Source organism: Cryobacterium shii (genome assembly GCF_004402595.1).
Taxonomy (GTDB): domain Bacteria; phylum Actinomycetota; class Actinomycetes; order Actinomycetales; family Microbacteriaceae; genus Cryobacterium; species Cryobacterium shii.
This window is the reverse complement of sequence record NZ_SOFY01000062.1, coordinates 1-53,493: the sequence shown is the minus strand read 5'-3', so window position 1 is coordinate 53,493 and position 53,493 is coordinate 1. Positions and strand designations below refer to the sequence as shown.

Below are 53,493 nucleotides of genomic sequence, written 5' to 3'. Positions count from 1 at the left end.
GAGTTGCGTGGCCATCCAACCCTTCGGACGTCCCATATTCCACCTCCATAATCGAGGTGTTGCGACGACCGGTTGAATCCGCCCTGGGTGCCACGGTCGGAGTGGAAAATGGCGCCGGCCGTGTCGAGGTGGCCGTGGTCGCGCGCCATTTCTAGGGCGCCGATGATCAGGCTGGTGCGCATGTGGCTGGCCATCGACCAGCCCACCACCATCCGGGTGCAGAGGTCGATCACGGTCGCCAGGTAGAGCCATCCGGAGCCAGTGCGCAGGTAGGTGATATCCCCGCAGAACCGGGTTCCCGGGACGGTCGACGTGAAGTCGCGCGTCCCCTCCTGATCGAGCATGTGGTTCTGGATGTGCTCGGTCCGAGCGTCCGGGGCGACAGTCGTGGTGTTCTTCCACGCCCGCATCCGGACGGCGCGGAGGCCGTGGTCGCCCAGGATGGACCCGACCGTGCCGCAGGCGATGTTGACGCCTTCCTGGCCCAGGATCGTGGTGATCTGGTCCCGGCCGGCCCTGCCCTTCTCCCGCGTGTAGACGCGCACGACGTGAGCGTCGAGCTCGTCGTGGCGGACCTGGGTCGGCGTCGGCACGTTCGGGCGCAACCAGCGGTAGAACGAGGCCCGGGAGACCTTCAGCTTCTGGCACATCCAGTCAATGGGAAAGGAGGCCTTCTCCGTCAAGATGAAGACGAAATAGTCGTTCATCGTTGCTTCGCGGCGAAGAAGGCGCTGACTTTTCGGCTCTCCTGATCCATCAAGGTGATCGGCGAATCCGAGCCTTACTCCGCATAGACGGTCGTCATCTCCGCTCTCGGCACGTCCAAGTTCAAGGCCCGGAACCCGACCAGTGCGTTGGCGATGCGGTCATCATGGAGCGCGCGAAACGCCAGGTCCGCGTCATCCATGGCTTTCCGCTGATCCTTCCCCAAGGAGAGGTCGATCGTTCGGTACCCCAGGGACATGTCGAGGCCACTGGACTTGGACTTGGCTAGATAGGCGGTGGCGTCCTTGATCAGATGGAAACGGCTGGCACCTATGAGGGCGGTGGCCTCGGCATCGATGAGTTCTTGGCAGAGAGTTTCCGTCGCGACGCGGATGCGATCGGGGACACGGGTGAGCTTGAGTTCCGCGAGGAGGTCAAGCTGGGCAGACTGGTCTAGAGCCATCGTGTGATGTGTCTTTCTGGGAGGAACTTTGAACGGTTCTCGCTGACCATCGCACGGTGATTTCCTACGTTGTTAATCCAACGATCGAAACCCGGGAACTACGCTACTCAGGGGGACGCAACCAAGCGGTCTGGCACCACGCCATCCTCGCCCTCGTCCGGCGTATGAAGCCGGCGCGACGACGGCGATCAAACCCTCGCGTCATCAAACGCAAGGTCTCGAAGTGGCCCGCCAAGCGCTTCCACCACACGCACTGGCCACAACCCCTCCACGAGCCAGAAATCACCACTCAAACTCTTAACTGAACGATATTGCGGCTTAGTCCTGCTACGCCGCATGGCTGGACACCAAGCTGGCATAGACGACAACGTTGTCTGGATACGTACGAGTGGTTTCGTTGAACTCTCCACCGCAGGTGATCAGTCGCAGTCCCGCATGGTCAGTGTTGCCGTAGACGGTGAACTGCGGAAACTCATCTTTCGAATATTCTTCCACTCCGTCGACCACGAACACGGCCACTGTCGCATCGGCTCGAGTAACCAAAATCTCATCGCCGGGACGCATATCGCCAAGTCGGTAAAACACCGCGCGCCCCTGCACTCTGGAGTCGACGTGACCCAAGATGACGGAGGGTCCGATCGCGCCAGGGGTGGGCGAGCCGGTGTACCAGCCGGCAGGAGAGGCTTCGTCCAACGACGGCGTCTGCACCGTGCCGTCAGGATTCAGTCCCAATTGCATCAGGACGGAGTCCACTTCAATCGCGGGGATGTTGATTTGGGTGGGCTCGGAGGCGGTCAAGGTCGGGCCAACAACCTGGTCAACCCGCGGAGTCGGCGGCGCGGAGAGGGGCTCCCGTGAGGGCGTATCGGAGACNCCTGGTCAACCCGCGGAGTCGGCGGCGCGGAGAGGGGCTCCCGTGAGGGCGTATCGGAGACGGGCTTCTGAGCGGGAGCCGCCACGGCGGCCGAGGCTGGTGGTCGTGGAGGAGGAGGGTTGCCCCACAGGGCGAAACCGGTCGCCGTACAGCCGACGGTGAAGAGCAGAACCGTCGCCGCGGTAGCCAGACGGCTACCGCGGCGACGGTTCCCAGCCGGGTTTATCACCGGCGATCAAACGATCTCAACCTCACGCGGCAAGGCGCCGACGAATCATCACCGCGCCACCTGCCGCGGTCAGGAACACGGCACCGAGGGCGAGAAGGCCAATGTCAGCACCGCTTGAGGTGCCGCCACCGCCGGTTTGCACGCCACCGTCAGGCATGTTCGCTTGCGACGCGCTCAGAGCGCCGCACAGAGCCGGCGACGTTGCTGCCAGGGGCAGACTCGGAACCAAGTCACTTTTTGCGTCCTGTGCCGCTTTCGTCAACGTGGCCGGGTCTAGACCGTGGACCACCACAACAGCCGTTCCTGCCTCTAGCGAGGCCGCGGTGGCGGCATCCAGAGTGAAGGTTCGGTTAAAGTCGTAGTTTGCACCCATCCCGGCAAGCGTTAGATCAGTTCCGGCCGCCGGACTCGTGTCGCCGCTGGTGGACAACGTTGTGCCAATCTCTCCGTAAGACGGCTGACCTTCGGTCGTGCTGATCACACCGTCTCCATTGGTGTCAGCTGCGGTGGTGGGACATTCCCCCTTCGCACCGATGTGGATGTGCTGTACGTGCGGGTACGGCTTACCGTCGAAGGTCTCGGCCAGACCTTTGACGGTCTGGGTGACTGTGGCCTGGTCGCCGGATACCTGGATGGAGAAGGTGCCGCTGCCGTTGCTGCCGTTGATCGAATCGAGCGTCCCCTGGTAGGACGCGTCACCAGTGGCTGCAAGGGCTGGGCCACCAGTCAAGACGGCCACGCCCAGAGCAAACGCGGGCACAAACAACACTGCTGTTTTCTTATTCATCAGAATCCTTCGCTAGGAGGTAGGTGCGAAAACAAACATGGAGAGAAAAACACGAGCATTATTCGGCCAATCCTTTGCGCAAACGACTTTTTTGTCAAGAGCTGCTGGGCGTTCGTGAGTCGACCCGCCTGTCTGCAAGCCCTGCGTGCACAGCAATCGGCGCGGCTTCCCAAAGCCATCAAGACGAAGAACACGACGACGACCATACTCAGCTACCTCACAAAGTCCGAGGTCGACGCGCTCTTGGCCGTGCCCGATCAGAACACGGTGACCGGGCGGCGAGATCACGTGATGATACTGGTCTTTTCGACCGGACTCCGCGTCAGAGAGCTGATCGGGTTGACCCAGCAAGATCTACAGCTCAGCACCCCTGTGCACCTGCTTTGTCACGGCAAAGGCCGCAAGGACCGCATCACGCCGCTCAACAAGGAGACCACGCGCGCCCTCCGAACGCTTCGCGCCGCGAGGCCCGACGCGCTTCCACGCGACCCCATATTCACAGCGCAAGGCAGCTTCAGAGCGCTCGGGCGCGATGCGATCGCGGCTCGACTTCGCCTCTACTGCGCCGCCGCAACCGCCACCAGCCCGAGCCTGAAGAACAAAACGATCACTCCACACACGCTGCGACACACGACAGCGATGAGGATGCTCGAAGCCGGCATCGACATCACCACAATCGCCCTTTGGCTTGGCCACGAATCCACTCAGGCCACCCAGGCCTACCTACACGCCGACCTCGGCATGAAAGAACGCGCCCTGGCATGAATCGCGCCCCTCGGAAGCACCAGCCACAGGTTCGTCCCCACCGGACCGCTGCTTGAATTCCTAGAAGCGCTCTAATCATGCCGACGTATGCGCCCCGGATATTCCTTTGATCAAGACTTTCCAGAAAACATCGGCATAACCCGAACGTCGAGATAATCGATGTAGTGCGTATCCGCTCAGCTCAGCCTCGCTTTGCTGCTGCCGGGCCTTCGGCCACGATCTCGGCCCTGGTGGACGGCGGATGGTGACTGCTGAGGCCGAGGAGGGTTTGAAACGCGGCCATCGGCGTGCGTCGTCGGTTGTATCGAAAGATGAACTCGTCCAGGTAGACCTGCAGATGCTCGGCGCTCACGCCGCGGTGCGTGCCGCGGAGCCAAGACTTGAAGTTCGAGATCGCCCGGTGCGCCCGCGGCAAGACCGGGTCGATATCGCCGTCACGCTTGGCTTTAGCCTGACTGCGCGGGCGGTGCACGTAGCCCTTGCTCGCCAGCTTCGCGTAGCCTTGCCAGCCGTCGGTATGTACGATCGCTCCGGCCGCCACGGTCCGTTCGATGAACCCAGACAACGTCGCCGCGGTCGCGTCGTCGATTAGCTCGATCCGTATGCGACCTGAACCGGTGCCTCTCACCTCTACCGCGATGATCCCGGTGGAGGCCTTCGCGATTGCGCTGCGCCCGCCGCTCCTGCCCTTCTCCACACCGCCGATCTCGAACTCATCAACCTCGACCTCACCGGAGAGCAAGCCCCGGTCAGGGGCGACCATTGCGCGGCGCAGCTTGTGCAGCATCGTCCACGCCGTGTCGTACCGACTCAACGCAAGTTGGCGTTGCAACTGTCTTGCCGACATCCCTGGAGTGCCGGTAGCCATCAAGTACGCCGCCCAGAACCACAACCGCAACGACAACCGGGTCTTGTGCATCACGGTCCCGGCCGTCACCGACACCTGATACCTGCACTCGACGCACTGCCACAGCCGTCGGGTGGCGATCGGATACGCGTCGCGGCCCCCGCAACGCGGGCACGTGAACCCCTCCGGCCATCGACTCTCAAAGAGATAGTCCAGGCACGCCTGCTCATCCACGAACCACTCCTGGAACGCCAGAATCGAACGCGGAAAATCAGGTTTGGGCACACCTCACTCTAGCTGAGCTAAGCGGATACGCACTATCGATGTTATGCAGACGTCTGCATAACATCTAGCTCATCAATTCCGACCTGAAAAGCAGCGCCCTGGCCCACCTGCCCTCGGGCGTGTTCGCGGCCAACGCGGCCTGGCTCGTCCTGGCCGTGATCGCCTTCAACCTCACCCGCGCCACCGCCACAACCGCCGGCACCGGCCTGGCCCGGGCAACGACCGCGACCATCCGCCGAAAACTCATCAACATCCCCCCGAGGATCGCCTCGTCAGCCCGGCGGATCACCCTGCACCTGCCCGAGAACTGGCCCTGGGAAACCGGTTGGACCCGCCTCTTCGACCACGCCTTCGCACCACCCAGCCCCGCGGCAGCTCAGTTCACGCCGACGCGATCATGGACCGCATCGTCCACAACACCATCTGGGTCGAGACCGGCGGCCACAACATGCGAGAGCACACCGCCGGCCAGGTCACGGCATAAAGCCTCGCGCGGTCGGGCGTCGCTGGCCCCCGACCGCGCGACAGCCTGGCACCACCAGGCAATACCCGCGACCCCCGAAGGCAATATTCAACGACCCCCGAACCCGCAAATACTCACGCGGCATCGTTCGGCCGAACTCGAGGCTGAATTGGTACACATGAGTGTCGGTCCAGCCGAAGACGACCTGGAGCACCTGATGCACCCGGTCGAGGGTCAGGTCCGACGGAAGGGTGAGGCGGCGCCAGAGCGGGGGTGTCGCGCCGACCAGATCGACCCGGATGCGAAACTGCGCCGGAGTCGCGGGTGATTCCAGCAACGGCAGCGGGCGCACGGTCTGCGCGCCGCTGCCAAACCCGCCGCCGAACGGGTTCGTCATGGCATCCATGACGAACGCCAGGATGGCGAACCGCTCGGCTCGGGTCTTGTTTCCTGTGCGGGAGCACGAATCAGGGCCAGGCTTCTTGCTCACAGCCTTCTTCTTCGTCATCTCACCGAGTCTAGAAGGCGAAGGGTTCGCGGCAGAGATAATTATCGCTCGGGCCTAATCGAGCTGTAGCGCCAGTCGGAGTGCCTCGTCGATCTCGTCCATCTCGGCCCGGCTGACGTGGCCCACGAGGTTGCCCAGGCGTTCCGGCGCGACCGCAGCGGTCTGTTCGACGAGCACCTGCGTGCGTTCGCTGCCGATCTTGATTGTCGGCCGAAAGCTCTGGGGCCGGGCCGAACGGGAGGTGGGCACAACCAGAACGGTAGAGAGGGAAAGGTCGTCCGATTGAACGATGATGGCGTAGCGGACACCGGCTAGTTCATGGCCAAGGACTCCTCGCGGCGCGGTCAAGCGGTGGATGTCACCACGCACGCAGGTCATCCATCTCTGCAAGGACGGCGCGACTCTCGGCACGGTCGGCGTCGTCCTCCAACAGAGCGGCCGACTCGTATCGCATCTTTTCGCGCCGACGCAGGCGAGCTGCATCGACCAGCGCCTGCCGGATGGCCGTCGACACAGTCGATCCGTCTGCCGTCAGCTCGTCCAAAGCCCGCTGCGCGCGTTCATCCGTTCGGAAATTGATCACCGCCATAACGACATCATAAGACAGTGTGTAAGACGAATCCACTACAAATAAAGACCCCTACCGCACCCGCCGCAACCGGATCGGACCCTTCGCCGTCGAGGGATCGACCACCGTCCCGCCCTGCGTGATCTGCAGTTCACCGCGGGCGACCAAGCGGCGTGCGGCTCGGCGGGCCGGCTCCATGAGGTCGCACCACCCCTCGCCGCCGACCACTTTCGCCGCCTCGGAGGGGCAGATCGTGGCATCCTGCGCCCGCGCACCGAGCAGGGTGGCGATGCTCTCTTCAAGCCGGAGGTCGGTCGCGCTCACTCCGCGCCCGCGGCACGCGGCCGAGCAGTACTTCACCGAATCCCAGTTGTCGGCCCACTTCGCGCGCCACTCGATGCGCCGCCCACAGGAGGCGCAGGTCTTGTCCGCCCGGCCACCGGCGGCGTCCGGGTCGGCGGGTTTGCGTTGACGGTGGGCCATGCCTTCTATCCTGCGGGATTGCGGGGTCGAGCGGGGTCGAGCGCGGTCCGGCGACCGCACGTGACGAATCCGGCGCGCATCCGTCATATTAATGACGGATGCCACAGCCCGCGACCGCCCGGACCGCCCCAACCCGCAGGGCGATAGGCTTCCCGCACATGAACCCGAAGGAAACCCCGTGACGAGCACCGACCCCGCGAGTGCCGAACGACGGCGCGCAGCTGCCGTAGCCAACCGTGGCCGCAACGTCGAGGTGGACGGGCAGCAGTTCACCGTGCACTCCATGGCGAGCGCGTCGCGTGCGCCGGAGTCGGAGCACGAGTCGGAGGCGGAGCCCGAGCCGCCGACCTACCTGCTGGTGCACGGCATTGGGGCGTCGCACCGCTACTACCGGCGGATCCAGCAGCGCCTGGCCCTCACCGGGCACACCCATTCGCTCGACCTTCCCGGATTCGGCGGCACCCGCAAGCCCGGACGACCGCTCGGGATCGAGGAATACGGCGCCCTGCTCGGCCGGCTGATGGATCAACTCGAGGTGCCGCGCGCGGTCGTGGTCGGCCATTCGATGGGCGCCCAATTCGCCACGGAGCTGGCCCGGCAACGCCCGGATGCCGTCCCCCGCCTGGTTCTGATCGGCGCCGTCACCGATCCCCGCCGGGCCACGGCCGTGCAACAGGCGATGGGCCTGACCCGCGATGTGGTCAAGGAGCCGCCGTCGGGCAACCTGATCGTCTTCCGCGATTACCTCGAGTGCGGCCCGCGTTGGTTCTCCACCGAGCTCGTCCCCATGCTCGACTACCGCACCGACCTGGCCCTCGGCGACGTGCGCTCCCCCACCCTCGTGATCCGGGGCGCCAACGATCCCGTCTCGGGCAGCGCCTGGTGTGCGGCGCTGGCCGCCGCCGCGCCGGACGGGCATTTCCGGGAAATCGCGGGCCACCGCCACCTGGTGCACCACAGCGCCGCCGCGCAGACCGCCGCCATCATCGTGGAACACGCCCAGCGGCATCCGTCGGTCACCGGGCCGGCCCCACACACCGCGCAATCCACACACACCCAGCAAGCCCCACGCACACAGCAATCCCCCGGCACCCGGCCCGCCCCATGATTCGCCGTCTGCTGATTCGCCCTCTGCGCGATGCCCGATGGTGGATGCTCGACTACGTCTACGCGGTGAAGAGGCAGACCCGCGCCGCCCTCTCCCGCGCCCAGCCGGCGGACTTCCGCTCCGGGGCCGGCGCGCCAATCGTGATCATCCCCGGGGTGTACGAATCCTGGGCATTCATGCGACCGCTGATCCGGATTCTGCACGACCACGGGTATCCGGTGCACGTGGTGGCGGCGCTGGGCCGCAACCGCCGTTCCCTGGCGGATGCCGCCGCGACCGTCGCCGCCTACCTCGAGCGGGAGAACCTGACCGGCGTCATCATCGTGGCGCACAGCAAGGGCGGCCTGATCGGCAAACAGCTGATGACGACCCACGACCCCGACGGCCGGGTGAGCGGCATGACCGCGATCAGTGTCCCCTTCGCCGGATCCCGCTATGCGCGCTACCTGGTCGTGCCGAGCATCCGTGCTTTCGCCCCCACCAACGCCGCCCTGCACGACCTCGGCCTGGACCACCGGGTCAACGACCGGATCGTGTCCATCTACGGAGAGTTCGACCCGCACATCCCCGAGGGCAGTGAACTCGTCGGTGCCCGCAACATCCGGCTGCGCGTCGGCGGGCACTTCCGCATCCTCGGCGACCCGAGGACCGTGCGGGCTGTGCTCGACGCGGTGACGGATGCCGCGAAGCCGGCGCTCTGACCCCGCGGGGTAGCTCGTCGGGCCGGCCTGGGCGCAACCGATCTCGCTCGGCGAACTCGGCCTAACTGAGGGAGAATGGAATCCTCATGAAGACTCTCCTCAATGTGATCTGGCTCGTGTTCTCGGGCTTCTGGCTGTTCCTCGGCTACATGCTGGCGGCCCTGATCATGTTCGTGCTCATCATCACCATCCCCTGGGGAATCGCGGCGGCGCGGATCGGTTTCTATGCGCTCTGGCCGTTCGGCAAGACCGTGGTCGACACACCGGGCGCGGGCGTCGGGTCGCTCCTCGGCAACGTCGTCTGGGTGGTGCTGGCCGGCTGGTGGATCGCCCTCGGGCACCTGATGTCGGGCATCGCGCTCTGCATCACGATCATCGGTATCCCGTTCGGGATCGCCAACTTCAAGCTGATCCCCGTGGCGCTGATGCCGCTCGGCAAGCAGATCGTCGACATTCCCTAAGCGGTCAATCGACGATCCGCTGGTCAGATGCTGACCGCGGGCTGAGGGGACCCGGCGCGCAGAATCGGCGCCGGAACCGAATTGTTGAGCGAATCCTGAACGATGGCGGCGCCGATCGGGCCGAGCAGCAGAAGCAGCCAGAACGCGCCGGCACGGCTGAATCCGGTGGTCTCCTGGACGCCCACGGCGAACTTCCACAGCCACCAGTAGCTAATGATGGGGAGAATGACCAGCCACGTCGTCGGGATCCTGCTGGGCGCGACGAGGTTGATCTCGTTCTTGGTCTTCGCGAACCAAACCAGTGCGTAGATGCCGAAGGTGACGAAGGGCAGGAGCAGCGGCGCTGCAGGACTACGACGTTTCATGTGATTCTGTTCCCCCTAAGATTGCACTGAGGTACCAGCGTGGCAGCCGTGCCCGCAGGCCCCCGGAAGTTCGCGCCCCCAGTTCGGGCCGGCCGCCGACAGTGACACTCAGCCCACGCGACGGGCTACTCGTACACGTCCCGGCGATGGCCGACGGTGACCACGACCACCACGAGGATGTCGTTGCGAATGGTGTAGATAATCCGATAGTTGCCCACCCGCACCCGATAGCCGTCCCGTCCCTGCAGCGCTCTAGCCCCGGGCGGGCGAGGGTATTCGCCCAGCAGGGCGATGGCGCCTTGTACCCGACCACGGTCCTGCGGATAAATGCGCCGCAAGGCTTTGACCGCTGCCGGGCGCAATTCGATCCGGTACTTGCTCACATCCAGCCGAGATCCGCTTTGACCTGCTCCCAGGGAATGTTGTCGCCCTCGTCGGCCATCGCCGCATCAAACGCCGCGACATCCTCAGCATCCTCAAGCGCTTCTAGCATTCGCGCGTACTGTTCGGGGCTCACGAGCACCGCAGCGACCTTTCCGCGACGCTCCAGGAAGACGGCCTCTGTGCTGGCCTGGGCGATCAACTCGGGTAGGCGCGCCCTGGCGTCGGTGACGCTCGACTTCGACATGCCCCAAATGTACATCAACGTGATCGCGATGTACATGTGCGCACCACTAGTTCGGGTTGTGCTGCCTGACCGACAGTGACCCGTGACCGGGCGCGACGACACATTTCGCGGCGTAGATCGGGACTCCGCCGTGCTCCGCTGTCTGGGTGAGGACGAGGACCGCCGCTGCCGGCTCGATGTTCAGCAGTTTCGCTCGCGTGGGGCCAGCGTCGGTCGCGACGATCTGGCACACGCCGTTCGTGAAGACGTGGCCGTTGGCCTGCATGGATGCAAGGAGCGTGCGTGGTTCGGCGGCGAGCTCCGAGAGTTCGGATGCGATTCGCTCGCTCACATCGGTGAGGTAGCGCCCCGCGGGGAGATGCTCTTGAACGGTGGCAACGGGAACGCCATCCTGCAGCAAGACGCTCTCGCGGATCCAGGCGTTGGCAGCCGGGTCGAGGGAGAGCCGGTGGGACACGAAGTCCGTCACCCCTTCCAATTCGAAGCGCACCGGCTGGACAGTCAACGTCATGTTCGGGTCGGCCAAGGCGATCTCAAATGGCCGCAGCTGCTCCAGGCCGCCGTGCGGGATGGAGTCCGTGACGAATCGCCCCACTCCGCGACGGGTGACCAGTAACCCGTCTTCTTCGAGGAGCATCAGCGCCTCGCGTACGGGTGTGCGGCTGACGCCGAGCATTGCCGAGAGCTCTGTCTCCCTCGGCAGCATTTCGCCCAGCCGGAACACGCCAGAGCGGATTCCATCCGCGAGCCGGGTGTAGACGGCGACTCGAATCGGCTGGCCGACGGTGAGGTGGAGCTGCTGGTGCAAGAACGGGTGCGGTTCCAAACGGGTCGTCACGAGACCTCCTTGTCAACGCCGAACGTACCACATTTGATATGTGACCTGAGAGGTATAACCTCATACTTGAGAGACGAAGGAGTCACCATGAGTTCAACCACAACGAGGGCCGGATCACCGTCAACGACGAAGGTTCTGTATCCCCCCACGCGCAGCACTCCGCACATCGATCCGAAGGGGGTGGACATCGCCGAGACGATCCTCCTTCCGGGGGACCCGCTGAGAGCGAAGTTCATCGCCGAGACATACTTCGACGACATCCGCTGCTTCAACGAGGTTCGCAACATGTTGGGTTTCACGGGCACTTACCGAGGGCGCCCCGTGTCCGTGATGGGCACGGGTATGGGCATCCCCTCCATCTCGCTCTACAGCTACGAGCTGATCCACTTCTTCGGGGTCAAGAACCTGATCCGGGTGGGCAGCTGCGGCGCCATGCAGGAGAACATGGAGCTCTACGACGTGGTTATCGCCCAGGGCGCGTCAACCGACTCCAACTACCTGAACCAGTTCAACCTGCCCGGTGCATGGGCGCCGCTGTCGTCGTACCGGCTTCTCGAGCACGCCAAACGGATCGCCGACGAGCGCGGTCAACGCACCCACGTGGGCAATGTGCTCTCGTCCGACCTGTTCTACGGCGCCGATCCCGACGCCATGGGGAAGTGGATGAAGATGGGCATCCTGGCCGCCGAGATGGAGTCGGCAGGGCTGTTCGCCAACGCCGCGGCCGCGGGCGTCGATGCGCTTGGCATCTTCACTGTCAGCGACCACCTCGTCACCAACGCCAGGACCACCCCCGAGGAACGGCAGACCGCCTTCACCGGAATGATCGAGATCGCGCTGGAACTGATCTGATGAGCACCGCGACTCACTCCCCGCGTCCGACCCAGGTCTTCACACCGACCCGGGCCGTCCCCATCCTGCTGTTCCTCTTCGTGTTTTCCCTGGTGCTGGACAATGGCTTCAAGTTCATGTCGCCGGCACTGGCACAGAGTCTCAACCTGCCCGTCAACACCGTCAGCCTGCAAGCCACTCTGACCGGCATCCTGATCGGTATCGGTGCCGTGGTCTACGCCGCGCTGGCCGACTCGATCAGCATCCGGAAACTCATCATTTTCGCGATCCTCGTGATGACGATCGGGTCGATCGTCGGCTTCGTCTTCCAGACCAACTTCTGGCTGATCCTGGTCGGCCGGCTGATCCAGACCGCCGGCCTGGCGGCCGCCGAGACGCTCTACGTGATCTACGTCACCAAGCATTTTAGGGGCGACGAGCAGAAGAAATACCTGGGCTTCAGCACCGCAGCCTTCCAGCTGTCGCTCCTGATCGGCACCGTCGGCAGCGGCTTCATCGCCACCTACATCGGCTGGGCGGCCTTCTTCCTGGTCACCTTGCTTTCCCTGCTGACCATCCCGGTCGTGCTCCGTACGGTTGCCGCTGAGGCAACGAATGAGGGCCACGTGGACGTGTTCGGGCTTTTCCTGATCGCGGTGTTCGCCACCGGCATCATCCTGTTCATGCAGAACTTCAACTTGTTGTACCTGATGCCAGTCGTCGCGGGGCTGATTTTATTCATCTGGCACATCCGAACCCACGACAACGCCGTGATCACCATCGCGTTCTTCGCCAACGCCCAATACTCGCTGATGATCATCGTGGTGTTCGTCATCTACTCGGTCCAGCTGGGCTACACCTTCCTCTTCCCGTTCCTGGTATCCGACATCTACGGCTACAACCTCGGAGAGGTCTCCCTGCTGCTGATCCCCGGCTATATCGCCGCCGTGATAGTCGGCTCGGCCACCGGCAAAATCGCCCGGGTCCTCACATCCAAGCAGGCCATCACCACGGCGTTGATCGTGATCATCGCCTCGATGCTGATCCCGGCTCTGGTGGTGGACAAGTGGATCGGGATCTTCGTGATCTCGATGATCTTGTTCGGGATGGGCTTCGCGTTGATGTACGGCCCCCTCGTGTCGACCGCCATTGGGCGGGTGCCGGTCGAGAACTCCGGTATCGCCATCGGCTTCTACAACCTCACCATCAACATTGCCGTGCCGATCGGCATCGCCTACACCGCGGCCCTGATGAACCTGAAGCCCAACCTGCTCGGGGGCATCGCCGGCACCGATCAGGCGTCTTCTTACGCAACGGTGTTGTTGATTCTCGCGGCGGTCGCCGCCCTCGGCCTGGTGCTCTACCGCGTCTTCGTCGTTGCCCTGGAACGCCAGGGCGAACCCGAAACCGCACCCGCACCCGCACCCGCACCCGTCACCAACTAAGGACACACCATGATTTCCGCCCCCACCATCCCCCTCAGCGCGGCCATCGTCGCCCAGCACATCGACCACACCCTCCTGAAGCCCGAGGCCACCGCAGCAGACGTGACCGCGCTCATCGCCGAGGCCGTCGAGCTCGGCACCTACTCGGTCTGTGTCTCCCCGTCGATGCTGCCGCTGCGCATCCCCGCCGGCGCGGACCTCAAGGTTGCGGTTGTCTGCGGGTTCCCCAGCGGCAAGCACCACAGCGCCATCAAGGCCGCCGAGGCCGCCCTTTCCATCGAGCAGGGCGCGGACGAGGTCGACATGGTCATCGACATCGGCGCCGTCAAGGCCGGCCGGTTCTCGGAGGTGCAGGCCGACATCGCGGCCGTGCGCGCGAGCGTTCCCGCACCGAAGGTGCTCAAGGTGATCATCGAATCCGCTGCGCTGACCGATGCCGAGATCGTCGGCGCGTGCCAGGCATCCGTCGCCGCGGGCGCCGACTTCGTGAAGACCTCCACCGGCTTCCACCCCGCCGGCGGCGCGACCGTGCACGCCGTTCGCCTGATGAAGCAGACTGTGGGCGACCGGGCCGAGGTGAAGGCGTCGGGCGGTGTGCACAGCTTCGAAGAGGCCGCGGCACTGATCGAGGCCGGCGCGACCCGTCTGGGTGTCTCCGGTAGCGCCGCGCTGCTCTCCGGCGCCACCCACGCCGAAAGCGCCGGGGGCTACTGACTGCCGGCCGGGCTCGCACCTTCCATCGTGTGCGAGCCTGGCCCGCGAGCTCCTACCGGCTGACCGAAACGTCGAGCAGCACCTTCCCGACCACTCCGCTCTCGACCAGCGCATGGGCATCCGCCGTGTGCGCGAGGTCGGTGCGGTGCAGGGGCAGCCCCGACTCCTCCCCCACAGCAAGTGCGCCGTCGACGAGGGCCGCGTTGATGTCCTCGGCCGCCGCCCGAATCACGTCGGCACCCACCGTGTAGAGCAGCACGAACTGATAGCGCACGTTAAGGCTGAAGTGCTGGCGCACGTCGAGCGTCACCTGGTCGCCGCCGTTGTTGGCGTAGACCGCGATCGAACCACGATTACGGATGACGGCCAGGTCCAGCCACGAATTCTGGGCTGGCGCGACCTCCACGATCAGGTCCACCCCCTCCGGTGCGATCGCCCGGATCTGTTCGACGACGTCCGGGTCGGTGTAGGTGAGCACGTGTTGTGCACCTGCCGCCGTGGCGAGCGCCGCTTTCGCCGGCCCGCTCACGGTCGTGACAACGGATGCCCCCGCCCACCGGGCCAGCTGGATCGCCGCGTGCCCGACCGCACCCGCTCCGCCGGCCACGAGCACCACCTTGCCGGCCAGTGCGCCCGGGTGCAGCCGCCGCGGTCCGTCTTCGGCCACCGTCAGCGCGCGGTACGCGGTGATGGCCGGAACGCCGAGGCTCGCGCCCTGGTCAAAGCTCGCATTCGCCGGCAGCACGAAGACGCGCTCCGCGGGAAGCACCGCGTGCTCCTGGGCCGAGCCGCTGTTCGCGCGCTGGTAGGCGGCGAGCGCCAGCCACACCCGGTCGCCCACCGAGACGTGCTGCACGCCGGAGCCGACCGCCTCCACGATGCCAGCGCCATCCTGGCCGGGCACGACGTCGTCAAACGCGAGCGCCTGGCCCGGTGCCGAGCCGCGGCGCGACTTCCAGTCGGTGGGGTTCACGCCGCTGACCACGGTCCGCACCCGCACCTCGTCAGCTCCGGGTTCGGTCACCGGCCGATCAACGAGCTGGAGCACGGACGGGTCACCGGTCTGGCTGTACACAATGGACTTCATGTCAGGGGTAACACGAACAGCACCGCGATGTTTCCCAATCGGACGACTTCGCCTGGGAAATGGGCACCTACGCCACTGGCGCCTTAGTCGCAAAGTACTCATAGAGGCTCGACTCGATTGGGCTCGCCAGGCCAAGCGTCATGGAGACCACATCGTCCCCACTCTCGCCGGACATTTTCGTCTGGCGAGCATCCTGAGATTTGGCTGTGCCGAGATAGAAGAAGTCAGTTCCCTCTGCATCGTCTTTCTTCGCGAATACGTGAAGCGGGAGGCGATTCTCCACAATCGCCTTCACCTCGCCACTCGCGAGTGTTCGCCTGCTCCGCGTGTACCAGGTCAGGGTTGACGGGTTGAGGAACTCATCTTCATACTTCGTGCTCTCAGACACGTCTGACCCCTTGTGATAGGTCACAAAAATCGGGCAACTGTTCGAGAAGTAGTCGACTTTGTATCCGTAGATGGTGCTTTGCTGATTCGACTGCCAATTGAGCAAACGGCAGACGTCTTTGCGAGAGTAGCGTTGACCGATTTCAAGCTGCCCGCTCCACCTGTATCGGTGGCGCGCAAGATACAGTCCCGCGTCTACGACATCGCGAACGTGTATCTGGAAGAGCGCCCCTGCACCCCATGCCTCCGCGAATTTCTCGCTGAGGTAGTAGGCCCCATCGTGAAGAGAGACGATCGGGACGGCACCGAACTTCGTGGCTTCTGCTTCGGTGAAGAAAGTCAGGCTCAGTACGGCCAAGACGGAATTGAGAGTCGCCTGGTCGCTGGCCAGCCCGTTCCCGCCAAGCGCAGTTTGAAAGTGCTCAACCGTCACTCCGCCAGGATGCGACAGCAGCTTTTCGAGAAGAAGCAGCTCATGGGGCCGCTTTCCGTTGAGTAGCTCTCCGGAGAGGAACGTCAGAACCGCATCTTCGAAGGCGCCGGCCGATACATCCGTCGCACCGACCTTATTCAGGAATCTCCAATAGTTCTTCTGCTTAGTTGCAATGACCATCGGGTCGACGGTGTCGAAGCGGGCGAAGTCCATGAGTAGCGGCGATCGACCGAGGCGGTTCTTGAGGTCGACGAATGATTTTTTGAGGTTTGACATGCTGTCAAGAGTTGTAGTCGCCAGGGAAGCAAAAATCTTCTCTCTCGAAATCGCGTCAAAGTTCACGCTTGAGAGTCCAGCTATCGCTCCAGCTTCTTGCGCATCGATGATCTTCTTACGAATCGAATCCTTGTTTAGGGTGCTGTCACCGAAGAGCGCGATAGGGATCAGGTAGTTGTTGTCGTAGTTGCCAATGAAGTCGATCACCACGAGGTGGTCTTTGCCGGCGGCCTTGCGCAGTCCTCGCCCCAGCTGCTGAGTGAAAACGATGCTCGATAGCGTCTGTCGGAGCATGACCACCTGGTTGACAGACGGGATGTCGATACCCTCGTTGAAAATATCGACAGTCACGATGTAGTCGAGTTCACCCCGCTCCAGCATCTGCACAGCCAGCTCGCGCTCCTCGACCGAGTGTTTCCCGCTCAAAGCGCGAGTTCTTAGTTGCCGTCCATGGACAGCCCGATTGTTAAGAATTCCCGAGAGCTCAGCCGCTTCGGCATTCTTGCTGCAGAAGATCAACCCTTTGACCGGAACACCGGCGTGGCCATATTTTTCGATGGTCGACACGAGATGATCCACGCGTTCAGAAGCGACCAACCGGCTGAGGTCCGAGACCTGATCGATGACTTCGCCGGTCGACTTAATGTAGTCCGTGACGCCGTAGTAGTGGAACGGCGCCAACATGTCGGCCTCGAGCGCCTTCTGCAAACGAATCTCGTAAGGCACGTTGAAGTCGAACAACTCAAAGACGTTGAACTCATCCGTGCGCTCCGGAGTTGCTGTCATCCCGAGAAGGAATGCCGGCTCAAGGTGATCGATGAGCGTGCGGTAGCTCGCGGCGCCAGCTCGGTGGACTTCGTCGATAAGAACGTAGTCAAAGGCGTCAGGCTCAATCGCTCGAAGATTCTCTGGCCGAGAAAGCGACTGAATCGATGCGAACACATAGCGACGATCGAGCTCCTTCTTCGAACCAACAAACTTGCCGAAGTCGCTGTCCGGGGCACTGAGAACGCGCTTGAACTCATCAATCGCCCGGTCGAGAATCTGCTCTCGATGCACGACGAACAACATTCGTTCGGGCGCGTATCCCCGCACGTCGAGCGCGGAGAGGATTGTCTTTCCTGTCCCTGTCGCCGAAATTACAACGGCACGGCTCTCCCCGGCATCCCGCAACGTCTGAATCTCGGCGAGTGCTTCTACTTGCATTGAGTTTGGGAAGATCCTTCCCATTGGCAGCTCATCGCCGGGCAACTCGACCGATGTAGATCCCTGAAAGGCCTGGGGCTGTGGAGCCCACGTCAGTGCATATTCGTCAATCCATTTCCGCGTCAAGTTGGTCGACGCATCCATGTGTGCCTGCACGGCGCGCTTCAACTGCTGCACAATATCCCCATCAGGCAGGGCCGAAAAGCGCAGATTCCATTCCTGGTTCCTCAGCATCGCCGAGGCGGTCAAATTGGAGCTGCCAACGATCGCTGTGGTACTCGACTCCTGCTCGAATATGTACCCTTTTGCGTGGAACCCAGCAGCGGAGTCTGGATACACGTAGACATCTACGCCATCGAGGTTGAGGAGCTCACGGAACGCGGCAGGCGAGTTGAATCCGAGATAGGTCGATGTGATGATCGTGCCCATTCCTCGGTAGTCAAGGAGTGCCTGTTTGAGCAGGGCAATCGCGCTTGGCGTGATGAATGCGACCGAGAATACGAAGTTGCGCGATCGCTTGAGCTCGTCGAGGATCGCTTTCAGCATCGTCTGGCCGTTGGAATTAGATACAAGAGTGGGGTGGAAGACCTGGTCAGCCTTGACGTGTGAATTTAGGAATCCAAAAACGTTGTCGAGCGTTAGTTGACTGCGAATTTCACTCAAGCCAAGAAGTCCTTCATCACGCGCGCGACTGCGGGGATGTCGGCGGGGGCCCAATCAAGCTGATCCAGCTCGGCAGCTTGCACCCAACGAATCTCCGAGTGCTCCGTCAGGCGAGGTTCCTTGCCGATCAGCGAGCAGTAGTAGGTGGTGAGGATGACGATGCCAAAGTCGTACTCGTGCTCGGTGGTTTCGATATGTTTGCCAATTTCGGCAGAGCAGAGCAACTCTTCTTCGAGTTCGCGGAGCAATGCTTGCTGCGGTGACTCGTTTGACTCAATCTTGCCCCCGGGGAATTCCCACATGCCGGGCAGCGACATTGTCGAGCTCCGCTGTGCCGCGAGGATTGTCTCCCCTCTGGTGAGGACCGCGCCGACGACTTCGATTCTTTTCTTCAAGTGCCTACTCCGTTACTTGGCCGTCGATCCGTGTGGCCAGCTTATCTAGCAGCGGTGAGCGGCTCACATCAGGTGTGGGCGAGGCCCGCCGCTCAGAGCAAGGTCAGTCCGCTGTTTCGCTTCCAACACGCGCCCCGCATATCAACTGCTGGCTCCTCAGCGGTCACGGCCTTTGCGGGTCGCGCTCGGTGGTCAGGAACGACCCAGCAGGGAGCTCAACCCGGCTTCGCTCACAACGGGAATGCCATAGTCGCGAGCTGTGCGCGCCTTGCCCGACAAGGAGTCGGGGTCGGCCGCGACGACCAGGCGGGACTTCTTCGTCACGCCGGCTCCGGGAACAAATCCGTGCTGCGTAAGTTCGGCGTGCCAATCGGCACGCAACCGCAACATCTCACCGGTGAGAACGACGATGTCGCCCACGGTCAGCGCGAAGCGCTCCGACGAGGCGGCAGCCACCTTCGATGTCCTGGCAACCGGCGGCGCCACCAGCGCATTCGCAACCGCCGCGGTCGGAAGCCCGAGCAGCTGCGCCACGGTGACGAGGTCGGCGATTTCGGCCTCGGTGAGAACCATGTCAACCCAGGCGATATGCACGAGGTCGTCGAAGTAACGTTCGTGCAGGGCCGCACAGGTGGCGCGGCCGATGCCGAGGTCTTCGGCGAGTTGCACGAGCGCCTGCGCCTCGTGGGTTGAGAGTTCGCGGTCGAGTAGGGCGAGGTCAAGGAGGGCCAGGTAATCCAACTGCTCAGCCGGGCCAGCGAACTCGGGGAGCTTCACCGTGATCCGGTCGAGCCATGATGCGGCCTTGACCGGTCCGGCGGGGGCAACATCGTCGCGGGAAACCCACTCTGACGCCTCTCCCAGAAAGGGTGGCCAAGGCACCGCGGCGGCGCCGGCCACGCTGCGAGCCCAGCCCGGGGCATCCGGGGCCTCGGCAATGTAGGCACCCAGCAGCCTTGCGGTCGCTACGGCATCGGCCAGGGCGCGATGCGCGTCCACGAGAGGGATGTCGTACGCGGCACAACAGTCGGAGAGCTTACGACCGGAGCCCGGGAGGAACTCGCGCGCCAGCTGCATGGTGCAGAGCGCCTCCAGCTTCAGCTCAGCTTCTTAGTCGAGCCGTTCCAGCTCCGCAAGCAGGAATCCAGTGTCAAACCGCGCATTGTGCGCTACCAGCACGCGCCCGGAGATGAGCTTGACGAGCTGGGGCGCGATCTGCTCGAAGGTCGGCGCCTGCATCACATCGGCCGCGCGAATGCGGTGGATGTCCTGCCTGCCAAGGTCGCGCCCGGGGTTGATCAGCGTGTCCCATCGGCCGGTGATACGGCCCGTTTCATCCACGTGAACGATTGCAACCCCGATGACCCGATGACTCGACTTCGCGAACAACCCGGTCGTTTCGAAGTCGATGACCGCATTGCCTTTGCCGCTGCCGGCCGTCACTTCGCTCGCATCCCTGTGCGCCGGGTGGCGGAGCCTGCCGGTCATCGGAGAGCTCCTGTCCCTATGATCCCGCCGTCTACCGCTGACACTCCAAGATAATCCGGGCTCATTCTTCAGTCCCCCAGCTGCTTGCCGATCATTTCTAATGCCAGCCTAGGTGCGCCGACATTGCTACGAACGCCTGTGATCGGCCCAGCTGTCCCCAGTTGGGGGCACCGCGAATTGGAGACGAGACGGTCTCACCTAGGCTTCAGACATGACCCGACGGATGGCCGACCCAGCGTTTCGCGACGACCAGATGAGCCGAATCCACGAGCCACAGGTAAGCGCGATCAACGCGCTCTGCGATCGCCTCATGGAGGAACTGCCCGGCTACTCCGTTCCGTACATCGCACCCCACTACGGAGCCTCGACGGCCGTCATCCTCGCACTGTCTTCGAACCCCGGCCCGCAGGCCGGCGGAGCCACGGGCTCAGGCATGTTGTCACGAGAAAACAACGACGGCTCGGCCGCCCGCATGGGCGACATCTACGAGACCGTTGGCCTCACCGACGACCAGGTCGTGCCGTGGAACGCGTACCCGTGGCACGTGCACGAAACGCACCCGAACGGCCTGCCGAACCGTCTGATCGACGATGGGCTCGATGCACTCAAGCGCCTTCTCGACCTGCACCCCAACATCCAGTCCATCGTCGCCCATGGGGGCGACGCTCACCGGAGCGTTCGGCAGCTCGTGTCGAAAAAGCGATTCGGTGAGTACGCGGATGCCCGTGGGTTGAAGACCTGGAACACGCGCCACACCAGCAACCGGGCATTCATTCTGCGCGAGCCGGAAAAATCCATCGCTCTCGAGGGCGTGTGCGAGGTCTACCGCGAAGCGATGGTGCACGCCGGGCTCAAACCGATCACCGCTCTCAAGGTCGACCTGCCCGCTCCAATGACCGGGCCCGAGCTTCGAGCGGCCGCTCGGGACGAGTTGCTTCCTCTGCTACCGGGTGCGGTCGAGGCCGAGGCTCGGATCAGGGACTATGTCCACGCGCTGCCGCCGCAACGGAGTCAGCGATTGCTGGTTGAGCTTCTCTCTCGCGATCTGATTTCATAGGCCAATGAATGTCCCGTTTTCGTGACACCGCGGCATGTGAAGCTGGCCGGTCGCCACGCCGCGTAGCGGACGGCAGCCGTGCCTCGCGGCGATCTCGAGGGCTTCGTCAATGTCGTCGACTGAGAAAGTCGTCGACTGAGAAAGCGACGCGACGCATGCCAATCGCGAGTGGGGTTCGTCTCAATTGCATCGGGGGTGGATGTACTCGAAGAGTTCCGCTGGCGTTGACGCTCATCAGTTGATGATTTCCCCTCGCTCGGTCTCGCGGAGTGCTGTGAGGCGGTCCTTCCATGCCTGTAGCGCCTCGGGCGTCTGTCGCGTCCAGGCGGTGATTTCTCCGAGGACCCTGAGTGGGGCACTGCTCCGGTACGACCGGGTGGGGTTGCCGGGGAACTTCTTATCGGTCACATTCGGGTCATCCTCAAATGCCCCGGTCGGCTCGACGGCGTAGACGCGGGGGGCGCCGTCGCCCGCCGCGAGTTCGGCAGCAAGTCCAGCACCATTCGGAAGGGCGGTGAAGTAGACGTGATTCATTACGACTTCGGGACGATAGTTAGACCTGAAGCCCGCTCTCAGGAGGTCACCGTCCCGGAGATCGGCTTTTGTGCCGTGAAAGAACGGACCCTCGTCCAGCGGTTGAGTCACTGCAGCATCGTAAGCCGACGACATCCGTGCATGAAACTACCCCGTCACCACGGGCCGCCCGTCAGGATGGCGCCGAGCACGGACGGCAGCAGCTGCGACGCGCCGAAGGCGGTTGCGCACAGCGCAAGGGTGCCGACGAAGCTCCACACTCTCCGCCGCGTGCGCGCCGCGAGAACCTCGGCATCGAGCGAGGTGAAGCGCGCCAGCACGTTCTCTGTCGGCGGGAACACCGGGGCCGGCCACGTGGCCGGGTTGTCGATGATCGTGGCGAGCTCCGCCAGGTCACCGGCGTTGAGAATCACGGGACGCTTCAGGAGCCAGCGTCGCAGGGCGGCGTCGGTGGCGACTTTCACCTGTTCCGGATTCACCTTGACGGTCAACGACTTGGGGTTGACCAGGGCGAGCACGGGTTGCGCGGCCGGGAGCAGCGGCATCCGTTCTCTCAGCAGTTTCGTGACCCGCCGGCCTCGTATTCGGCGTTGCGGATGTAGGACTGCTTCTGGCCGGATACCATCAGACCTCGGCCGGCGACCCACACGGTTTTGCCCGCGTGGTGCTTCGTGTTGATGGTAAAGATGCCGCCAGGGCCGATGACGATGTGGTCGATGTCCGAGCCCTTCTTGCCGATGGGGAGGGCGTGGAAAGACGTCCACTGTGGGGGCAGGGTCGCGAGGATTTCGCCGACCACGTTCTCGCCCTTGGCGTCCAAATACCAGCTGACGCTGTCGGCGCGCAACGGAGAGTTGCCGCAGAACCGCGCGAAGGTGGTGCGTGGCGGCGTGCTGGCGTGCTGCCGTGCTGCCGCAGCAACTCCTCGCTCACCGCCTGTGCCGCGAACTCCCGGATTTCTTCGCCTGCGAGCCTGAGCCGAAGCCGGTCAGCCGTTCACCAGCGTCGTGAGGGGTCCCGAATCGACCTTGGTTTACCTGCGGAAGGTCGATTTGGGACCCCTCACAGGCGACGGTCACCATCAAGCCGGTTGGGCGTGCCGGTCACAGGCGGTCGTGGATGAAGGTTCCACCCACGACGGTTGCCATCACGGCGATGTCTGAGATCTCCTCCACCGGGCTCAACAGCGGGTTCCGGTCGAGGAACACGAAGTCGCCGAGCTTTCCGGGCCGGATGCTGCCGCGGAGCCCGGCCTCGCCGGTCGCCTCGGCGGACCCCAGGGTGTAGGCGCGAAGTGCGGCCTCCACGCTGATCCGTTCCCCGGGGCCGTAAACCTGGTCGCCGCCGTAGCGCCGTTCGACGAATGCCTGGATATTGGGCAGGACGGTCCCCGACGTCACGGGCCGATCGGAGCTGCCGGGGAGCGGTATGCCGGCTGCGATGAGCGATGCCGCCCGGTAGGACTGGTGTACGCGTTCCTCCCCGAGCGCCCGCGCCATTTCGGCGCCGAACGCGGGGACGAAACCGGGTTGGGGAACGACGACGGCGCCCACCGCCGCGAGGCGGGCGAGCTGGGCATCCGTGATGACGCCACCGTGCTCGATGCGGTTCGGGACGGAGCGTGGGCCGTAGGCCTCCCGCGCGAACTCGAACACCTCGAGGGCGAAGTCGATGGCTTCGTCACCGATGGCATGCGCGGCGATCGACCAGCCGGCGCGATATACGGCGAGGATTCTCTGCCGCATCTCCTCGACATCCCCCTGGAAGTAGCCGTGGTTGTCCGACACGCCGGCGCAGTAGGCCTCGGACATGGCGGCGGTCAGGCCCAGCAACGAACCGTCGAGGAAGACCTTGGTCGGGCCGATCTTCAGAAAATCGTTGCCGAAGCCGGTGCGAACACCGAGATCGAGGCCCAGTGTCATGTTGTCGTCGCGGTGACCGCTCATCTCGTGCAGGGCATCCAGGGAGACCATCAGTTGCGCCCGCGCTCGAAGCACGCCCGTCTCGAGCGCCGTCTGGTAGGCGCCGAGTTCGAGGGGACTGTGCCCGATCCAGCCTCCGGCGATCCCGGCCTCCGTGAAGCTCGTGATGCCCTCCGTCGCATAGACCTGGGTTGCACGATCGATCGCGCCGACGATGCTGCCCTGGGAGTACGGGAGGAACAAGCGCTGCACGGCCTGCTGCGCGCGTTCCTCCAGCAAGCCGGTGAACCGACCCCGTTCGTCGCGGACCGCCACGGCGCCGGCCTCCTCGCGGTAATCGGCTGCGAGGAAACCGGCCAGGCCGAGCGCCGTGCTGTTGACGATGCAGGCGTGGCCGGAGTTGTGCCGAATGTAGATCGGGTTTCGCGGAGCTATGGCGTCGAGCATGTCGATGTCGGGGTAGCGTCCCCCGAACTTTTGGTGATTGAAGCCCGAGGCGACGACCCATGCGCCATCCGCACTCTCGCCGGCGCGACGCTGCAGCGCCGCGTAAACGTCGTCCATGCTGCTCTGGACGCTGAGGTCCACCTCGGTGAGCGACAACCCGAACCAGGTCGTGTGGCAATGCACGTCGTTGAACCCCGGCAGTACCGTCAGGCCGGCCGCGTCGACCTCCCGATCGGCGGTGGCCCCGTCGAGTTCCTCCCCCACTGCGACGATGCGGCCGGCTGACACTCCGACCGAGCGGGCGGCGGGCCGGTCCGCATCCATGGTCAGAATGGTGGCGTTGCGGATCAGAAGATCCAGCTTGCGTTCAGACACCGGCGACCTCGGGGACCTCGGGGACCTCGGGGACCTCGGCGGCTGTTTCGGGCACGAGGGCGACGAGGGTATCGGCGACCAGTCCCGGCCGAGGAGAGCCCTCGATCTCGACGACGTAGTTCACACCCGCCAGCACCAACCCCGATTTCGCGGACACCGAGGTCAGCGTGGCTCGCGCCCGAATGCGGGAGCCCACGGGCACAGGGGCGGGAAACCGCAACCGATCGATCCCATAGTTGATGATGTCGGACACGCCGTCGACTCGGTAGAGCTGACGGGCGAACATGCTCAGCAGCGAGACCGTGAAATAGCCGTGTGCGATCGTGACGCCGTAGCGAGAACCGCCCGCGAACGCGGGGTCGCAGTGGAGTGCCTGCCAGTCCTGGGTGACGTCGGCGAAGGCATCCACTGCCGGCTGTTCGACGGTCATCCACGGGCTGGGGCCGAGTTCTTCGCCCACCGACCCGATGAGGTCGTGGGTGGAGGAGAACACGCGCAGCGGTGCCGAGTCAGCCATGCGGGCCCCCGGCGACGTACAGGACCTGGCCCGAGACGAAACCGGAGCCCTCCCCGGCGAAGAACGCGACGGCGTCGGCCACGTCTTCGGGCGAGCCCACGCGCCGCACCGCCGTGGCCACCGCCGCGCTGGCCTGCAGCTCTTCGAAGGACACACCGATTCGTTCGGCCGTGGTGCGGGTCATGTCGGTGGCGATGAATCCGGGAGCCACGGCGTTGACCGTGACCCCGAACGGGCCCAGTTCCCAGGCCAAGGTCTTCGTGAAACCCTGGATGCCGGCCTTGGCTGCGGCGTAGTTCGCCTGGCCTCGGTTGCCCAGGGCGGAGGTGCTGGACAGGTTGACGATGCGCCCCCACTTGGCTGTGACCATGTGCTTCTGCACGGCTCGGGACATCAGGAACGCTCCGCGCAGATGCACGTTGAGCACCAGATCCCAGTCGTCGGCGCTCATCTTGAACAACATGTTGTCGCGCAGGACCCCGGCGTTGTTGACGAGGATCTGTGGTTCACCCAGGCGCGCGACGACATCCGCCACCGCCTGGTCGACTGAAGCCTCGTCGGCCACGTCGACGGCGACGGCAATCGCGTTGGCGCCCGCGCCGACCAGCTCGCGCACGGTGGATTCCGCGGCCGCCAGGTTGCGGTCGAGTACGGCCACGGCGTTGCCCTCCCGGGCCAAGCGCGCCGCGATCGCGGCCCCGATTCCCTGCGCTCCCCCGGTCACTATGGCCACGTGTCGTTCATTCTTCATGATCGTTCATCCCATCTTTTTGAGCGGTCATTACCGTTTACCTGAGCCACCGTTTACCGGAGCCTCTCGAGGGCCAGGGCCATGCCCTGGCCTCCGGCCACACACATGGCCTCCAGCCCGAACTGGCGATCGTGCACCCGCAGTGAGTGCACCAGCGTCGTTGCGATGCGTGCGCCCGTCATGCCGTAGGGATGCCCCAGGGCCAGGCTTCCGCCGTTGACGTTCACCCGGCCGGGATCGATGCCGAGATCTCGGACATTCGAAAGCACCTGCACGGCAAAGGCCTCGTTGATCTCGACTTCGTCGAAATCGGCGACGGACATCCCGAGTCGCTGAAGCAATGTGCGGATCGCCGACACCGGCCCGGTGCCCATGATCTCCGGCGAGGTGGCGGAGACACTCGTGCCGAGGATGCGCGCGAGCGGCTGGATGCCCAGTTGCTGCGCGCGTCGGTCCGACATGATGACGAGTGCCGCCGCCCCGTCGTTGAGAGGGCAGCTGTTGCCAGCGGTCACGGTTCCCCCGGGGCGGAATGCCGGCTGCAGGGCCCCGAGCCCGTCCAGGGTCGTCCCGGGCCGGGGGCTGTCGTCGGCCGAGATGACCTTCCCATCGGCTCGACGGTACGGGGTCACTTCCTCGGCCCAGAAGCCCCTCGCGTCGGCGGCCGCCGCGAGGGTTTGGCTCCGCAGCGCGAACTGGTCCTGGTCGTGCCGGCTGATCCCGGAGAGGGAGGCGACGTTCTCGGCAGTCTGACCCATCTGGATGTACACGTCGGGGAGTTGCCAGTCGAGCCGTGGATCCGTCCAGGGTTCGGCGGTCTCGGCCCGGTGTCTCGACCTCGCCGCCGCCTCCTCGAAGCGAGGGCTCCGCGAGCCGGGGAGGTTGTCGACGTCGGTCAGCGCGAAGCTCGAGATGGATTCCACTCCGGCGGCAATGAAAACGTCACCCTCACCAGACCTGATGGCGTGGGCGGCCGACCGGATGGACTGCAGCGACGAGGCACAGAACCGCGACACCGTCAGCCCGGGAACCGTGTCCCAGCCCAGTTGCACGGCGATGACCCTCGCCAGGTTGCTGCCCTGAAGGCCACCGGGTACACCGCAGCCCAGGATGATGTCCTCGACCTCCCGTGGATCGAGTGGCGGCACGGCCGCGACGGCGGCCTGGATGGCGGCGACGGCGAGGTCTTCCGGTCGTTCAGTGGCGAAGCTTCCCTTGAAGGCCCGCCCGATCGGTGTGCGCGCGGTGGCGACGATGACCGCTTCAGGCATGGGTGCCCTCCCGCCTCGGGGAGAAGCTATTTGACGGCGCGGTTGGCCTTGCCGTCGGGAACCCGGATGGCCCAGATCTCTTCAACCAGCGAGTGGATGTCGAGGTGATTCTCCGGTTCGGTCCAGGTCGGCCGGCCGTCGCAGCCGCGGAGGAGCGCCGCGGCGAGTTCCACGTGGATGTCGGCGATTTCGTCGGGCGAGTGTCGGCCGTCCACGGAGTACCAGCGCGCGACGCCGGAACACATTTCGAGAAGCGCGATTCGTGCCGCGCTTTGATCGGGGACGGTGAAGAATCCGGCTGCGACACCCTCGGCGATGGCATCAGCCCAGAATTTCTCGTAGGAGTCGCGCTGCTGAATGATGAGCATGCGATCGTCCGGCTCGAGAGCGCTGACCTGGTTGTCGACCACATTGGAGGCGTCGCGCCGGAGCGCGTGGGTGATGACGTGCATCCGCACCAGGCCGGCGAGTCGGATGCGCACGTCGTCTGATTGGGATTCGATGACGCGAGCAGCCAGGAGCAGGCGATCGAGGGCGTCCTGCATGATTTGAAAGAGCAGACGCTCCTTGGTTCCCATGTAGTGATAGAGAGTGGCGCTCGACAAATTTGCGCCTGCGGCCAGATCACGGATGCCGGTGCCGTGGAAACCGCGAACGGCGAACAGGTGCACCGCCGACTCGAGCAGTCGCTGGTGGGTGTCGTTGATTGCGGGGCTGTCCACCGATCGAACGAGGGGCTCTCGACCGAGGGGTTCGACTGAGCTGGACACGGAGACTCCTCTATTTTCGAACTGCACAGGCGGCCGCTCGGATGATCGTATCCTGCGGTGCCCGATGTCTGTCCTGATTGCGCCCCACGGATGCGGGCTGCTTCTTCATTCATGCCAGCGCCCCTCCTTCGAGTCCCAGGCGCCGCGGAGCGATCCGGCCTGGGTCAGCTCGTGTTTCGCGACTCGTTCCGAGACGGTGCGCGGCAGTTCACGCTCGACCCGCCAGTATCTCGGAACCTTGAAGTAGGCGAGTTCGGTCGCGCAGCTCGCGGACACGCTGTCGATCAGGTCCACCGCGGAAGGGGCCGGGGCTGAAGGCACGAGGTAGGCCAGCACCTCCTCGCCTCGGAGCTCGTCGGGCACGGCGACGACGGCCGCCAGCTCCACACCGGGGTGGAGGACGAGGACCTCCTCGACCTCGATCGCGGAGATGTTCTCGCCGCTTCGCCGGATCATGTCCTTCGTGCGGCCGCGGTAGTAGAGGCGTCCGAGCTCGTCTCGCTCGGCGAGGTCGCCGGTGTGGAACCAACCGCCGCGGAAGGCCCGCTCGGTCGCCTCGGCATCCTCGAAGTAGCCGGTCATCAGCCCCGCTCCGCGCAACAGGAGCTGCCCGGTTTGGCCTACCGCGCAGGGGGCCCCCGAGTCGTCGACGACGAGGGCCTCACGATGGGATCGAGGCCGCCCGAGGCATCCGGAACCCAGCAACTCGTCGTGTTCGTCGACGTCGACGAACAGGTCGGCGCCGGTTTCGGTCATCCCGAACGCTTCGTACCACGGGGCGCCCCAGCGCTCTTCGAGGGCCCGGTGAATAGAGGCCGGGATGGCAGAGGCCTGCACCGCGCGAACGCGGTTGTTCCGGTCCTCGTCGCTCGGCGGCATCTTCAGCAGCAGCGTGGGCATGAGGCCGAGGCAGTAAAAGTAGGTGACCTGGAACTCTCGCACGCTCTGCCAGAAGGTGCTCGGGTGGAACCGGTCCAGAATGACCAGCTCGACCCCGGCGAGAAGTGCGCTCGCGACGTTCCACTGCGGATCGATGTAGTGGAACGGCTGCACGGTGAGCATCACGTCGGCATCCGTCAGGTGCGGGAAGTCGTGTTGGAGCGTCCAGGCGATCGACAGCCAGTACTCGTGCGGGAGAACACACCCCTTCGGCTTGCCCGTCGTGCCTGAGGTGAACTGGATGTTCGACGTGTCCCCAGGTTTCGCCTGGTCGAGTGGAGCCGCGGGCTCCCGCGGCGAGTCCCCTGATCTCCAACCGAGCAGAAGTCCCTCGAGCGAGAAGACTTTCTCGAGCAACGGGCACCGTTCCGCTACCTGCCCGGCCAGGGACAGGAACTCCTCCACCGTCAGGAAAGCCGTCGCCCCGGCGAGGGACGCGACGTGCGTGGCGTCGGTAAGACGGTAGTTCGTGTTCATCGGCACAACGATGGCGCCCAATCGCGCGAGAGCGAGCCAGGCCGCGGGGAACTCCAGTGTGTTCTTCGCCATCAGCACCACACGGTCCCCGGCGCCGATCCCGACCGCCGAGAGCTCACCGGCAAGGTATCGGGTGACGGCCTCGACCTCGGTGAAGGACAAGGTCTCGCCGGTGGCCCCGAACCGCCACGCGGTCCGATCGGCCCACCGCTCGGCCGCCCGGGTGATCAGGTCGCCGAGGTTGCCGACTCCGTCGATGTGAGCGTCCGCACACACGCCCTGACTGCCGGCCGCCCGAACGAGGTCGTCGCCTGAGTCGATCACTGACCGCTGCCCGCCGGCCTCGACCCCGTGGTGGCGAACTGGTCGCGGGCATCCGCGGCGTCTGCGGAGTCACCGGTCAAGAGGGCGTTCTGGATTTCGAGTTTCATCGCCGTTTCGACCTGCGGGCGAACGGCGCTCTCGAACGCTTCCTTCGCGAGCGAGAGGGCGCGGTGGGGCAGCGCCAGAAGACGTCGGGCAAGTTCTTCCGCAACGCGCAGGTGGTCACCGGGCGCTGTCACTCGGTTGATCAGGCCGAGCGACTTCGCCTTCTCGGCACCGAACGTCTCACCGAGCAGGATCAGTTCCTTGGCCATCGGCAGCCCGACGGCCTGAGGGAGAAGGTAGGAGATCCCCCCGGTGACGGACAGGCCCACCGAGACCTCCGGGAATCCAAACTGCGTCCCCGCATCCGCGACGATGAAGTCACAACTCAGGGCGAATTCCATTCCCGCGCCCAGGGCGTAGCCATGGACGGCCGCGATGGACACGGTGGCCGAGTCGCGCAGCAGTCGAGTGATGCCCTGCAGCGCGTGAAGGTGCTCGAGGGCTTCCGGCGAATCCGGGGGAAGCGTCTCTGCCTTGAGGTCATGCCCCGCGCAGAACGCCCGCCCGTCGCCGGAGATCACGGTGACCAGAGCGTGTTGCGCTGCCGCCTGGTCCAATGCGCGCTTGAGATCAGCAACGAGCTGGGGTGAAGCCGCGTTGAGCCGCTCCGGCCGGTGCAGTCGAATAAAGGCGATCTGGTCCGCCATTTCGAATGTCGCGAAATGCGTGGGTACGTCAGTGCCGGTCACGTGTTCATCCTTTGTCACGTCGTGTGTGTGAGTTGTCCGATGGTCTTGCTGCAACGGCTCAGCCATCGGCCTGCAACTTGCTGAGAAAGCTTCTGGCTCGGTCTGATGCCGGTGCGTCCAGAACGATCTCCGGCGGCCCTTCTTCGGCGATGGCCCCATCTGCCAGGAGCACGACATGGTCGGCAACCTGCCGGGCGAATCTCATCTCGTGTGTGACCACGACCATGGTCATGCCTTCGTCAGCGAGTTCGCGCATAACTTGCAGCACCTCACCGACCAGCTCGGGGTCCAGGGCCGAAGTCGGCTCGTCGAACAGCATGAGCTTCGGCGTCATCGCCAACGCACGCGCGATGGCGACGCGCTGCTGCTGACCGCCCGAGAGGGCGCTCGGGTAGCTGTTCGCCTTCTCACCGAGACCCACCCGGAACAGCAGCTTCGCGGCTCGATCATGCGCCTCGCTCTTAGACCGCTTGCCCACAACGACCTGCGCCATCGTGATGTTCTCCAACGCCGTGAGGTGCGGAAAGAGGTTGAACGATTGGAAGACCATGCCGACGTGCTCACGCATGTGGTTCAGGGAACGCTCCCGGTATTCGAGACGTACTCCGTCGATTTCGACGGTGCCCGACGTCAGGCGTTCCAGGCCGTTGATACACCTGAGCAGGGTGCTCTTGCCCGCGCCGGATGGGCCGATCAGCACGGCCACCTCGCCCGCCCGCACTTCGAGATCGACGTTATTGAGGACGACGTTGTCCCCGAACTTCTTTGTGGCTCCGGTGATCCGAACCCGTGGCTGACCATCAATTTGAGTCATTGTTCTAACCTCGCTTCTGGAAGTAGCGTTCGACCTTGCCGGCGAAGAATGTCATCGCGCCAACCATTGCCAGGTAATAGAGGCTGACGATCGCGTAGTAGGTGAGTGGCTGGAACGTTGCCGCGGACAAGCGCTGCGCGGTCATGAAGAGTTCATCAACGGTGATGAAGGATGCGACGGCGCTGTCCTTGAGGGACACGATCGCCTGGTTCACCAGCGCCGGGACAACGACGCGGAGAGCCTGCGGTGCGACCACCCTGCTCATGGTGGCCACCCTGCTCATGCCTAGTGAACGAGATGCCTCGACCTGGCCGTTGTGAACGGAGTTGATGCCCGAGCGGAAGATCTCAGCGACGTAGGCGGAGCTGTGCACGCTCAGCCCGATTGCCGCGGCCGTGAAGGCATCCACTTTGAAAACGGAGACGATGCCGAAGTAGATGACGAAGAGCAAGGCGATGAGGGGTATCCCTCGGACGACGGCCAGATATCCGGTCGCGAACCGTGAGAATGCCGGGATGCTGCTCATCTTCATGGCCACGATGATTGCGCCGAGGATGACCGAAAAAACGAGCGTGAGTGCGGTGAGGCCAATCGTCACCGACAGGCCCTTGAGCAATGCTGGCGAACTGGCAATCAGGGCGTTCAGGAATTCCAATGGGTCTGCTTTCGTTCGGTGCGAGAGAAGAAACTGGGTTGCTGCCCGGTGGAGGGCAGCAACCCCACTTCTGCTAGCTGATGTCGGTCGCGAACCACTTCATGCTGATTTTTTTGTAGGTGCCGTCGTCGTGCATCGTCTTGAGCGCAGCGTTGATCGCGCTGAGGAGCTTGGGGTTGTCCTTGCTCACCGGGATCGAGGCGACGTCGGGGAAGAGGACGTCGCCCACAGCCTCGGCCTTGAGTCCGGCAGACTTGGCGAGGAACCGGCCCATGAAGCCCTGAGTGATGACAGCGTCAACACGGCCGGCCTCGAGGTCCCTGAGCGCATCGATGTCGGCCTGGTAGGTCTTGACCTCACCGACGCCGTCGAGGCCGTGAGCGAACTCTTCAAACGTCGTGCCCAGGGCCACTCCCACCTTGGCATCCTTGAGGCCGGTCACATCCTTGATCGAGGACCCCTTGGCCACGAAGAGCTGGGCGCCGGTGGAGTAGTACGGGTCAGAGAAGTCCACCTCCTTCTTGCGCTCATCCGTGCTCGCCATTGAGCCGATGATGGCGTCGTAGCGGTTGCCGACCAGGCCGGCGATGAGGGTGTTGAATGCGCCCGTGACGGGTGCTGCCTCGAGGCCGAGCTCTTTGGCCACCGCGGTGCACACGTCGACGTCAAAGCCGACGAGCTTGTTGGACTCATCGTAGAAATTGAAAGGGCGGTATTCGCCACTCATTGCGCAGGTCAGTTTTCCTGAAGCGACGACACTGACGGATTTGGGCTTGTCGGCGGCCGAGGCCGCGTCCGCGCCCGCGGCGGTTGGAGCGCAAGCGCTCAGGGAGACGAGCAGAGTGGCGGCCATCGTCGCGCCGAGGATGCGGCGGTGCATCGCGGAGAGTTGGTGTCGCTTGGTCATGGGGTCACTACTTTCTGTCCAGGTGCAGGGGGAATAGAGAGGAAAGCCGTGCAAGGGTCTAGAACGTATTCTTCGATCGATCGATCGATCGAATCAAGGGTTGATTTACCATATAGTCGAAATACGGTTCCGGCAAGACAAATTTTTCCGGGCCCCGAACCGGAGGAGTGCCATGACTTATGAAAACCGTTTCGACCTGTCGCTACGCTGGGCCGACATGGACGTTTACCGCCACGTGAACAATGTCGAGTTCTTCCGCCTCCTCGAAGAAGCCCGCGCTCGACTCTTCCTCCGGTCGGATGACGCATCCGAGATACTGGCCGGCGGCATCGTCGTAGCGAGTCAGCGCCTCGACTACCTGCGCCCGCTCCCTTATCGCACCGACCCCGTCACAGTCGGCCTGACCATAGCCGCGATAGGGCGGTCTTCCTTCACCCTGGACTGCCGGGTCTTCGACTCAGGTGAAGGCGCGGAGGATCGTGTGTACGCAGCCGGCTCGGTGGTGATGGTTGCCTTTGATGAGCAGGCGGAGCGGCCGCGTGCCCTGCAACCCACGGAGCGCTCCTGGCTGGAGCGTCGGAGTCAGACTGCCTGACCCAGGACCCGTTCGACACTCGCGGCCGGAGCGAGTCGCCGGCCGGTCCGGCTGTCAGGAAGAGGCCCTCGATCTGCGGCGGCGATCGCCAGGGCCATCAAGGACCTCGCTGCATATTGGGCCGCCGGAAGTCGGCAACGGCGCCGCAGCCATGGCGGACGCCAGGGCGGTGCGGTTTTCAGCCTGACGGGTCCCAAATCGACTTTCAATCGCCTCGGGAAGGTCGAGTTAGGACCCCTCACGGCGGGCTGAACGGATGCCTACCGGCCCGGCCCACGGCATCCGTCGCTACACAGAGGCGAGGGCTTCCTCCAGCTCTGCCGGAGCAGGGAGTCGCACGATGACGGGGGTTGCGTTGCCCAGGTTGTCCGAGACGGGGCAGCGAAGTCCGGCCAGGCGGAGTACCTCGTCGAGTTCGGCGGTGCTGGCGTCTGAATCGAAGTCGGCGGTGAGCTCGATGCCCTGGAATCCCGCCCGGTTTTCGGTGGGCAGCGCCATCAGCCGCGAGGGGTCCAGCTCGCCCTTGACCGTGAGCCGCAACGACCGCACATCAACGCCCTGCTCTTTGGCGACGAGATGGATGACGACGTTCATGCAGCCGGCGAGGGAGGCTAGGGCGTATTCGACCGGATTGGGCCCGGCGTCCTCACCTCCGAACATGGCGGGCTCGTCGATGATGAACGAGAAATCCCGCACCGAAACTGCGAGCTTGGTCGGCGATTCCGAAGTTCCCGTGACGGTGACCTTGAGTGGCTTGACGGACATGTGTTCTCTCCTCTGAGAAATGCACTGCCGCCCTCAGCGAGAACGCCAGCGCCCTTTCAGGCTACGCCCATGCAACACGGAGAAACGACGATTGGAGGCGCCCGACCGGGCAGTCACCGGCCCCGCTCAGCCGCCTTCTGCACAGGAGCCCCCTGCTCAGCCGTGCGAACCAATTCGACGGAGATTTTGGGCCGATGTGCTCTGACAGCCGGAAAATAGCTGCTTTAGGCACATTCTCGCGAGAATCTCCGTCGAATTCGTTAGGGGGCTGGGGCGGGAGCTACCCCGCGCACCACACCCCGGACTGCATGGTCGCCGTGACGCGCAGCCCGGCGTCGAGCACGATCAGGTCGGCGCGGTTGCCGGCGGCGAGGCGTCCGCGGTCGTGGAGGCCGACCATGTCGGCCGGGTTCTGGGTGGCCGCCTGCACCGCCAGGTGCAGCGGCACGCCGGCGATGTGCACGGCGTAGCGAACCGCTGCGCTCAGGGTGAGCACTCTGCCGGCGATCGTGCCGTCGGTCAGACGCGCCTCGCCGTCGGCGACGTGAACGTCGAGACCGCCGAGCTTGTAGTCGCCGTCGTGCGCGACGGTTGTACCGGCTGCGGCCATGGCATCCGTCACGAAGACGGGCCGCGAGGGGCTCTCGATGATGAAGCGCACCACGGCGGGGTGCAGGTGCACGCCATCGGCGATCAGCTCGGCGAAGACGTTCGGGCCTTTCAGCAGGGCGGCCAGGGCCGGACTCCCGGTGGTGCATCGGGCGCATGGCGTTGAAGACGTGCGTGCCGGCCGTAGCCCCGGCGGCGATGGCCTGCCGGGTCAGGTCGTACGTCGCATCCGTGTGCCCGATCGCAGCCACGGCCCCGGTGCTGACACTCCTCGGCCGCAGCGAAGAACCCGGCTACCTCGAGAACTACGGGCCGATCGACCCCGACACCGCCCGCGACCTCGCCTCGCGAGCGCCGAGCTTCACCCGCATCCTGATCCATCCAGAGACCGGCATCTTGCTCTCGGTCGGCCGGGGTGAGGGTGGGCGGGGTCATGAGGTGACTTTAGCGAACGGCCGGGCCGGGCATCCGTCTCGCGGTGCGCGGATTTGTCGCCCGGGTCCGGTGTTGGGGATAGCGCCTGGTCAGAAAGGGGCGTCGTCGGGCAGCGGTGGCCGGGCGAGCCTGAAAGGCCGGGGCGAGCCGGGACCGATCTGGGCTCTGACCTCGGCGGCAACGGGAGCGCCAACCTGACCACCACCCGCGGCGCCAACCGGAGCGCCAACTTGAGCAGCAGTCTGGGCGCCAACGGGGGCACCAACCTGGGCGGCAGCGGAGGGCGCACCCGGTGGGGCGATCCAGGTGGCCGGTTGAGTCTCGAAGTCGCGCCCGGTGGGTGAATTCCAGATGAGGATGCCGCCCGGCTTCTGCTTCACCGTCCACGACGTCTCGGTTTTCAGGGTCTGGCTCGACCGCCAGAGGTGCGCGAGGTTATCGTCGGCGGTTTGGCCGAGGTCTTGCCACTCCCGGCTGTGGTCCAGGTCGGCGCCGCGCGCGGGCTGGTTGCAGCCGGGGAAGCGGCAGGTTTCGTCTCGGAGGCGGAGGAAGCGTCGCATCCGTTTGGGTACCTTGTAGCTGTGCCGGCCGACCGAGAGCACGATGCCGGTCTCTGGATGGATCAGGATGCGGGTGAAGCTGGGCGCTCGCGAGGCGAGGTCGCGGGCGGTGTCGGGGTCGATCGGCCCGTAGTTCTCGAGGTAGCCGGGTTCTTCGCTGCGGCCGAGGAGTGTCAGCACCGGGACCGTGATCTGGACGGTGGCTCGGATGCCCGCCGCGAGTCCGGCCGGGGTGACCCCGTCGATCAGCAGGTCACTGAGCACGTCCGTGCGCAGTTGGGTCAGAGAGCGCTTCTCCTCCGGCCCCTGCAGGCTGCGGGCGGTGTCGTTCGCCCGGTTGAAGATGGCATGCACGGTCTCGGTGCTCGTGGTCAGGCTCAGCGTCGCCATCCCGTCGGTCTCGGCCTGCAGCCAGGACGTGCGTTCCGAGAAGGATTTCTCCTTGCGGGCGGCGATCGATTCGGGGTGCAGGCGTTCCCGGAGCATCCGTGCCTGGTGTTTGAGTTTGGCCGCCGTCAGGGTGCGCGCGGCGGGGAGCAGCGACTGCTCGAAGGCCGGCAACGCGTCGGCGGGCACCGAGCAGGCCTGGCCGATCACGGCCTGGGCGTGCTGGTAGCTGATCTCACCGGCGTGCAGCGCGGCGAGGGTGCCGGGGAGATCTTCGACCAGGGCCCGTGACTCGGCGATCAGGTTCTCGGCGGTGGGTTCGGGGATGCGCAGGGTGCACGCCAGTTCGCTCGAGAATTCGCGGTGGGCGATCTCGTGCGGGTCCCACCGGGAGTTTGCCCTGCGTGGAGTGTTGGCGGCGTTCGCCTCGCTGAACCGGCGCGCCTCGTCAATCATGTCTGCCCTCTTCGCGGCGTCCCGCGCGAGACTCCGGTGCACGGCGGCGATCGCGTCGAATCGCGTGCCGAGCTGCGCCTGAGAGATGCTCACCGAAGAGGTCATGCCCATCACATTAGGGGACACCACTGACACCCGGTCGTGGTCCAAAATAGGTGCGAATAGGCTGGTCAAATTTACATTGTGGAGGGATGGCGGGGAAGGGGGGAACACAAGGCCGGCCCGTAACGACCAGCCCACCGCGGCATCGCCAAGGTGAGAGACTTGAACATCGACGGGCCCAGGCTGGCAAAGCCAAAGCAAGCGTAGCGACGTGCACCCAGGGCGCACGGCCGGGAAAAGCTCAACGTGCGCGTCGCTCCCGGATGACCGCGAAGAACCGCAGTAGCCTTCCCGCATGAAAGCGAGCGATTCTCAGCAGTCCGTGACCGCTAAGGGGGTCAGAGGCGTCCTGGCTAGCCCGCCCTGGTTGGTGCGCGATGTCGTGGTCGCCCTCGTCGTCGGGATAGCAGCCGGCGTCATCTCCGGGCTCCTTACGACCGAGGCGCAGCGGGACATTGATGACCAGCGTTCGGATCGCGAGCGTGCAGCCGCTGAGACGCTGGCGGGTCAGTCCTACCGGCTGGAGAACCTTCGATTCGTGCGAGACCGGTCCTCAGACGACGCTCGCGGACGCCCGTACAACGGTTTAGACCTGCAGGGAATGGAATTGAGCGGGCTCTCCCTGACGGGCGCGGACTTCAGAAACGCGAATCTCAATGCAGCGGCCTTTCGCGATTCGGACCTCCGCGGAGCCGACTTCGCGTACAGCGACATCGGTGGCACGGACTTTTTCGGTGCGAAACTAACGGGCGCCGCATTCGTTCGCACAGAGTTTGACCGTAAGCACGGGCCTGCCTTGACTTTCTTCGCCGCCACGCTGGTCCACGCCAAGTTGATGGAGATGAAAATCGTCGACGTAGACCATGCAGATCTCACTGAGGCGATGCTTTACGGCTCGGACCTCACTGAGGCCAGCTTCATCGACACGAATCTCACGGGAGTTTGCTACGACGTGGGTACGACGTGGCCGAAAGACTTCAATCCACCGCCGACGGGTGACCCCAAGGCCTGCGGTCGGGGCCATGTGACCGATTTCTTCGCGGCTCGGGGTACTGCGATTCCTGATGAGTACCTTGGGCCGGGCAGCGATTTCGACACGGAATAGGCAGCGAGCGGATGCCACGCCGCGCCTTGAGGGGTCCCAAATCGACCTTCAATCGCCCCGGGAAGGTCGATTCGGGACCCCTCACGGATTCGGCCGAGTGTCAGCCGCGGACGCCGGCGCGAACCGTCAAGGCTGCCCGTTCAGGGATCCGGCGACGGCTCCCGCTCCGGGAAACGGCAGCGTCGTCGGCGGCGTCGGAAGCGTTCGAAGCGGCGTCGTCGGCGTCGGCAGCGGCGGCGGAACCAGCTCGCGCAGGAAGGTGACGTTGGGATTGGCGTTCGGCAGGGCATCCGTCACCTCGCGCAGCGCCTGCTCGATCGGCACGCCCCGGTGCCTCGCCGCGTAGAGCGCCCCGACCGTGGGCGTGCGGCTGATCGCCTGCACACAGTGCACGAATACGGTGCGACCCTCCGCCCGCAGCGCCGCGATCGCGTCGACCGTGTCCTCGAGCACGAAGGTGAGGTTGGGGTTGGCCCGCGGATCGACCTCGTCGACCAGCCAGACCGCGACCCGATTCTCGGCACGGATGCGATCAGGCACCTGGCTGCGCCCGACCCGGCAGAGCGACACGACGGCGTCGATCTCGGCCGGGAGGTCGTCGAGGATACCGACTGCGCCGAGCCAGACACCGTCGTCGTGCGGGTGCCGCACCAGGGTGGAGATGTCGCCGGAGGTGGCGTAGGCGAGGTGGTCGGCGGTGGGCCAGGTGGTCGCGACGCGGTCCTTGCGCGCGCGACGGTCGAGCACGGCCGGGTCTCGGCGCTCGGGGGCACCGGCTTCGCGCCGGTCGGGGGTGGCCGGGTCGCGGCGCTCGGGCAGGTCACCGTTGCGGCGTGATCGTCCGCCGTCGGCGCGCGCGGCCAGCACGCCCTGCCGCACCAGCTCGTCGGAGCGCAGCCCGTTCGGCCAGCCGTGCACGATCCGGCGCCACGCGGCCGGCACCGCGGATGCCCCGTAGCGGCCCCCGAGCAGCCCGCCGGCGATCGCGGCGACCGTGTCGGTGTCGCGGCCGCCGCGCACGGCGAGTTCGAGCGAGTGCCGGAGGTGGGCGGCGGGGGTGCCGGCCGCGGTGGCGGTGGCGGTGGCGGTCTCGGCCGCGGTCTCGGCCGCGGTGGCGGTCTCGGCCGCGGTGGACGCAGCGACGACGGTCTCGGCCGCGGTGGCCGCAGCTGCGGCCTCGCGGCCCGGAAGCGTGATCGCTGACCAGGCGCCCTGCAGCGCTTCCACGACCCAGCCGTTGCGGCTGAAGTCGGAGGGGCTTCCGGCCTCGGCCACGACGAAGCGGGATTCCCAGAGCTCGCGGCGCTCGGGCGGAAGCGCGCCTAGACCCACCCGGACGTCGAGGGTGCCCTCGAGCACCGCGTGCCGAATTGCCAGGCACCAGAGCACGCAGGCGTCGCCGGCATCCGTCTCAAAATGGGTGAGGTCACTGACGGCGCGGGCGGCGCCGGCGAGCGCGACCGGGTCGTCGAGGTAGGCCAGCGCCACCGGGGCGGTTCGCATCAGCGAGCCGTTGCCGCCGCTGCTGCCGTGCGTCTCGTGGTGGGCGCGGGCGACGATGCGCACCGCGGATGCGGTGAGCTCGGTTCGGGAGAGCACCGCGCGCAGCTGGTTGCCCACGTCCGGCGCCGTGCGGGCCCAGTCGACCCAGACGGCCACGATCCCGTCGAGCACCGCTTCGTCGCGGAGGTCCTGGCCGGCGGCGATCGCGTTCAGGATCGGAACGGCCATGGAGGTGTCGTCGGTCCACTCGCCGGGGGCCCAGTTGAACCCGCCGCCGCCCTTCATCGTGACGGAGGCATCGGCCGCGAGGGGCGGGCCGAATTCGTAGCCGGCACCGAGGGCATCGCCGCAGGCCATGCCGAGCATCACGCCGGCGGCGCGATCCAATTGAGCAGACGTACGTTTCAAGCGTTCCCCCGGGTAAGGTCCGTTGGGGGCATGCAGTGAGCCGTGGCGTGCCCGCGACAACGCCGTCGCCGGATGCTGCTCGGGCTCATTCCCCCCATATGAGAATACGGGCGAAATGCGGGTTGCTGCTCCGCCTTCTTCGAGGGACAGCGGCGCCCGACCGGCCGTGATCTGCCGGCGGTGATCTGCCGCGAGGGGAAGCTGCCGGGTGGGCGCGGCGCATCCCGGCCAGCCTCGCTCACCGGCGCCGCGGGCCCCGTTGGCGCGGTGGGTTGTGGCTAACTCAGGTGATTCCCCAGAAAACAGGCCGAAACCGGCCGGATTCGGGCATTCCGAAGTGGTTTTCCTGAGTTGGCCACACGGGAGCTCCGTGCCATTGGCTTGGCGGGCATCGGGGGGCTACTGCCCCCGGGCCGCTGCCCCCCGGCCACCGCGGGACGGCCGCGGGACGGCCGCGGGACGACCACGTGACGGCTACGGGTTCGTGGCGGAGCCCATGAAGGCGGTCAGGACCGCGGTCAGCAGGGGCGGTCCGACCGAGACCGCCACGGCCGCCGCCACGACGGCGCCCAGTAACTTCCACAGGGTGCGCCGCACCCTGGCCTGCCGCACCTCGGCGTCGAGGACCGCGAACTGCGCGAACGGATGCTCCGTTGGCGGGAATACCGGGGTCGGCCAGGTCGCGGGGTCATCGATGATCGCGGCGAGGTTCGCCAGCTCGGCGGGTCCCATGGAGACGGGCTGCGTGATCAGCCAGCGCCGCAGCCCGGGAGCGGTGACGACCTTCACCCGTTCCGGCGTGGACTTGACGGTGAGCGACTTCGGGTTCACGAGCGCGATCACGGGCTGGGCGGCCGCGAGGCGCGGCATCCGTTCTCGCAGCAGTTTGGTGACCCGGTCGGCCTCGTGCTCGGCGTTGCGGATGTGGGGAACCCGGTGGCCGGAGACCATCAGGGTGCGGCCGGCGACCCAGACGCCCTTGCCGGAGTGGTTCTTGGTGTTGAGGGTGAAGAGGCCACCGGGGCCGATGACGAGGTGGTCGATGTCGGCGCCCTTCTTGCCGATCGGCAGGGCGTGGAAGGCCGTCCAGTCGGGCGGAAGCGTGGCGAGGATGCCGCCGACCTCGAGTTCGCCCTTCGCGCCGAGGTACCAGCTGACGCTGTCGTCGCCGAGCGGGGAGTAGCCGAAGAGCCGGCTGAAGCCGTTGCGGGCCGGCGTGGTGCTCTGCTGCCGCAGCAGTTCCTCGATCACCGATCGGGCCGCGCGCTGCTCACCCATGGTCGGGGTCTGTGACGTCATGGCTCAGGCGGCGACGACCCGGTCGCGGCCGCCGTTCTTGGCGGCATACAAGGCCGCGTCGGCGCGAGCGAGCCACTGCGCCACGCTCTCCGAGGTCTGTCGGGCGGCCAGACCGACGCTCGCCGTGCAGGCCAGTCCCTCGGCCAGGTCGCCCCAGGCGAACCCGCGCACCGAGGCGATGAGGCGTTCGCAGACTTTTTCGGCCTGCGCGGGGCTGGTGTCGGCCAGGACGAGCAGGAACTCCTCGCCGCCCACGCGCACGGCCAGGTCGCTTTCGCGGGTGACGCCCCGCAGCAGGGTGGCCATCTCGGCCAGGACCTGGTCGCCGATGCCGTGCCCGTGGACGTCGTTGACCCGTTTGAAGTGGTCCATATCGATCATGGCCGCGCACAAGGGCTGGGCCAGATCCTGCGCACGATCCATCAGGTTGGGCAGCTCGCGGTCCAGCGCCCGCCGGTTCGGCAGCCTGGTGAGCGGGTCGGTGTTGGCCTGCTGTTCCAATTCCTCAGCACGGATGCGCAGCATCTCCGCCTCGAGCTGCGAACGCTCCGCCTCATGGTTGGCCTGCTCGATCCCCATGGTATTGATCAGCATCTGGGACTGGATCTCGGCCGTCTGCGTCGTCATGTTCAACGTCAGGGCGTGCAGCTTCTCGTGGTGCGCCAGGGCTCGCTCGAAGCGCCCGCTTTCCTTGTGCATCTCGAACAGAGATTCGTGCAGCCGGATCAGAAGGGGCGGGTCGTTGTCGAGAGAGGGGTCGGCGAGCTGGGCTTCCATCATCGCGGTGGCGTCGTCGAGGTGGCCCTCGGCCCGCACCACCTCGGCCAGCTGTGCGTCGTTGTTCACCTCGAGATTGTGAAAACCGTTGACGTTCGCCAGCGCCTTGGACCGGCCGGCCTGCTCACGGGCCTCGTCGTGCTCGTCGAGCTCGATCAGGATGCTGACGAGGTTGGTGAGGGCGATGGTCTCGAAGAAGGTGTGCCCCTGGGCGTGGGCGACCGCAACCGCCTCCCGCACCAGGGACAGACCCCAGTGCAGCGTCGGAGACGGGTTCAAGCCCTGGACGCGCTGAACCCGAGCGGCCTCCAGGCAACTGTCGGACAGGTTGTTCAGGGCGACGAAGTTGACTTCGGGGTCGTCGAGGGTGCGGGACAGGGCCAGTGCCTGACGGCCAAGCTCGACTCCGCGCGCGAGGTCGCCCATGGAGCCGTGCACGGTGGAGGACCGGCTGAGCGCCCAGAACTCGGCGGTCGTGTTGCCGCAGTCCCGGGCGGCTTCGATCGCGGCCAGGACGTGTTGAAGTGCCTGCTCCTTCAAGCCCGTGTCGGTGAAGGCCAGCGCCAGGGTACAGTGCACCTTCGACTGCCGGAGCAGGTCGCCGCTGCTGGTCAGGGCTTCCAGCGCCAGGAGGCCCTGTTGCACGGCTTCCTTGAAATCCCCCAGCCGCAGCCGGTGCAGCGCCAGCAGTTCGCGCACTTGCGCCTGCTGCACCGCGCTCGCATCCGGTCGCGCCAGGATTTCCTCGGCCTGGGCGGCGCCCTCACGGTGGCGCCCCTCGGCGCTCGACCGTTCGCAGGCACGGAGGAGGTCCTCGACCGTCGGGAGAACGACTGTCGCGAGGGCGGAGGGGGTCCGGAGCGGTTTCGCGAATGGTTTCGCGAGCGGTGTCGGGAGCGGTGTCGGGAGCGGTGTCGCGAGCGGTGTCGCGAGCGGTGTCGGGAGCGGTGTCGGGAGCGGTGTCGCGAGTGCCGGATCGGCCGGCAGGGTCGACACCGAGTTCAGGACCGGCGCCGACGTGGACACCATGTCACCCACCACCTCTTTCGAGTTCACGTTCAGTCCCCCAGCGGCCTTCTCTTACACCGAACCTAGCAGCGGTCTCCGACACCGGCCGGAATATTTGCGACCCCCCAAAGGGGCCGTCACTCGCCGCCGGTCACCGTGTCTCCGGGGCACACCCGCTGTTCGAGCGCGTCGAGCACGACGACCTGTCCGCGCACGAGCCTGGCGCGGGCATCCGTTGCCGTGAACCAGCGGGCGTCATCTATTTCAGGGAAGTCTCGCACCCGCCCCGAGCCGCGGGGCCACTCGAGCGGGAACGTGTTGCTGATGATGCGGTCGACCCGAAAAGCGGCGTCGGCTTCGGCCGTGAAGACCGTGATCACCTTGCCGGACGGCTGTCTGAACTCCCCCAGTTCGGCGTAGTCGACCTCCGGAGCGGGCACGCCGACCTCCTCCTCGAACTCGCGCTTCGCCACGGCGAAGGGGTCTTCCCCGGCGGCGTATTCGCCCTTGGGGATCGACCACGCCCGCTCGTCCTTGTGCGCCCAGAACGGCCCGCCCATGTGCGCGATCCAGACCTGCAGGGCCCCGGCTTCCGTGACGCGGTAGAGCAGTATCCCGGCACTGAGTACGGTCATCGGCATCCTTCCCCCTGATTCTGCGTGCTTCTGCGGGCGCTCCGGGCGGGCGCGGGCCCGTCGAACCATGATCCGCTCGCGGCGCAAGTTGGGGAAGCCGGCGGGGGATAGAACCTGCGCCGGCGGAGGGAAGGTTCGCCGCGGCATCCGTGGAGGACTACCGTAACGGGCATGGCCACCTCACCCCCGCCCCTCACCTTTGCCTCGAATGTGCGTGCCGACGCCGTCGTCGAGCCCGGCGGTCTGGGCCACACCCGGGTGCTCAACTCCCCCGGTGTTCGCGTGGTCGTGCTGACATTCGAGTCGGGTCACGTGCTGAAGCAGCACACGGCGCCCACGATCCTGCTGATGCAGGCCCTCGACGGATGCCTTCGGGTCACCGCCGGCGGAAAGGTCACCCGGCTCGTGCCCGGCGCACTGCTGCGCCTCGACGCCGGGCTGCCGCACGAGGTCGAGGCGCTCGAGGAGTCCCGGCTGATGCTCAACATGTTCGGCTGACTCGGGGCATCCGTCGCCGCACGCGCCGCGCGACGCTCGCGCCGCCCGCCGCCTCGCCCTTGCCCCGCCTCACCACCTGCCCCGCCTCACCGCCTGCCCCGCCTCGCCGCCTGCCCCGCCTCACCGCCCGCCCCGCCTCACCACCTGCCCCGCCTCACCACCTGCCCCGCCTCACCGCCCGCCCCGCCTCGCCGCCTCGCCGCCGCCGCCTCGCCGCTCGCCGCCCATCCGTCGCCGCCCATCTCGCGCCGAGCCGTGAGTTCGGCCCCACTTTTGGCAAAAAACACGAGCCATACTCACCGTTCGGCGGGATGGTGTGGGGCGGGAGTGGCTAACGGGACGGGAGTGGTGGGCGGGGGGAGGAGACGAGCGGTGGGCGGGGGGAGGAGACGAGCGGGGGGTGGGCGGTGGGGGGAAAGAGACGAGCGGCGTGCAGGGGAAGAGTCAGCGGGGCCGCTTACGATGAACGGATGACCGACCACGCCGCTCCCGCAGTCACCTCCGCCGCAGACACCGCCGCCCTCGCTGACGACGCAGCCCTCGCAAACACCGCCGCCCTCGCAGACGCCACCACCGCCACCTCCACCTCCGACTCGCGCATCACCATGTTCGGCGCGGACTGGTGCGGCGACTGCCGCCGCTCGAAGAAGCTGCTCGACGTGCTGAACATCGACTACGACTATGTCGACCTGCTCCTCGTGGAGGACGGCGCCGACCGCGCCCACGCGATCAGCGGCCGCACGCAGATCCCCGTGATCACGTTCCCCGACGGCACCCACGTCGTCGAGCCGAGCGACTCCGCGCTGCACGCGAAGCTGACGCAGCTCGGCCGCATCGGCTGACCCGCAGGCACGGCTGCTGACCCGCCAGGGACGGCTGCTGACCCGCCAGGGACGGCGCCCGACCACTCAGGTGCGGACCCTGACCGATCAGGGCAGGTAGGGGCCCAGCACACCCGCCGTCGTCAGGGCGAGTTTGCGGTCGGTCCGCTCGTACAGGGGCATCAGCTCGGTCGCCCCGGCGGCCGTATGGATGACCCCCGCCGCGTCGAAGATCGCGACCGGCTCAAGGTCGCGCAGCAGCGCCCAGAACGGCTGGAAGAAGTAGACGCTGCGGCTGCCCGCCTCGAACTCGAGCAGGGTCGCCGCCACATACTCGGCCCGCGCCCGGACGGTCGTCGGAAAGTCGCGGAAGTACTCGCATCCGGGGTCGTCGGGGTCTTCGTCGTGCAGCATCGGCGCCGGCACCGCATACCACTCGTGCCGGTCATTGATCGCGGTGGCGAGCGCGCTCGCGAGCACCCGGTAGGCCAGTGACCGCGGGGTCGTGACCGGAACGACCTTCGGGATGCCGAGACCGGTCGCCACCTCGATGCGCCGGACGATCTCGTGCGGGTTGAGCGCGGCCAGCATCTCGATCCAGCTGATCTTGTTGACGACCCCGTTGACCAGGAATTTGCAGCCGCCCACGAGGTCCCACTGGATGCTCATGCCATCCTGCTCGTCGTGCACGATCACCAGTCGGGCGGCCTCATCGACCTCGACTCCGGAGATGCGCAGATGCGGATGCCGCCGCACCAGTTCGCTCGCGATCCACCAGATCTGCGCGGTGAGGAACCGGTCAGCCGGCGGGTTGTACTCCTCGTAGCCGTCCTCGTCCTCGCGGTCGCCGTCGCGCTCCTCGTCGTCGTCGGCCTCGTCGCCCTCGCGGTCGTCGTCATCGTCGGCCACGTCGACGGCGTCGCCGAGAGCATCGCCGGCGTCGAAGCGGTCGCGCGAAACGAACGTGGTTTCGGGGTCGAATTCGTCGTCGTCGACGAAATTGTCGCCATAATCGAAGTTGTCACCGGAGTCACCGGGTTCTGCATTGCTCATCATGCGTTCCCTTCTCACGATGCCGGACGCCCGCTCAACCGGACAGCCCTCCTCATAGTCACCCCATTGGCCGGTCTCCGAAACGCCCCATTCGGGTCTGCCGCCCTGCACACGGGCGCGTACTCTGCCCACACCCTGCACAGGCGACCACGGTGCCGGGTTTCGCACAGCCTGAAACGGATGCCCCGGCCCGGGCCGGCCCCGTCCTACCGTTCCGGCATGGATATCCGAAAGCCCCGTCCCGCCCGCCGCGCAGCCGCCGACTCCGCGTCCACCTGCGTCACGGCTTACCTGAAGAAGATCGGGCGGGTGCCGCTGTTGACCGCGGCGGAAGAGGTCGAGGTGGCCAGGCGGATCGAGGTGGGGCTGCTGGCCGCGGACAGGCTCACGCGGCTGGGCACCACCGGCAGCGACAGTAGCAACGGCACCACGGAGAGCAGCGAGAGCAGCGAGACCGCGTCGCTGCGCGAGGAGCTCCGCTGGCTCGCCGGCGACGGCGCCCGGGCGGTGGAGCACCTGATCTGCGCCAACCTGCGCCTGGTCGTCTCGGTTGCCCGGCACTACGTCGGAGGCGGCCTGGAGTTTCCGGACCTGATTCAGGAGGGCAACGTCGGTCTGATCCGAGCGGTGGAACGCTTCGACTTCGCCCGGGGATTCAAGTTCTCGACCTATGCCTCCTGGTGGATCCGCCAGTCGATCTCCCGGGCACAGGCCGACCAGTCCCGGGCCATCCGCCTCCCGGTGCAGACCGCCGACTCCCTCCTTCTCATCGCCCGCGAGGAGCACGCGATCCGGCAGCGCCTCCGCCGGGACGGCACCAACCAGGAGCTCAGCCGCGCCACCGGTCTCACCCGCAACCGGGTCGTGGCGCTGCGGGAGCACGCGCGTGCGCCCCGCTCCCTCGACGCCCCGGTCTGGGTCGACTTCGGCAACGGCCCCGAGCCCATGCCGTTCGGCGACACGGTCAGTGACGCCCAGGCGATGGATCCGGCCGACATCGTGGGCCGCACCCTGCTGTTGGAAGGGCTGGAGTCCAGGGTGTCCGCGCTCCCCGGCCGCGAGGAGCGGGTGCTCCGGATGCGGTTCGGCCTGGGCTGCGAGCGCCCGCGCACCCTGCGCGAGGTCGGAGCTCTTCTCGGAGTGACCCCGGACCGGGTGCGGCAGATCGAGGTGAGGGCGATCGCCAGGCTGCGACATCCGTCGAACGCCTCTCCCCTGGACGGCGGAGGTTCGGCGGGATGCTGGACGGAATGCTTGACGGTGGAAGATCTTCGAGCGTAGCGTCGGATTGTTGCCCCGGACCCCGGCAGCGGGTCTGACCGCGCCGGCTGAGGGGGTTCACATGTTCGGGAACGCGGATGCGAAACCGCCGACCACTGCTGCCGCTGGCGTCCCAGCCGGTTCGGTCGGTCCGGACGGCGACCAGGCCGAGTTTCAGGCGCCGCCGGAGCGCAGCCAGAACGACGATGCCGACGCGAACGCGCAGACGATGACGGCGTGGCTCGCCGACCTGCCGTCTCAGTGCTGGGACCTCGGCGAGTAGCCCGGAGCCCGGAGCCCGGAGCCCGGAGCGTCGCGCGGGAATGAATCCCGAGAAACATGTGTTTGCATAGAAGTCACCGCGACACGACATCGCAGCCAGCCCCGTCGGGCCCGCCAGAAAGGGATTCCATGACTCCGCAAACATCCGGACTGCACCACGTCACCGCCATCGCGGGTGCGCCGCAGCGCAATATCGACTTCTACGTGACCGGCCTCGGCCTTCGGCTCGTCAAGAAGACCGTGAACTTCGACGACCCGGGCACCTACCACCTCTATTACGGGGATGACGCGGGCCGCCCGGGATCGCTGCTTACCTTCTTTCCGTGGACAGGCATCGCCAGCGGACGCCCCGGCTCCGGCCAGTCCACTTCGACGGCGTTCTCGGTGCCGGCCGGCAGCCTCGGCTGGTGGGCGGACCACTTCAAGGGCCTCGGTGTCGAGTCCGAGTTCGTGCGCCGCTCCGCCGACGAGGAACGGCTCTCCCTGCGCGATCCCGACGGCCTGCAGCTCGACCTGGTGGCCTCGTCGACGGTCGATCCGCGCAATCCGTGGGACTCGGCATCCGTGCCTGCCGAATACGCCGTGCGCGGCCAGCACTCCTCGGTGCTCACCGTCGCCGACCCAACCGGCACCGTCGAGGTGCTCACCCGCGACCTCGGCATGCACGTGATCGAGGAGACCACCGACCGCATCCGGGTCGGCGCGGGCGACGGCGCCCCCGGCAACATCGTGGACATCATCGCCGACCCGAACGGCCAGGTGGGCCTGACCGCCGGCGGCAGCGTGCACCACATCGCCTTCCGCGTGCCCGACAAGACCACCCAGGAGCAGTGGCGCCAGGAGCTCGTCGAGCGCGGCTACGGGGTGACGGCGATCCTCGACCGCCAGTACTTCACGTCGATCTACTTCCGCGAGCCGGGCGGCGTTCTGTTCGAGATCGCAACCGACACCCCCGGCTTCGACATCGACGAGCCACTGCTCGAACTGGGCCGCTCGCTCAAGCTGCCGCCGTGGCTCGAGCCCAGCCGCGACCAGATCGAGCGCGCCGTCGTGCCGATCACGCTGCCGGCCGAGAACAACCCCGCCTCCGCGACGGTCGGCTAGAGAACACCGATGAGCGATCACACAGCCGCCGAAGCGGCCACCGGGCTGCCCGCCGATCAGACCCCCGGCCTGACCGTTGGCACGCCCGCCGGCCTGCCCGACCTCGACTGGCCGCACGTCTACCGGGCGGGCTCGCCTGCGGCCCCGGTGCTGCTGATGCTGCACGGCACCGGCGGCAACGAGCAGGAGATCGTGAACCTCGCCGATGCACTCGACCCGGATGCGACCGTGCTCGCACCCCGCGGCCGGGTCACCGAGGGCGGGATGCTGCGCTGGTTCCGGCGGCTCGCCGAGGGCGTGTTCGACGTCGACGACGTCGTGCGCCGCTCCGGCGAGCTGGCCGGTTTCATCGCCTGGGCCCGGCAGCGCTACGACCTCGGCGAGCGCCGCCTGATCGCCGTGGGCTTCTCCAACGGGGCGAACATCGCCCTGGCCACGGCCCTCCTGCACCCCGAGGCCCTCGACCGGGTGATCGCTTTCTCGGGCATGTTCCCGCTCGACGACCGGGAACTCGGCACGGACCTGCCACGCACCTCGGTGCTGCTGCTGAGCGGCCGCACCGACCCGATGGCCCCGCTCGCGAGGGCCGTGCGGGTGGCCGGCGTGCTCACCGCACGCGGCGCCCAGGTCGACCACGAGCTGCGAGACGGCGGGCACGGCATCGCCGCAACGGATGTCGCCGCCGCCCTCGCCTGGCTGGCCCGCCCCGCGCAGACCGGCGCCTAGCCACCCCGTGAACACGCAGCCCCCGCAGCCCCCGCTCGATTTCGAATACCGCACCCAGTCGCAGCGCGTGCTCTTCGGCACCGGACGGGCCGCCGAGCTGCTCGCCCGGGTGCTCGCCGAGCCCGGCGGTCTGCCGGGCAGCGCGAGCACCTCCGGCAGCACGAACGCCTCCGGCAGGACCAGCACCCCCGGCAGCGACGCCCCGCGCGTGATGGTGATCGCGAGCCGGCGCGAACTGGAGCGGTCGACCGGGGTGCTCGGCGGCATCCGTCCGGCCGCGATCTTCGACGACGTCGTACAGCACGTGCCGGTCGAATCGGCCGAGCGAGCCCGCCAGGCCGCCCGGGACGCCCGGATCGACGTGCTCGTGCCGATCGGCGGCGGGTCGGCGATCGGCCTGGCCAAGGCGGTCGCGCGGGCCGAGGGCCTGCCGATCGTTGCGGTGCCCACGACCTACTCCGGGTCGGAGGCCACCGCCGTCTGGGGCCAGGTCGAACACGGGGTGAAGACGACCGGTTTCGATCCCCGGGTGCTGCCCGGCACCGTGATCTACGACGCCGAGCTCTCCCGGGCGCTCCCCCGCGACCTCAGCGTGTCCAGCGGGCTCAACGCCCTCGCGCACGGCATCGACGCGCTCTGGGCCCCGGGCAAGAACCCGGTCAGCAGCACGATTGCCGCCGAGGCGATCCGGATGCTGGCGCACGCCCTGCCGCTCATCGCCGACGACCCCGGTGACCTGGCCGCGCGGGAGGAGGCCCTCTACGGCGCCTACCTGTCGGCGAGCGCGTTCTCGAGCGCGGGCTCGGGCCTGCACCACAAGATCTGCCACGTTCTCGGCGGCACGTTCGGACTGCCCCACTCAGAGACGCACGCGATCGTGCTGCCGCATGTGGTCGCCTTCAACGTGCCGGCCGCGCCCGAGGCAGAGGCGCTGCTCGCCCGTGCGCTCGGGGCCGCGGCTGCCGCCGCCGACCTGACTGAAGTGCCCGGCCCAGCCGGAACACCGGCCGAACCGCCCACCGCCGTCGAGTCGCTGGTCGCCCTGAGCGACCGCCTGCACGCGCCGACCGCGCTGCGGGACTTCGGTTTCCGGGAGGAAGACATCACCCGGGCGGTGGCGCTGATCGTGCCCGCGGCGCCGCCGTCGAACCCGCGCCCGGTCACCCCGGAAGCCCTGACCCGGCTGCTGCACGACGCCTGGAGCGGCGACGCCCCCGTTTCCCCGGGTGCCCTCCCGCGCTAGGCTGCCAGCGAAAAAAGGGAGACAGTATGAGCAACGCAGAGCACGGAACAGACAACGACGCCGGCGGCAGCAGCACCTCACCCGGCACGAACGAGGCCGGCAGCACCGGAACCGGCGGGACCCAAACCGGCGGCACCGAGGCGATCGTCCCGGTCCCGCACGCGGCCGGGCAGTCCTCCGAGCAGCGAGCACGCAAAGCCGAGCAGGAGTCTCGGCTGCAGCTCCTCCGCAGCAAGGCCGCGGTGGCCCGGTCCGAGGTGGACGCAATGGCCGCGATGCGCCTCGACCCCGAAACGCTGGAGGACCTGCTCATCAACGCCACCCCGAGCGAGGCAGCTCGCCTCCGCAAATCCGAGCACGCGATCAGCGAGCGCGTGGCCGAGGCCCGCGCCAGGGCAGACGCCGCGGAGGCGGAATACGAACAGGCCGTGCTCGACGAGTTCGACGAGGCCGAGCGGTAGCGCAGCCCGGGCGACGACCGGCATCCGCCGGCGGCGCCCGCGACATCCGGCATCCGTCGGCGCAGCACCGTCAAGGAGCTGCGCCGACGCAATGTCAGCGCCGCGCTGTCAGCGCCGTACGCCTACGCCGTGTCGAGCTCCTGCTCGGCCTGGGCGATGTGGGAGACCGTCTTGAGGAAGCTGTCCGGGTTGAGGGAGATGGAGTCGATGCCCTGCTGCACCAGGAAGGCCGCGAAGTCGGGGTAGTTGCTGGGCGCCTGGCCGCAGATGCCGATCTTGATTCCGGCGGCGTGGGCCTTTCTGATTGCCTCGCTGATCATCCATTTCACGGACTCGTCGCGTTCGTCGAAGAGGGCGGCGAGGTCTTCCGCGTCACGGTCGACGCCCATCACCAGCTGGGTCAGGTCGTTGGAACCGATCGAGAAGCCGTCGAACCGGGTCGCGAACTTCTCGGCGAGGATGACGTTGGCCGGGATCTCGCACATCATGTACACCTGCAGCCCGCGCTCGCCCCGCACCAGCCCGTTCTCCGCCATCGCCGCGATCACCTTGTCGGCTTCGGCGGTGGTGCGGCAGAAGGGCACCATCACGATCACGTTGGTGAACCCGATCTTCTCGCGCACCCGCTTGATCGCCCGGCACTCGAGGGCGAACCCCTCCCGGTAGCGGCGGTCGTAGTAGCGCGACGCGCCCCGGAAGCCGAGCATCGGGTTCTGCTCCGAGTGCTCGAAGTCCATCCCGCCGATGAGGTGCGCATACTCGTTGGTCTTGAAGTCGCTCATCCGCACGATCACCGGGTTCGGGTAGTACGGAGCGGTCAGCTTCGCGATTCCCAGCGCGAGCGCCTGCACGAAGTACTCCTTCGGGTCGAGGTAGCCGCGGGTGAGTTCGTGGATCTGCTTCTGCGCGGCCCGGTCGGTGACCCGCTCCGGATGCACCAGCGCCATCGGGTGGATCTTGATCAGGTTGTTGATGATGAATTCCATCCGGGCCAGACCCACGCCGGCGGCCGGCAGCCGCCACCATTCGAAGGCCGCGGCGGGGCTGGCGATGTTGACCATCACCTTGGTGCGGGTCTCGGGAACCTCGCCCAGGTCGATCTCCTCGGTCTCGAAGGCCAGGGCTCCCGCGAAAACGTAGCCCTCGTCGCCCTCGGCACAGGAGATGGTGATCAGCTGGCCATCCGTCAGCTCGCTGGTGGCATTACCGGTGCCGACGACGGCCGGCACACCGAGCTCCCGGCTGACGATGGCGGCGTGGCTCGTGGGGCCGCCATGGTCGGTGACGATGCCGGCCGCGCGGGTCATGATGGGCACCCAGTCCGGGTCGGTCATCTCGGTGACCAGGATGGCGCCGTCGATGAACTTCTCGATGTCGGCCGGGTCCTTGATCACGCAGGCCGTGCCGGAGGCGATGCTGTCGCCGATCGCGACCCCGGTGACCAGCAGCGGACCCCTCTCGCTCAACCGGCTGACCGTGAACTTGGTTCCGCTGGCCTGCGACTGCACGGTCTCGGGCCGGGCCTGCACCATGAACAGCTCCCGGGTCAGGCCGTCTTTGGCCCATTCCATGTCCATCGGCCGGTCGTAGTGGTTCTCCACGATCACGGCCCAGCGGCCCAGCTTCACGATTTCGGCGTCGGTCAGCACGAACGACTGCCGTTCCCCGTCGGGGGTGTCGACCATGCGGGTGCGGGCGCTGCCACCCTTGGCGTAGACCATCTTGCGGGCCTTCTCGCCCAGGGTCTTCTCCACGATCGGGGTGCAGCCGGGCTGCTCCAGCAGTTCCTTGAAGACGAGGTACTTGTCGGGGTTGACGGTGCCCTGCACCACGGTCTCGCCGAGCCCCCAGGAGGCGCTGATCACGGCGACGCCCGGGAATCCGCTGTCGGTGTCGATCGAGAACATCACCCCGGAACCGCCCAGATCGGAGCGGATCATGCGCTGAATTCCGATCGACAGCGCCACCTCCAGGTGGTCGAAGTGCTTGACCTCCCGGTAGCTGATCGCCCGGTCGGTGAACAGCGACGCGTAGCAGCGGCGGCAGGCGTCGAGCAGGTCACGCTCCCCGGACACGTTCAGGAAGGTCTCCTGCTGACCGGCGAAGCTGGCATCCGGCAGGTCCTCGGCGGTGGCGCTGCTGCGCACGGCCACCGGCAGATTGGGGTGCCCGGCCTTCTCCGAGAGTTCACGGTACGAGGCACGGATGCCGTCGGCGATGTCCGCGGGAAACTCACCCCCCAAAAACAACTCGCGCAGCACGTCGCCGGTGGCCCGGAGCGACGCGTGGCCGGCATGGAACAGGTCGAGTTGGTGGCGCATCGCCGGTTCGATCCCGTTTGCCGTGACGAAGGCCCGGTAGGCGTTCGCGGTGGTCGCGAACCCGTCGGGCACCTGCACGCCCGCGCTGGAGAGATTGCGCACCATCTCCCCGAGTGAAGCGTTCTTACCGCCGACCTGCGGAATGTCCGCCAGACCGATTTCGTTGAACCAGACCACGCTGCTCTCGAGCATTGTTCTCCCACCATCGGCGGGCTCGCAAAATTGCTGACTCTGCCCGGTGCTGGCAACCTACTGCGGGCCGCGGAGGCCTGCTAGGTGCACCCGACCAGGTGAGGCCGGGCTCGCGTCCGAGTCTGAATCGGAGTCCGCGTCCCTCTGGTGCCGACTCCGCCCGCGAACGGATTCGACGGAGATTTTGCCCAAATCGGCCCCCGACAGCCCGAAAGAGTGGTTTTACGACAAGATCTCGGCTCTCCTGCTGCATCTGTGGGTCTTTCGGAGCGCCTTAACGGCCGCACGCCGCTTCCTGTCTAGGTTTCTGACTGTCAAGGAAAGAAACTTT

General features: G+C 66.2%; 58 protein-coding genes and 3 pseudogenes. 20 read left to right on the top strand and 41 right to left on the bottom strand.

Annotated features, from left to right (window positions below; genetic code table 11):
• From E3O49_RS11675 to E3O49_RS11655, 4 genes and pseudogenes are all read right to left on the bottom strand, one after another.
• Window positions 1-707: DDE-type integrase/transposase/recombinase (locus E3O49_RS11675; RefSeq protein ID WP_160141103.1), on the bottom strand; the 707-nt coding region annotated here is incomplete at its 3' end.
• Window positions 708-1,026: 319 nt separating this feature from the next.
• Window positions 1,027-1,168: pseudogene (locus tag E3O49_RS19040) on the bottom strand (IS256 family transposase); the annotation flags it as partial.
• A gap of 327 nt (window positions 1,169-1,495) precedes the next feature.
• Window positions 1,496-1,966: a class F sortase gene (locus E3O49_RS16850; protein ID WP_134403369.1), complete on the bottom strand. Its 471-nt coding sequence runs from the start codon at window positions 1,964-1,966 to the stop codon at window positions 1,496-1,498.
• 327 nt (window positions 1,967-2,293) lie between these two features.
• The gene (locus E3O49_RS11655) at window positions 2,294-3,058 is read right to left on the bottom strand and encodes a hypothetical protein (protein WP_134366210.1); all 765 of its coding nucleotides are present in this window, start codon (window positions 3,056-3,058) and stop codon (window positions 2,294-2,296) included.
• 114 nt (window positions 3,059-3,172) lie between these two features.
• Between E3O49_RS11655 and E3O49_RS16605 the strand changes: the two genes are divergently transcribed.
• A complete protein-coding gene (locus E3O49_RS16605) occupies window positions 3,173-3,823 on the top strand; it encodes a tyrosine-type recombinase/integrase (RefSeq protein ID WP_160141102.1) in 651 nt (216 codons plus the stop codon).
• Between the two features lie 181 nt (window positions 3,824-4,004).
• On the opposite strand, the gene E3O49_RS11645 is transcribed toward E3O49_RS16605, so the two are convergent.
• Window positions 4,005-4,955 (bottom strand): IS1595 family transposase, encoded by a 951-nt coding sequence (locus E3O49_RS11645; protein WP_134403368.1) that lies wholly within the window; start codon window positions 4,953-4,955, stop codon window positions 4,005-4,007.
• 71 nt (window positions 4,956-5,026) lie between these two features.
• Here E3O49_RS11645 and E3O49_RS11640 point away from each other — a divergent pair.
• Together E3O49_RS11640 and E3O49_RS18860 are read left to right on the top strand one after the other, a co-directional pair.
• Window positions 5,027-5,317 (top strand): annotated as a pseudogene (locus E3O49_RS11640) (transposase); the annotation flags it as partial.
• Window positions 5,281-5,439, top strand: a complete 159-nt coding sequence (locus E3O49_RS18860; protein WP_160141101.1) for a hypothetical protein — start codon at window positions 5,281-5,283, stop codon at window positions 5,437-5,439. The pseudogene E3O49_RS11640 and the gene E3O49_RS18860, both read left to right, overlap by 37 nt.
• Here E3O49_RS18860 and E3O49_RS11635 read toward each other — a convergent pair.
• From E3O49_RS11635 to E3O49_RS11620, 4 genes are read right to left on the bottom strand one after another with little or no spacing between them, the layout of a single operon-like run.
• Window positions 5,429-5,926 (bottom strand): IS1096 element passenger TnpR family protein, encoded by a 498-nt coding sequence (locus tag E3O49_RS11635; protein WP_241976253.1) that lies wholly within the window; start codon window positions 5,924-5,926, stop codon window positions 5,429-5,431. The genes E3O49_RS18860 and E3O49_RS11635 overlap by 11 nt on opposite strands.
• Window positions 5,927-5,980: 54 nt before the next feature.
• Window positions 5,981-6,304 carry a type II toxin-antitoxin system PemK/MazF family toxin gene (locus tag E3O49_RS11630; RefSeq protein ID WP_241976251.1) on the bottom strand — a complete coding sequence of 108 codons (324 nt, stop codon included), beginning with the start codon at window positions 6,302-6,304 and terminating at the stop codon, window positions 5,981-5,983.
• On the bottom strand, window positions 6,285-6,515 hold the full coding sequence (locus tag E3O49_RS11625; RefSeq protein ID WP_134365502.1) for a hypothetical protein: 231 nt from the start codon (window positions 6,513-6,515) through the stop codon (window positions 6,285-6,287). Before E3O49_RS11625 ends, E3O49_RS11630 begins: the two co-directional genes overlap by 20 nt.
• A 51-nt stretch (window positions 6,516-6,566) precedes the next feature.
• Window positions 6,567-6,977 carry a DUF2256 and DUF3253 domain-containing protein gene (locus E3O49_RS11620; RefSeq protein ID WP_134365503.1) on the bottom strand — a complete coding sequence of 137 codons (411 nt, stop codon included), beginning with the start codon at window positions 6,975-6,977 and terminating at the stop codon, window positions 6,567-6,569.
• 178 nt (window positions 6,978-7,155) lie between these two features.
• Between E3O49_RS11620 and E3O49_RS11615 the strand changes: the two genes are divergently transcribed.
• From E3O49_RS11615 to E3O49_RS11605, 3 genes are all read left to right on the top strand, one after another.
• A complete protein-coding gene (locus tag E3O49_RS11615; protein WP_160141100.1) occupies window positions 7,156-8,085 on the top strand; it encodes an alpha/beta fold hydrolase in 930 nt (309 codons plus the stop codon).
• On the top strand, window positions 8,082-8,786 hold the full coding sequence (locus E3O49_RS11610) for an esterase/lipase family protein (protein ID WP_174235706.1): 705 nt from the start codon (window positions 8,082-8,084) through the stop codon (window positions 8,784-8,786). Before E3O49_RS11615 ends, E3O49_RS11610 begins: the two co-directional genes overlap by 4 nt.
• Before the next feature lie 86 nt (window positions 8,787-8,872).
• Complete coding sequence (locus E3O49_RS11605; RefSeq protein WP_134403366.1) at window positions 8,873-9,247, top strand: YccF domain-containing protein; 375 nt, start codon at window positions 8,873-8,875, stop codon at window positions 9,245-9,247.
• 23 nt (window positions 9,248-9,270) lie between these two features.
• Here the strand turns inward: E3O49_RS11605 and E3O49_RS11600 are convergent, their stop codons facing one another.
• The 4 genes from E3O49_RS11600 to E3O49_RS11585 form a co-directional block, all read right to left on the bottom strand.
• Window positions 9,271-9,612: a DUF4234 domain-containing protein gene (locus E3O49_RS11600; RefSeq protein ID WP_134365506.1), complete on the bottom strand. Its 342-nt coding sequence runs from the start codon at window positions 9,610-9,612 to the stop codon at window positions 9,271-9,273.
• Between the two features lie 125 nt (window positions 9,613-9,737).
• A complete protein-coding gene (locus tag E3O49_RS11595; protein WP_134403365.1) occupies window positions 9,738-9,995 on the bottom strand; it encodes a type II toxin-antitoxin system RelE family toxin in 258 nt (85 codons plus the stop codon).
• Window positions 9,992-10,276: a type II toxin-antitoxin system Phd/YefM family antitoxin gene (locus E3O49_RS11590; protein WP_241976249.1), complete on the bottom strand. Its 285-nt coding sequence runs from the start codon at window positions 10,274-10,276 to the stop codon at window positions 9,992-9,994. Before E3O49_RS11590 ends, E3O49_RS11595 begins: the two co-directional genes overlap by 4 nt.
• A gap of 10 nt (window positions 10,277-10,286) precedes the next feature.
• The gene (locus E3O49_RS11585) at window positions 10,287-11,078 is read right to left on the bottom strand and encodes a GntR family transcriptional regulator (RefSeq protein WP_134365508.1); all 792 of its coding nucleotides are present in this window, start codon (window positions 11,076-11,078) and stop codon (window positions 10,287-10,289) included.
• A gap of 87 nt (window positions 11,079-11,165) precedes the next feature.
• On the opposite strand from E3O49_RS11585, the gene deoD reads away from it, so the two are divergent.
• Genes deoD through deoC form a run of 3 tightly spaced genes read left to right on the top strand, consistent with a single transcriptional unit; the run spans window position 11,166 to window position 14,068 of the window.
• A complete protein-coding gene (gene deoD, locus E3O49_RS11580) occupies window positions 11,166-11,930 on the top strand; it encodes a purine-nucleoside phosphorylase (RefSeq protein ID WP_134403363.1) in 765 nt (254 codons plus the stop codon).
• The gene (locus E3O49_RS11575; RefSeq protein WP_134451644.1) at window positions 11,930-13,354 is read left to right on the top strand and encodes an MFS transporter; all 1,425 of its coding nucleotides are present in this window, start codon (window positions 11,930-11,932) and stop codon (window positions 13,352-13,354) included. The genes deoD and E3O49_RS11575 overlap by 1 nt, the downstream gene beginning before the upstream one ends.
• A gap of 9 nt (window positions 13,355-13,363) precedes the next feature.
• Entirely contained in the window at window positions 13,364-14,068 is a 705-nt protein-coding gene (gene deoC, locus E3O49_RS11570) for a deoxyribose-phosphate aldolase (RefSeq protein WP_134403361.1), read from the top strand.
• Between the two features lie 52 nt (window positions 14,069-14,120).
• Here deoC and E3O49_RS11565 read toward each other — a convergent pair whose 3' ends face one another.
• The 5 genes from E3O49_RS11565 to E3O49_RS11545 form a co-directional block, all read right to left on the bottom strand.
• Window positions 14,121-15,155: an NADPH:quinone reductase gene (locus tag E3O49_RS11565; RefSeq protein ID WP_134451642.1), complete on the bottom strand. Its 1,035-nt coding sequence runs from the start codon at window positions 15,153-15,155 to the stop codon at window positions 14,121-14,123.
• Window positions 15,156-15,222: 67 nt separating this feature from the next.
• Window positions 15,223-18,120, bottom strand: coding sequence for a DEAD/DEAH box helicase (locus E3O49_RS11560; RefSeq protein WP_134451640.1), 2,898 nt, complete (start codon window positions 18,118-18,120; stop codon window positions 15,223-15,225).
• Entirely contained in the window at window positions 18,117-18,515 is a 399-nt protein-coding gene (locus E3O49_RS11555) for a (deoxy)nucleoside triphosphate pyrophosphohydrolase (RefSeq protein ID WP_134365514.1), read from the bottom strand. The genes E3O49_RS11560 and E3O49_RS11555 overlap by 4 nt, the downstream gene beginning before the upstream one ends.
• Before the next feature lie 192 nt (window positions 18,516-18,707).
• Window positions 18,708-19,592 carry a DNA polymerase III subunit epsilon gene (locus E3O49_RS11550; RefSeq protein WP_134451638.1) on the bottom strand — a complete coding sequence of 295 codons (885 nt, stop codon included), beginning with the start codon at window positions 19,590-19,592 and terminating at the stop codon, window positions 18,708-18,710.
• A gap of 33 nt (window positions 19,593-19,625) precedes the next feature.
• Window positions 19,626-20,003, bottom strand: coding sequence for a 3'-5' exonuclease (locus E3O49_RS11545; protein WP_134451636.1), 378 nt, complete (start codon window positions 20,001-20,003; stop codon window positions 19,626-19,628).
• A gap of 211 nt (window positions 20,004-20,214) precedes the next feature.
• Here E3O49_RS11545 and E3O49_RS11540 point away from each other — a divergent pair, with 211 nt between their 5' ends.
• Complete coding sequence (locus E3O49_RS11540; RefSeq protein ID WP_134403355.1) at window positions 20,215-21,060, top strand: uracil-DNA glycosylase; 846 nt, start codon at window positions 20,215-20,217, stop codon at window positions 21,058-21,060.
• Window positions 21,061-21,108: 48 nt separating this feature from the next.
• On the opposite strand, the pseudogene E3O49_RS19035 reads toward E3O49_RS11540, so the two are convergent.
• The 14 genes and pseudogenes from E3O49_RS19035 to E3O49_RS11475 form a co-directional block, all read right to left on the bottom strand.
• Window positions 21,109-21,276: pseudogene (locus tag E3O49_RS19035) on the bottom strand (VOC family protein); the annotation flags it as partial.
• An 18-nt stretch (window positions 21,277-21,294) separates the two neighbouring features.
• Window positions 21,295-21,729 carry an NAD(+)--rifampin ADP-ribosyltransferase gene (gene arr / locus E3O49_RS11535; RefSeq protein ID WP_370262669.1) on the bottom strand — a complete coding sequence of 145 codons (435 nt, stop codon included), beginning with the start codon at window positions 21,727-21,729 and terminating at the stop codon, window positions 21,295-21,297.
• A 20-nt stretch (window positions 21,730-21,749) separates the two neighbouring features.
• Window positions 21,750-22,139 (bottom strand): hypothetical protein, encoded by a 390-nt coding sequence (locus E3O49_RS11530; protein WP_134365518.1) that lies wholly within the window; start codon window positions 22,137-22,139, stop codon window positions 21,750-21,752.
• 8 nt (window positions 22,140-22,147) lie between these two features.
• Window positions 22,148-22,441 (bottom strand): nuclease-related domain-containing protein, encoded by a 294-nt coding sequence (locus E3O49_RS11525; protein WP_134410490.1) that lies wholly within the window; start codon window positions 22,439-22,441, stop codon window positions 22,148-22,150.
• 256 nt (window positions 22,442-22,697) lie between these two features.
• Window positions 22,698-24,338 carry an amidohydrolase gene (locus E3O49_RS11520; protein ID WP_244285295.1) on the bottom strand — a complete coding sequence of 547 codons (1,641 nt, stop codon included), beginning with the start codon at window positions 24,336-24,338 and terminating at the stop codon, window positions 22,698-22,700.
• Complete coding sequence (locus E3O49_RS11515; RefSeq protein WP_134434303.1) at window positions 24,331-24,855, bottom strand: MaoC family dehydratase; 525 nt, start codon at window positions 24,853-24,855, stop codon at window positions 24,331-24,333. Before E3O49_RS11515 ends, E3O49_RS11520 begins: the two co-directional genes overlap by 8 nt.
• Window positions 24,848-25,606: a 3-oxoacyl-ACP reductase FabG gene (gene fabG / locus E3O49_RS11510; protein WP_241976246.1), complete on the bottom strand. Its 759-nt coding sequence runs from the start codon at window positions 25,604-25,606 to the stop codon at window positions 24,848-24,850. The genes E3O49_RS11515 and fabG overlap by 8 nt, the downstream gene beginning before the upstream one ends.
• 53 nt (window positions 25,607-25,659) lie before the next feature.
• Entirely contained in the window at window positions 25,660-26,877 is a 1,218-nt protein-coding gene (locus E3O49_RS11505; RefSeq protein ID WP_134365522.1) for an acetyl-CoA C-acetyltransferase, read from the bottom strand.
• A 26-nt stretch (window positions 26,878-26,903) separates the two neighbouring features.
• Window positions 26,904-27,647, bottom strand: a complete 744-nt coding sequence (locus tag E3O49_RS11500; RefSeq protein ID WP_160141098.1) for a TetR/AcrR family transcriptional regulator — start codon at window positions 27,645-27,647, stop codon at window positions 26,904-26,906.
• A gap of 105 nt (window positions 27,648-27,752) precedes the next feature.
• Window positions 27,753-29,387, bottom strand: a complete 1,635-nt coding sequence (locus E3O49_RS11495) for an AMP-binding protein (protein WP_241976244.1) — start codon at window positions 29,385-29,387, stop codon at window positions 27,753-27,755.
• Window positions 29,384-30,181 carry an enoyl-CoA hydratase/isomerase family protein gene (locus E3O49_RS11490; RefSeq protein WP_198415957.1) on the bottom strand — a complete coding sequence of 266 codons (798 nt, stop codon included), beginning with the start codon at window positions 30,179-30,181 and terminating at the stop codon, window positions 29,384-29,386. Before E3O49_RS11490 ends, E3O49_RS11495 begins: the two co-directional genes overlap by 4 nt.
• Before the next feature lie 58 nt (window positions 30,182-30,239).
• Window positions 30,240-30,995: an amino acid ABC transporter ATP-binding protein gene (locus tag E3O49_RS11485; protein WP_134365524.1), complete on the bottom strand. Its 756-nt coding sequence runs from the start codon at window positions 30,993-30,995 to the stop codon at window positions 30,240-30,242.
• Between the two features lie 4 nt (window positions 30,996-30,999).
• The gene (locus E3O49_RS11480) at window positions 31,000-31,650 is read right to left on the bottom strand and encodes an amino acid ABC transporter permease (protein WP_134365525.1); all 651 of its coding nucleotides are present in this window, start codon (window positions 31,648-31,650) and stop codon (window positions 31,000-31,002) included.
• A gap of 73 nt (window positions 31,651-31,723) precedes the next feature.
• Complete coding sequence (locus E3O49_RS11475) at window positions 31,724-32,557, bottom strand: transporter substrate-binding domain-containing protein (protein ID WP_134365526.1); 834 nt, start codon at window positions 32,555-32,557, stop codon at window positions 31,724-31,726.
• Window positions 32,558-32,729: 172 nt separating this feature from the next.
• Between E3O49_RS11475 and E3O49_RS11470 the strand changes: the two genes are divergently transcribed.
• Window positions 32,730-33,152, top strand: coding sequence for an acyl-CoA thioesterase (locus E3O49_RS11470; protein ID WP_134365527.1), 423 nt, complete (start codon window positions 32,730-32,732; stop codon window positions 33,150-33,152).
• Window positions 33,153-33,440: 288 nt separating this feature from the next.
• On the opposite strand, the gene E3O49_RS11465 is transcribed toward E3O49_RS11470, so the two are convergent.
• The 3 genes from E3O49_RS11465 to E3O49_RS11450 form a co-directional block, all read right to left on the bottom strand.
• On the bottom strand, window positions 33,441-33,917 hold the full coding sequence (locus tag E3O49_RS11465; RefSeq protein WP_134365528.1) for an OsmC family protein: 477 nt from the start codon (window positions 33,915-33,917) through the stop codon (window positions 33,441-33,443).
• Between the two features lie 280 nt (window positions 33,918-34,197).
• Window positions 34,198-34,599 carry an amidohydrolase family protein gene (locus E3O49_RS11460; RefSeq protein WP_198415959.1) on the bottom strand — a complete coding sequence of 134 codons (402 nt, stop codon included), beginning with the start codon at window positions 34,597-34,599 and terminating at the stop codon, window positions 34,198-34,200.
• 451 nt (window positions 34,600-35,050) lie between these two features.
• Window positions 35,051-36,469, bottom strand: coding sequence for an HNH endonuclease signature motif containing protein (locus tag E3O49_RS11450; RefSeq protein WP_160141097.1), 1,419 nt, complete (start codon window positions 36,467-36,469; stop codon window positions 35,051-35,053).
• Window positions 36,470-36,761: 292 nt separating this feature from the next.
• Here E3O49_RS11450 and E3O49_RS11445 point away from each other — a divergent pair, with 292 nt between their 5' ends.
• The gene (locus E3O49_RS11445; protein ID WP_134365530.1) at window positions 36,762-37,571 is read left to right on the top strand and encodes a pentapeptide repeat-containing protein; all 810 of its coding nucleotides are present in this window, start codon (window positions 36,762-36,764) and stop codon (window positions 37,569-37,571) included.
• A 126-nt stretch (window positions 37,572-37,697) separates the two neighbouring features.
• Here the strand turns inward: E3O49_RS11445 and E3O49_RS11440 are convergent, their stop codons facing one another.
• The 4 genes from E3O49_RS11440 to E3O49_RS11420 all read right to left on the bottom strand — a co-directional run bounded on the left by E3O49_RS11440 (window position 37,698) and on the right by E3O49_RS11420 (window position 43,201).
• A complete protein-coding gene (locus E3O49_RS11440; RefSeq protein WP_198417492.1) occupies window positions 37,698-39,461 on the bottom strand; it encodes an ADP-ribosylglycohydrolase family protein in 1,764 nt (587 codons plus the stop codon).
• Window positions 39,462-39,956: 495 nt separating this feature from the next.
• Window positions 39,957-40,781, bottom strand: coding sequence for a nuclease-related domain-containing protein (locus E3O49_RS11435; protein ID WP_134402271.1), 825 nt, complete (start codon window positions 40,779-40,781; stop codon window positions 39,957-39,959).
• 3 nt (window positions 40,782-40,784) lie between these two features.
• Complete coding sequence (locus tag E3O49_RS11430) at window positions 40,785-42,614, bottom strand: tetratricopeptide repeat-containing diguanylate cyclase (RefSeq protein ID WP_160141096.1); 1,830 nt, start codon at window positions 42,612-42,614, stop codon at window positions 40,785-40,787.
• Between the two features lie 89 nt (window positions 42,615-42,703).
• Window positions 42,704-43,201 (bottom strand): NUDIX hydrolase, encoded by a 498-nt coding sequence (locus E3O49_RS11420; protein WP_134368322.1) that lies wholly within the window; start codon window positions 43,199-43,201, stop codon window positions 42,704-42,706.
• Between the two features lie 171 nt (window positions 43,202-43,372).
• Between E3O49_RS11420 and E3O49_RS11415 the strand changes: the two genes are divergently transcribed.
• A complete protein-coding gene (locus E3O49_RS11415) occupies window positions 43,373-43,699 on the top strand; it encodes a cupin domain-containing protein (RefSeq protein ID WP_134368323.1) in 327 nt (108 codons plus the stop codon).
• A 470-nt stretch (window positions 43,700-44,169) separates the two neighbouring features.
• Complete coding sequence (locus E3O49_RS18930; protein WP_134368334.1) at window positions 44,170-44,541, top strand: glutaredoxin family protein; 372 nt, start codon at window positions 44,170-44,172, stop codon at window positions 44,539-44,541.
• Between the two features lie 87 nt (window positions 44,542-44,628).
• Here E3O49_RS18930 and E3O49_RS11405 read toward each other — a convergent pair whose 3' ends face one another.
• Window positions 44,629-45,576, bottom strand: a complete 948-nt coding sequence (locus E3O49_RS11405) for a TY-Chap2 family putative peptide chaperone (protein ID WP_134451632.1) — start codon at window positions 45,574-45,576, stop codon at window positions 44,629-44,631.
• A gap of 216 nt (window positions 45,577-45,792) precedes the next feature.
• Between E3O49_RS11405 and E3O49_RS11400 the strand changes: the two genes are divergently transcribed.
• The 6 genes from E3O49_RS11400 (at window position 45,793) to E3O49_RS11375 (ending at window position 50,649) form a co-directional block, all read left to right on the top strand.
• Window positions 45,793-46,854, top strand: coding sequence for a sigma-70 family RNA polymerase sigma factor (locus tag E3O49_RS11400; protein ID WP_160141095.1), 1,062 nt, complete (start codon window positions 45,793-45,795; stop codon window positions 46,852-46,854).
• A gap of 61 nt (window positions 46,855-46,915) precedes the next feature.
• Window positions 46,916-47,116 (top strand): hypothetical protein, encoded by a 201-nt coding sequence (locus E3O49_RS11395; protein WP_134368331.1) that lies wholly within the window; start codon window positions 46,916-46,918, stop codon window positions 47,114-47,116.
• Window positions 47,117-47,244: 128 nt separating this feature from the next.
• Window positions 47,245-48,219 (top strand): ring-cleaving dioxygenase, encoded by a 975-nt coding sequence (locus tag E3O49_RS11390; protein WP_134368330.1) that lies wholly within the window; start codon window positions 47,245-47,247, stop codon window positions 48,217-48,219.
• Window positions 48,220-48,228: 9 nt separating this feature from the next.
• On the top strand, window positions 48,229-48,945 hold the full coding sequence (locus E3O49_RS11385; protein ID WP_134451629.1) for an alpha/beta hydrolase: 717 nt from the start codon (window positions 48,229-48,231) through the stop codon (window positions 48,943-48,945).
• Window positions 48,946-48,952: 7 nt separating this feature from the next.
• Window positions 48,953-50,188, top strand: coding sequence for a maleylacetate reductase (locus E3O49_RS11380; RefSeq protein ID WP_244285294.1), 1,236 nt, complete (start codon window positions 48,953-48,955; stop codon window positions 50,186-50,188).
• A 26-nt stretch (window positions 50,189-50,214) separates the two neighbouring features.
• Entirely contained in the window at window positions 50,215-50,649 is a 435-nt protein-coding gene (locus E3O49_RS11375; RefSeq protein ID WP_134368327.1) for a hypothetical protein, read from the top strand.
• Window positions 50,650-50,771: 122 nt separating this feature from the next.
• Here the strand turns inward: E3O49_RS11375 and ppsA are convergent, their stop codons facing one another.
• Window positions 50,772-53,162 (bottom strand): phosphoenolpyruvate synthase, encoded by a 2,391-nt coding sequence (gene ppsA / locus E3O49_RS11370; RefSeq protein WP_134405856.1) that lies wholly within the window; start codon window positions 53,160-53,162, stop codon window positions 50,772-50,774.
• Between the last annotated feature and the right edge of the window lie 331 nt (window positions 53,163-53,493).

Bases quoted from the DNA above. Each gene is read 5' to 3' on its own strand.
- E3O49_RS11635 (WP_241976253.1), bottom strand. From the start codon at position 5,926: ATGACGAAGAAGAAGGCTGTGAGCAAGAAGCCTGGCCCTGATTCGTGC.
- deoC (WP_134403361.1), top strand. From the start codon at position 13,364: ATGATTTCCGCCCCCACCATCCCCCTCAGCGCGGCCATCGTCGCCCAG.
- E3O49_RS11475 (WP_134365526.1), bottom strand. From the start codon at position 32,557: ATGACCAAGCGACACCAACTCTCCGCGATGCACCGCCGCATCCTCGGC.
- ppsA (WP_134405856.1), bottom strand. From the start codon at position 53,162: ATGCTCGAGAGCAGCGTGGTCTGGTTCAACGAAATCGGTCTGGCGGAC.
- E3O49_RS11400 (WP_160141095.1), top strand. From the start codon at position 45,793: ATGGATATCCGAAAGCCCCGTCCCGCCCGCCGCGCAGCCGCCGACTCC.
- E3O49_RS11655 (WP_134366210.1), bottom strand. From the start codon at position 3,058: ATGAATAAGAAAACAGCAGTGTTGTTTGTGCCCGCGTTTGCTCTGGGC.
- E3O49_RS11405 (WP_134451632.1), bottom strand. From the start codon at position 45,576: ATGATGAGCAATGCAGAACCCGGTGACTCCGGTGACAACTTCGATTAT.
- E3O49_RS18930 (WP_134368334.1), top strand. From the start codon at position 44,170: ATGACCGACCACGCCGCTCCCGCAGTCACCTCCGCCGCAGACACCGCC.
- E3O49_RS11420 (WP_134368322.1), bottom strand. From the start codon at position 43,201: ATGACCGTACTCAGTGCCGGGATACTGCTCTACCGCGTCACGGAAGCC.
- E3O49_RS11630 (WP_241976251.1), bottom strand. From the start codon at position 6,304: ATGACCTGCGTGCGTGGTGACATCCACCGCTTGACCGCGCCGCGAGGA.
- E3O49_RS11435 (WP_134402271.1), bottom strand. From the start codon at position 40,781: ATGACGTCACAGACCCCGACCATGGGTGAGCAGCGCGCGGCCCGATCG.
- E3O49_RS11415 (WP_134368323.1), top strand. From the start codon at position 43,373: ATGGCCACCTCACCCCCGCCCCTCACCTTTGCCTCGAATGTGCGTGCC.
- E3O49_RS11540 (WP_134403355.1), top strand. From the start codon at position 20,215: ATGACCCGACGGATGGCCGACCCAGCGTTTCGCGACGACCAGATGAGC.
- E3O49_RS11565 (WP_134451642.1), bottom strand. From the start codon at position 15,155: ATGAAGTCCATTGTGTACAGCCAGACCGGTGACCCGTCCGTGCTCCAG.
- E3O49_RS11385 (WP_134451629.1), top strand. From the start codon at position 48,229: ATGAGCGATCACACAGCCGCCGAAGCGGCCACCGGGCTGCCCGCCGAT.
- E3O49_RS11575 (WP_134451644.1), top strand. From the start codon at position 11,930: ATGAGCACCGCGACTCACTCCCCGCGTCCGACCCAGGTCTTCACACCG.
- E3O49_RS11465 (WP_134365528.1), bottom strand. From the start codon at position 33,917: ATGTCCGTCAAGCCACTCAAGGTCACCGTCACGGGAACTTCGGAATCG.
- E3O49_RS11530 (WP_134365518.1), bottom strand. From the start codon at position 22,139: ATGCCGCTGCTCCCGGCCGCGCAACCCGTGCTCGCCCTGGTCAACCCC.
- E3O49_RS11610 (WP_174235706.1), top strand. From the start codon at position 8,082: ATGATTCGCCGTCTGCTGATTCGCCCTCTGCGCGATGCCCGATGGTGG.
- E3O49_RS11470 (WP_134365527.1), top strand. From the start codon at position 32,730: ATGACTTATGAAAACCGTTTCGACCTGTCGCTACGCTGGGCCGACATG.
- E3O49_RS11620 (WP_134365503.1), bottom strand. From the start codon at position 6,977: ATGGCCCACCGTCAACGCAAACCCGCCGACCCGGACGCCGCCGGTGGC.
- E3O49_RS11395 (WP_134368331.1), top strand. From the start codon at position 46,916: ATGTTCGGGAACGCGGATGCGAAACCGCCGACCACTGCTGCCGCTGGC.
- E3O49_RS11450 (WP_160141097.1), bottom strand. From the start codon at position 36,469: ATGACCTCTTCGGTGAGCATCTCTCAGGCGCAGCTCGGCACGCGATTC.
- fabG (WP_241976246.1), bottom strand. From the start codon at position 25,606: ATGAAGAATGAACGACACGTGGCCATAGTGACCGGGGGAGCGCAGGGA.
- E3O49_RS11375 (WP_134368327.1), top strand. From the start codon at position 50,215: ATGAGCAACGCAGAGCACGGAACAGACAACGACGCCGGCGGCAGCAGC.
- E3O49_RS11600 (WP_134365506.1), bottom strand. From the start codon at position 9,612: ATGAAACGTCGTAGTCCTGCAGCGCCGCTGCTCCTGCCCTTCGTCACC.
- E3O49_RS11390 (WP_134368330.1), top strand. From the start codon at position 47,245: ATGACTCCGCAAACATCCGGACTGCACCACGTCACCGCCATCGCGGGT.
- E3O49_RS11605 (WP_134403366.1), top strand. From the start codon at position 8,873: ATGAAGACTCTCCTCAATGTGATCTGGCTCGTGTTCTCGGGCTTCTGG.
- deoD (WP_134403363.1), top strand. From the start codon at position 11,166: ATGAGTTCAACCACAACGAGGGCCGGATCACCGTCAACGACGAAGGTT.
- E3O49_RS11550 (WP_134451638.1), bottom strand. From the start codon at position 19,592: ATGCAGCTGGCGCGCGAGTTCCTCCCGGGCTCCGGTCGTAAGCTCTCC.
- E3O49_RS11590 (WP_241976249.1), bottom strand. From the start codon at position 10,276: ATGTACATCGCGATCACGTTGATGTACATTTGGGGCATGTCGAAGTCG.
- E3O49_RS11485 (WP_134365524.1), bottom strand. From the start codon at position 30,995: ATGACTCAAATTGATGGTCAGCCACGGGTTCGGATCACCGGAGCCACA.
- E3O49_RS11545 (WP_134451636.1), bottom strand. From the start codon at position 20,003: ATGACCGGCAGGCTCCGCCACCCGGCGCACAGGGATGCGAGCGAAGTG.
- arr (WP_370262669.1), bottom strand. From the start codon at position 21,729: ATGTCGTCGGCTTACGATGCTGCAGTGACTCAACCGCTGGACGAGGGT.
- E3O49_RS11515 (WP_134434303.1), bottom strand. From the start codon at position 24,855: ATGGCTGACTCGGCACCGCTGCGCGTGTTCTCCTCCACCCACGACCTC.
- E3O49_RS11625 (WP_134365502.1), bottom strand. From the start codon at position 6,515: ATGGCGGTGATCAATTTCCGAACGGATGAACGCGCGCAGCGGGCTTTG.
- E3O49_RS11445 (WP_134365530.1), top strand. From the start codon at position 36,762: ATGAAAGCGAGCGATTCTCAGCAGTCCGTGACCGCTAAGGGGGTCAGA.
- E3O49_RS11505 (WP_134365522.1), bottom strand. From the start codon at position 26,877: ATGCCTGAAGCGGTCATCGTCGCCACCGCGCGCACACCGATCGGGCGG.